The sequence below is a fragment of the Algoriphagus halophilus genome, from assembly GCF_900129785.1.
GTDB classification, from domain to species: Bacteria; Bacteroidota; Bacteroidia; order Cytophagales; family Cyclobacteriaceae; genus Algoriphagus; species Algoriphagus halophilus.
The window spans coordinates 346,028-403,698 of the sequence record NZ_FSRC01000004.1; the positions used below are offsets into that span (position 1 = coordinate 346,028).

The window sequence follows — 57,671 nt, forward strand, 5'->3', positions numbered from 1 at the left end:
TCCAGACCTCGTTTGTCAGTTTTCAAAAGTAATACTGGCATGTATGCACAGCTTGTGGACGACCTTAAAGGTCAAACATTGGCTCAGGCATCTTCCAAAGAATTGGGAGCGAAAGAGAACACCAACATTGCAATTGCTACTGAGGTAGGTAAGAAATTAGCTGAAAGAGCTGTTGCAAACGGAGTTAGCGAAGTAGTATTCGATAGAAACGGCTATTTGTACCATGGCAAAGTGAAAGCTTTGGCTGATGGAGCAAGAGAAGGAGGCCTTAAATTTTAATCAACTATGTCTCAACTAAGAAAAAAGCCTATTAGGGCTACAGATACAGAACTTAAAGAAAAGGTAGTTGCTATTAACAGAGTAGCCAAAGTGGTGAAAGGTGGTAGAAGATTCTCTTTTTCTGCAATAGTTGTCGTAGGTGACGGTGCTGGTGTAGTTGGTTACGGTTTAGGTAAAGCTAACGAAGTAACTGACGCGATCACTAAAGGCATTGAAGATGCTAAGAAAAACTTGGTGAAAGTACCAGTTTTGAAAGGAACCATCCCTCATGAGCAAATTGGTAAGTTTGGTGGAGGTTTTGTATTGATCAAACCAGCTGCGGCAGGTACCGGTGTTATCGCTGGTGGTGCGATGCGTGCTGTTTTAGAAAGTGCTGGCGTTACTGACGTATTGGCAAAGTCTAAAGGATCTTCAAACCCTCACAACGTGGTGAAAGCAACAATCGATGCTTTGACTCAATTAAGAGATGCGATTGCTGTATCTCAGCAAAGAGGTGTGAAAATGTCTAAAGTCTTTAACGGATAATCATCATGGGAAAGATCAAAATCACACAAACTAAAAGTACTATCGACCGTCCGAAGGATCAAAAAGCTACTATCACTGCTTTGGGTCTAGGAAGAATCAGCAAATCTGTAGTAGTTGAAAATACTCCACAGATCGCTGGTATGGTTAATAAAGTTAATCACCTTGTAAAAGTGGAGGAAGCTTAATTATGAAACTGCATACATTAAAACCAGCAGAAGGGTCTACAAAAACTCGTAAAAGAATCGGTAGAGGTACTGGTTCCGGTAGAGGTGGAACTTCTACGAGAGGTCATAAAGGTGCTAAATCCAGATCTGGATATAAGTCTAAGGCTGGATTTGAAGGTGGTCAGATGCCACTTCAAAGAAGAGTTCCTAAATTTGGCTTCAAAAGCTTGAATAAGGTTGAGTTCAAACCAGTAAATTTGGATACCTTGCAAGTTCTTGCTGAGGAGTACAACTTAGCAGCAATCGACATGGAGGCTCTAGTAGCTCATGGAGTAGCTTCTAAGAATGACAAAATCAAAATCCTCGGTGGAGGTGAATTGAAGGCCAAATTAGACGTAACTGCTCATCATTTCTCTGCTTCTGCAACTGCAGCTATTGAGAAAAACGGTGGTTCTGTAAACAAGATTTAAGTAAATGAAAAAGTTTATTTCGACGGTTAAGAATATTTTCTCTATCGAAGATCTGAGAGTTAGGATCCTGAATACAGTCGGGTTCCTAATTATCTTCAGATTGGGTTCCTTTATCGTTCTTCCTGGTGTAGACCCAGCTCGTTTGGGTGATGCTCCAGAAGGGATTTTTGGATTGATAGATACCTTCCTAGGTGGTGCATTTAGTAATGCTTCCATCTTCGGACTAGGCATTATGCCATATATTTCTGCTTCAATTGTGTTGCAGCTATTGACTGTCGGAGTACCTTACTTTCAAAAAATGCAGAAAGAAGGGGAGTCTGGAAGAAAAAGAATCAACCAGATTACTCGTGTATTAACCATCTTGATCACCATCGCACAGGGTATTGGCTACGTAAGTGCCACTATTCTTCCAACCGGTGCTGTGATGGTTAGTACATCCCTTTTCATGTTTAGCTCTTTAGTATTATTATCTGCCGGTACCATGTTCTGTATGTGGTTAGGTGAGAAGATTACTGAAAAAGGTATCGGAAACGGTATCTCTATGCTAATCATGATTGGTATCATTTCTAGGTTCCCAGGTGCGATCATCGCGGAAACTTTAGAAAAAGGGACTTCTGGCATGTTGCTTTTGATTATTGAAGCAGTAGTATTATTCTTTATTGTAGTTGGAGTAGTTGCTCTGACAGAAGCGACAAGAAGAATTCCTGTTCAATATGCGAAGCAAGTAGTAGGAGGTAAAGTTTACGGCGGCCAGAGACAATATATTCCTATCAAGGTAAATGCTTCTGGAGTAATGCCTATTATCTTTGCACAATCGTTGATGTTCCTTCCTGCTTTGATCGCTCAGATCTGGGCTTCGGAAAGTGATGTTGCGAATTACATTGGTAATACGTTCAGTGACTTTACTTCTTGGCAATATAATCTGCTTTTCGCATCCTTGATTATCATCTTCACTTTCTTCTATACTGCAATCACGGTTAATCCAGAGCAAATAGCGGAAGACATGAAGAGAAACGGTGGATTTGTACCAGGTATCAAACCAGGTGCTCCAACCTCTGAGTTTATTGATGGTATCATCTCTAAAATCACGTTGCCAGGTTCCATTTTGCTAGCAGCAGTAGCGATTTTACCTGCCTTGGCAATTATTGCAGGTGTGGGTGGAGAGTTTGCTCAATTCTATGGAGGTACTTCACTATTGATTATGGTGGGTGTAATTCTAGATACGTTGAGACAAATTGAAAGCTACTTGTTAATGCGTCATTATGAAGGAATGATGAAGAGCGGTAATATGAAGAATAATCCTTCTAATTACCAAGTAGCTTAATATGATTCATTATAAGACTTCAGAAGAAGTTGATATAATTAAAGAAAGTGCCGACATACTTGGCAGAGCCCATGGGGAAGTAGCAAAGTATGTCAAGGAAGGGGTAAAGACCTCTTTCTTAGATAAAATAGCTGAAGAGTATATTAGAGATCACCAAGGCGTTCCTTCTTTTAAAGGATATAATGGTTTTCCCGCTGCTCTTTGTATTTCTGTGAACGAAGTAGTTGTTCATGGTTTTCCCAGCGATTATGAATTGAAAGATGGCGATATAATCTCAGTAGATTGTGGAGTCTTTCACCAAGGTTTTCATAGCGATTCCGCTTATACGTATCCTATTGGTGAGGTCTCTCCTTCTGTCTTAGCATTACTCAAGGCCACCAAAGATTCATTATATCTAGGTATTGAAAAAGCTGTTTTTGGAAACAGGTTGGGTGATGTAGGAAATACGATCCAAAAGTTTGTGGAAGCCAAGGGCTACACAGTAGTTCGAGAATTAGTCGGACATGGAATCGGTCGTAATCTTCACGAATCCCCAGAAGTTCCTAATTATGGCAAAAAAGGAAGTGGTCCCCTGCTAAAAGCAGGAATGGTGATTGCAATTGAGCCTATGGTGAATCTGGGTACACGAAACATTGTACAAGAGAGAGATGGTTGGACGATCCGCACTGCAGATCGGAAGCCTTCCGCCCACTATGAGCACACAGTGGCAATATTTGAAGATAAAACAGAGGTTTTGACAACCCATAAATACATAGAAGAGAATTTCAAATTCTAATATGGCTAAACAGACATCTATAGAACAAGACGGTACCATTATCGAAGCATTGTCTAATGCAATGTTTAAAGTGGAACTAGAAAATGGACATCAGTTGATTGCGCATATTTCTGGAAAGATGAGAATGAACTACATCAAAATTCTTCCTGGAGATCGTGTAAAATTAGAGTTGTCTCCCTATGATTTATCAAAAGGTAGAATTGTATATCGTTATAAATAGACTGATATGAAAGTAAAGGCATCTATTAAGAAGAGAAGTGCTGACTGTAAGTTGATAAGAAGAAACGGAAAACTTTACGTCATCAACAAGAAGAATCCTAAGTTTAAACAAAGACAAGGTTAAGATTATGGCTAGAATTGCAGGTGTAGACATACCAGACAATAAGCGTGGCGAAATCGGGCTTACATATATCTTCGGAATTGGAAGAAGCTCCGCCAAGGCGATCCTGAGCAAGGCCGGTATCTCCTTCGACAAAAAAGCAGGTGAGTGGGATGACGATGAGTCAACCGCAATCCGTAACATTATTGCCGAAGAATTCAGAACCGAAGGTGTTCTGAAATCAGAGATCCAATTGAACATCAAGCGACTAATGGATATTGGTTGTTACAGAGGTTTGAGACACAGAAAAGGACTTCCAGTTCGTGGTCAGCATACCAAGAACAACGCCAGAACAAGGAAGGGTAAGAGAAAGACAGTTGCTAACAAGAAAAAGGCAACTAAATAAAACCTGATTAGATTATGGCTCAGAAAAGAAACGATAAAGCAAAAGGTAAAAAAAGAGTTGTTAAGGTAGAAGCTGTAGGACAAGTTCACATCAGAGCTTCCTTCAACAATATCATCATCTCTATTACCAATAATGCAGGTCAAGTAATCTCTTGGGCTTCTGCCGGTAAAATGGGTTTCAGAGGTTCAAAGAAAAATACTCCTTACGCTGCACAGATGGCTGCGCAAAACTGCGGACAAGTGGCTTATGACTTAGGTTTGAGAAAAATCGAAGTTTTTGTAAAAGGTCCAGGATCTGGTCGTGAATCAGCGATTAGAACATTGCAAAATGTAGGATTGGATGTAACGACTATCACAGACGTAACTCCTATGCCGCACAATGGTTGTCGTCCTCCAAAGCGTAGAAGAGTTTAATTTTAAATTTGTAATAGAATGGCTAGATATACAGGTCCTAAAGCAAAGATCGCCAGAAAGTTTGGCGAGCCTATCGAAGGGCATAGCAAAGCGCTTCAAAAGAAAAACTATCCTCCAGGACAACATGGTAGAGGTAGAAGAAAGAAGCAATCAGAATATGCTATTCAGCTTGCTGAAAAACAAAAAGCGAAATACATCTACGGAGTGTTGGAAAGACAATTCGCTAAGATGTTTGATATTGCTTCCAGAAAATCTGGAATTACAGGTGAAAACCTTCTTCAGCTTCTAGAAGCTAGATTGGATAACACCGTATATAGAATGGGAATTGCTCCAACTAGAAGAGGTGCCAGACAATTGGTTTCTCACAAGCATGTGCTTGTAAATGGTGAAGTAGTAAATATTCCTTCCTATTCTTTGAAGCCTGGTGATATTGTTTCCGTAAGAGAGAGATCTAAGTCTTTGGAAGCTATTACCAATAGTTTGGCTGGTAGAGGTGCTAATAAATATTCCTGGTTAGAGTGGGATAGCGCTTCATTGTCCGGCAAATTCGTCAGTGTGCCTTCCAGAGATGATATTCCTGAGAATGTCAAGGAACAACTCATTGTCGAACTTTACTCTAAGTAATTTTACTATTTTCAGCTTTTAAAAAAAGAACAAGATATATGTCCATACTAGCATTTCAAATGCCCGAAAAAGTGGTGATGGAAAAGGCCGATGACTTCCATGGCTTGTTTACTTTCAAACCACTAGAAAAAGGCTATGGAGTTACTATCGGTAACGCCCTAAGAAGAATTTTGCTTTCTTCGCTGGAGGGTTATGCCATCACATCCATTAAGATTCCTGGAGTGGTGCATGAGTTTTCTACCATCGAAGGTGTTGTTGAAGACGTGACCGATATTATTTTGAATTTAAAGCAGGTGAGATTCAAGAAAGTTCATGAGGCTTTCGATGGTAAAATCACTGTGGAAATCAAAAATCAGTCTGTGTTCACTGCAGGGGACATTGCTAAGTTCACTTCTTCTTTCGAAATCTTAAATCCAGATTTGGTGATTTGTCACATCGACGAGTCTAAAAACTTTGAGATTGAGATCATGGTCGAGAAAGGAAGAGGATATCTACCAGCTGAAGAATCCAAACCAAAAGAGCAGGTGTTCGGGCAAATTGCCATCGATGCAATCTTTACTCCTATCAAGAATGTAAAGTACAGCGTTGAGAATACCCGTGTTGAACAGAAAACTGACTTTGAAAAGTTGATCTTGGAAGTATCTACTGATGGCTCTATCCACCCGGAGAAAGCACTTCAGGAGTCTGCTAAAATCCTGATCCAACACTTTATGTTGTTCTCTGATCAAACTATGGTACTTGACTCTACAGGAGTTGCTGAACCAGAGCCAATTGACGAGGAGTTCTTACACATGAGAAAATTGTTGAAGACATCTTTGGGCGATCTAGATCTTTCTGTTCGTGCATTCAACTGTCTGAAAGCTGCTGATGTGAAGACTCTTGGAGATCTTGCCAAACTTGAAATTTCAGATATGATGAAATTCAGAAACTTCGGTAAGAAATCTCTCGCGGAGCTTGAGCAACTTATCCAAGAGAAAGGTCTGACCTTCGGGATGGATATTTCTAAGTATAAACTTGATGAAGAATAAATAACGATGAGACACGGTAAGAAATTTAACCACCTTGGTAGGAAAGCCGCTCACAGGAAGGCTATGCTTTCCAACATGGCTACTTCCCTGATTCTTCACAAGCGTATTTCAACTACGCTTGCCAAGGCTAAAGAATTGAAGAAATATGTGGAGCCATTGGTTTCAAGAGCCAAAGAAGACACTACTCATAACAGAAGAATTGCATTCTCTTACCTGAAAAGCAAAGATGCTATCATCGCTCTTTTCGGTGAAATCAGTTCTAAAGTTGGTACACGTCCAGGAGGATATACTCGTATTATCAAAACTGGATTCCGTCTAGGTGATAATGCCGAGATGTGTATCATTGAGCTAGTTGACTTTAACGAATTAATGTTGAAGGATGCGAAACCAGCTAAGAAGACTACTAGAAGATCTCGTAGAGGTTCTGGTAAATCTGCTGCTGAAGCTCCTGCTACTCCAGCTGTTGAAGCTAAATCTGAAGAGCCTAAGGCTCCAGAAGCTTCTGCTGATGCAACTGAAGGTGAAACTGAAGAAAAATAAGTTGATCAACGACTTTGACAATAAAAAAGGATTGGACTTTCGTTCAATCCTTTTTTTATACCCCATCCATTTATTTTCCTTACCAATAAATCTTTAACTTTGGGCAACTTTCTAGAAAATGATTAGACAAAAAGCGACTTTACTCTTAGCAGACGGAACAGTGTTCCATGGCACACTTATCGGAAACGCCGGTACCAATGGCGGCGAAATTTGCTTTAACACTGGTATGACTGGATATCAGGAGATTTACACCGATCCATCCTATACTGGACAGATTGTGGTTACTACCACTCCGCATATAGGAAATTACGGGGTGATAGATTCAGAGGTTGAATCCGATTTCCCAACAGTAGCGGGCATTGTAGTGAATAATTTCTCTGATATTTATTCAAGAATTGATGCTTCTGGTTCTTTACAGGACTACCTTGTTGAAAATAAAATAACTGGAATCGCAGACGTAGATACCAGAAAATTGGTGAGACACCTTCGTTCCAAAGGAGCGATGAATGCGATTATCAGTTCAGAATTTGAAGGAGACATAGAAGGTTTACAGGCTGAATTGGAGAAAGTGCCCAATATGGATGGTTTAGAGCTTTCCTCTCAAGTTTGTACCCAAGAGCCCTATTTTGTTGGGGATGAAAACTCCGAAATCAAAGTAGCCTGCCTTGACTTTGGAATCAAGAAAAACATTCTAAGAAATCTTTCTGATCGTGGTGTTTACTGTAAAGTATTCCCCGCCAAGACTAAATTGGAAGAAATGGAAGCCTGGAAACCTAATGCCTATTTCCTTTCTAATGGGCCTGGTGATCCTGCTGTAATGGAATATGCTGTGGAAACCACAAAAGATATTTTAAATACTGGAAAACCTGTTTTTGGAATTTGTTTGGGACATCAAATCTTGGCAGAGTCAGTAGGGATTTCCACCTATAAAATGCACCATGGACATAGAGGTCTAAACCACCCTATTAAAAACCTGAATACAGGGAAAAGTGAAATTACTTCTCAAAATCATGGATTTAATATATCCAGAGAAGATTCTGAGAGTAATCCAGAAGTGGAAATCACGCACGTTCATTTGAATGATAATACCGTAGCAGGAATCAGACTTAAAAATAAGCCTGCTTTTTCCGTGCAATATCACCCAGAGTCCTCTCCAGGACCTCATGATTCGCGCTACCTTTTTGACGACTTTATTTCTTTAATAAACAAAAATTAAATCTCAATAACCTTTTATACTATGACGTTGATACAAGCAATTCATGCGAGACAAATTTTAGATTCCAGAGGTAACCCTACTATTGAAGTAGATGTACTTACAGACTCTGGTGCTTTTGGCCGTGCAGCAGTACCAAGTGGTGCTTCTACAGGTGTTAATGAGGCCGTAGAGCTTCGTGATGGCGACAAAAGTAAATACCTTGGAAAAGGTGTTTTAAAAGCAGTCGAAAATGTGAATGAAATTATCCAATCCGAATTGATCGGAGAATCAGTTTTTGATCAAAGAGGGATCGATAACTTGATGATCAAATTGGATGGAACTGATACCAAATCAAAATTAGGTGCAAATGCGATCCTGGGAGTTTCCTTGGCCGTAGCTAAAGCTGCAGCTGACGATTTAGGGATTCCTTTGTTCAGATATGTAGGTGGAGTAAATGCCAAAACTCTCCCTGTTCCAATGATGAACATCATCAATGGTGGATCTCACTCTGATGCTCCTATTGCATTCCAGGAGTTTATGATACGTCCTGTAGGAGCTCCAACCTTCTCTGAAGCGATGAGAATGGGTGCTGAGATCTTCCATAATTTAAAGAAGATTCTTCACGACAAAGGTTTGAGTACTGCAGTAGGGGATGAAGGTGGATTTGCTCCAAACTTCTCTGGTGGTACGGAAGAGGCGCTAGGTTGTATCTTGGATGCGATCGAAAAAGCGGGCTACAAAGCGGGTTCTGATATTACCATTGCACTTGATTGCGCATCTTCTGAGTTCTTTGAAGATGGCGTTTACAATTATAAGAAATTCGAAGGAGATACTGGTAAAGCTAGATCTAGAGCTGAGCAAGTGGATTATTTGGCTGAATTGACTGAAAAGTATCCAATTGATTCTATCGAAGATGGATGTGCCGAGGAAGATTGGGAAGGATGGGCTATGTTGACTGCTAAAATTGGAGATAAAGTTCAGTTGGTAGGAGACGATTTATTTGTAACCAACGTGAAGTTCTTGAAGCGTGGTATTGAAGAAAAATCTGCAAACTCTATCTTGATCAAAGTAAATCAAATCGGTACATTGACAGAAACTTTGGACGCAATTGACTTGGCTCATAAAGCAGGGTTTACTGCTGTGATGTCCCACAGATCTGGTGAAACTGAGGATTCTACCATTGCGGACTTGGCAGTAGCTTGTAATTGCGGTCAAATCAAAACTGGTTCAGCTTCCCGTTCTGATAGAATGGCGAAATACAATCAGTTGTTGAGAATCGAAGAATTGCTTGCTGATACAGCGTATTTCCCTAAGAAGAAATAAGTATTCTATAAACTACAGAAAGCAGTCCTTTTGGGGACTGCTTTTTTTTTGCATCATTTTTGTACCTTGTTAAAATTAATTCTTCTATAAATTAGACCATGAGTAAATATTTCAAATACACGAAAAATTTTTATGTGCTCGGAATGCTCTTTTTTATTTTTTGGATGTTTTTTATCGATTCTAACAATGTGGTTAATCAATTCAGGTTGAGTGGAAAACTGAATGAATTGAACGAGCAAAAGGAGTTTTATCAAGAAAGAAAAGAGATAATTAAAGCGGAACGAGAGGAGTTAATGAGTAATCCTGAACTTTTAGAGAAGTTTGCACGTGAAAAATATCTCATGAAAAAGAAGACTGAAGATCTCTATGTCATTGTTGAAAAATAAAATACTGCTCGCATTTATTCTGGTTTTTTCATTGCATTTTGCTGCCAATGCGCAGCGTGAAATATATCAAGACTCCATTCCTTTCAAAGATAGATTATACTTTGGAGGTAATTTCGGGATGCAGTTTGGTTCAGTTACCCTACTTGACTTATCTCCCTTGGTTGGAGTGATGATTACTCCTAGGTTCTCATCTGGGGTTGGAATTACCTATCAGTATTTTAATGATAAAAGATACATTGGCGGTGAAACCTCATCGTATGGTGGAAGAGTGTTTTCAAGATATAATGTGCTGCCAAATATTTTCACTCAGGCAGAATTTGAATCTATCAATTTTGACAATTATAATATTCTCCAAGACCGGTTTGAAAGAATTTGGGCAAACTCTCTTTTCTTAGGAGGTGGCTACTTTGCACCTTTTGGACCAAGGGGAGGAGCAAACTTTACTTTTCTTTATAATGTCCTTCATGACAACTTAAGATCACCCTATGGTGAACCTTATGTAATTAGGGTTGGTTTTGTACTCTAAACAAGTGGGCTAAATCACATTCTATGGATTCCTTCATTTCAAAAATTTTCGAGGCTAATAAAAAGTGCTCTGACTGTCCATCTCCAAAAGCAATTCAGGAGTTTTTCAGAGAGTTATTGGGTCTTTTGTTTCCAGAATTTGCCCATACAAGGTTCAAAGAGGAGATTGAAATCGCTGCCAAATTTTCTATTCTAGAAAGGTCATTGGCATCCATTTTATCTAGAAACAATAATTTGCATTCTGGAGATGGGGACCAGATTGCTCATGATTTTTTCAGGTCTTTAAATACTGTTTATGATTATCTCCATGAAGATGTTGATGCCATATACGTAGGTGACCCTGCCGCAAAATCCAGGACGGAAATCTTAAGAAGCTACCCGGGTTTTTATGCCATAGCAGCTTATAGAATTGCTAACCTATTACACAAATTAGGAGTTTCCTTGATCCCTAGGATGATTACTGAATATGCTCATAGCAAAACTGGGATAGAAATTCACCCTGGAGCAACCATAGGGCAACACTTCTGCATCGACCATGGTACAGGAGTGGTGATAGGTGAAACTACCATTATTGGTGATCATGTGAAGATTTACCAAGGAGTTACTTTAGGAGCACTGAGCGTAAATAAGGAAGATGCGGATAAGAAACGGCATCCCACCATCGAAGATCATGTAATCATATATTCAGGAGCCACAATTTTAGGAGGAAAAACTATTATTGGAGCAAATAGTGTAATTGGTGGAAATGTGTGGCTCACTAAAAGCGTTCCAGCGGGAAGCAAAGTATATTACCAGACCCAGATGTACCATACTGGCAGTGAAGTGACAGATATGTATGTCTTCAAAAATGATAACAATGAAGTTATTTGAATTAGTAGGAAATACCCCTTTAATAGAGCTTCAGGCTATTCCAACTAACCCCAAAGTAAAAATCTTATGTAAGCTGGAAGGACAAAACCCCGGAGGGAGCGTAAAGGATCGTGCGGCTTACAATATGATCAAATCGGCATTGGATCGAGGAGATATCAAAAAAGGAGATAAGCTAGTAGAGGCCACCAGTGGAAATACAGGGATTGCTTTGGCGATGATTGCCAAAGTGATGGGCCTGGATATGACGTTGATAATGCCTGATAACTCCACTCGAGAACGGGTACTTTCTATAGAAGCGTATGGAGCTCGCGTAATCTTGACTCCTGCTGCTCAAACCATCGAGTATTCCAGAACTCTTGCTGAAAAAATGAGCGCGGAAGAAGGATATTATATGCTGAATCAATTCGGGAACAAGGATAATTATCTAGCACATTATAAAACCACTGGGCCTGAAATCTGGAAGGATACCCAAGGGAAAATCACCCATTTTGTTTCGGCAATGGGGACTACAGGTACCATCATGGGGGTTTCCATGTATCTAAAAGAGCAAAATCCCCAGGTACAAATTGTAGGAACCCAACCCACAGATGGATCCAGTATACCTGGGATCAGAAGATGGTCTCCAGAATTTTTGCCAGCTATATTTGATTCCTCTAGAGTGGATCAGGTAATCGATGTAAGTCAAGATCAAGCCACTGAAATGACCAGAAGAATGGCCAAGGAAGAGGGGGTCTTAGCTGGTATGAGTAGTGGTGGCGCATTACACGCCGCCATCGAACTTTCTAAAACCTTGGAAGAAGGAGTAATCGTTTGTATAACCTGTGACCGGGGAGATCGTTATCTAAGCTCGGACTTGTTTGGTTAACCAAAGATTTTTTTGGTCTTTTCTAATCCTGTTTTGGCAACAAGTAAAGCATCTTGTTGATAATAGCTGGGGTTGAATAGTTCCAAGGAAAGAATTTTAGTACCCCCCATTGAATCTAAAGTGGAATAAATTTCGGAATAAGGAGCTATTCCATCTCCAGGATATACTCGGTCTTTATCTTGTAATTCTTCCCTTGCTTTTCCAGATGGAATGTCATTGACATGGATAATATCAAAAGCATCAGGTCCAAGTAACTTCAATCCGTTATAGCCAGAGCCACCTCTATACAAGTGATAGACATCAGGTAATATTTTAGCATCAGGATCATTGGCAGCTGCGGCTACAGAAAGGCATTGGCTTAGGTTATGAAAAGGGCCGAATGCTCCCCAGAATTCTAATTGAGGCATTACTCCGGTTTTTCTACCCAATTCAATTAATTGAGCATATTTTTCAGCAGATTGCTGCACGTCAATTGTTCCCTCAGCGCCTATAGCAGGAGCAGCTACTCTGGTACATCCGAGTTCAGAAAGCATTTTCATTTCTTTCTCCATTTGTAGAAAGCCTTGTTTGGATTTTTCGGCATCCTGAGCCATCCAAGGTGCAAAACCAATGGCATTAAAAGCAATCTGCTTAGAATCTTTTAAAAGAGAATTCAACGATGAAAGACTGTTTCCTTCCTTCAAATAACCTTCAATATCTGATATCCATATTTCTATTCCTTCAAAGCCAGCCCTTGCCGAAGTCTCAATGGTTTCTTTTAAACTTAATTTTTGACCACGTATAGTACTCGTGTTTAAACAATAGTTAAATGTTGTTTTTTTGATTTTATCGGTTTTAGCCTGGGTTGCAGTGGTGGATAGAACCGCTGGTGCAAGGGCCAAGGTTTTGAGAAGGTTTCGTCTATTCATTTTAGGCTTATCTTTAATTCTTTAATTAATCCGTTTATCTTTCCTTTTTACCGTCTGTTAGATTCCCTACAAAATAGAATCTAATTGGATTTAGTATCGTATTGAACTTATGCTAAAAATAAAATTTTTTATTCCATTCGTCTTACTTTTTATGTGGGCTGCAAAAATTTCTGCCCAGACACAATCATTTATTTCACTATATAAAGAGCAACTGCCCTATTTCCAAGAATTAATAACAGGAGGACAATATGGAGAATCTCCACTGAATTATGAGGGACATCCTTATTTTGAAAGGAGGAATTTTGAAGAGGGGGTATTATCCATCAATCAAATTAGCTATACTGATGTTCAACTGCTCTATGATGAAACAGAAGATGAAGTGGTGACTTTTCACCCTATTTATAAACAAAAAATATTGATCAAAGCTGAAAAGATTCAAGAGTTTCAGTTAGATCAAGATCATCTTTTTAGAAGGTTTCAGGGAAATGAAAAATATACCTATCACAGGAATGGATTTTATCAAGTTTTGAAAGATGGCAAAGTTAAAGTGCTCATCAAACATTATAAAACCATAGAACCCACCAAGGAAGTAGGGAAATATCCTTATAAATACGTGGAGGATCAGGAATACTTTTATTGGTACAACGATGATTTTGTGCCTATTAGAAAGAAAAAACAAGCCATACAAAGTCTAGGGCTTCAAAAAAAAGAAGTGAAAAAATATATGAAAGCAAAGGACTTGTTTTTTGCCTTGGAGAAGGAACGATATATTCTTGAGTTGGCGAACTTAAGAGAAAATAAGTCAGAAGGTTTTAATGGATTGCTTAAATGAAGAAAATCTACTTTGCCCTTTTGATACTTTTTATTTCATGGAATGTCCAGTCCCAAACAAATCAAGCTGTAAAATTGACGGGAATATATTTGGGAATGTCCTTCGATGCATTTGTAGAGAAAATAGAAGCTGAGACCCCTTACACATTTTATTATAAGAAGGCAGACGTAGCAGACATTCAAATTAACCTTCAGGTTACCGATACAGAGGTCCGTTTGGTTCTGGATGAGATTTTTTTGAATACTGGATTAACCTATTCCATTGATCGTTCAAACAGGATTTGGGTAACAAAAGGCAGTCGGATTTTAATAGATTTTCCTAGTGAATACTTTAATATCCAAGACCGACAAGATCGTATAGTCAATGCTGGGGATTCTTTAGGTGAATTCGATAAGAATAAATTGTTTGTAATAGGGAAGGCTACTGATAATCCTGAATCCGGCACAGCCACACTTTCTGGTGTAGTAACCAGTATTGAATCTGGAAATCCTATGAACGGGGCAATTGTTCTTGAAAAAGTAGATTTTACCCAAGTTGCCACGGATAGAAATGGGAAGTACCAACTTACTTTGCCAAAGGGGCGACATACCATATGGGTACAAAATATCGGTGGATTTCAGGAGCAAAGGCAAATTGACCTGAAAGGGGATGGGGTACTAAACATGAGTATTGAAGAAACCATTCTTTCTTTAGATGAAGTGGTTGTCAGTTCAGGAGCATTATCCAATATCAATAAATTAGATATGGGAGTTCAATCCATTAGCATTGCTGATGTCAAACGTTTGCCAGCAGTGATGGGAGAAGTGGATGTGTTAAGAGGGGTTTTGACGATGCCGGGCGTGAATACGGTAGGCGAAGCTACCACCGGTTTTAATGTTCGTGGAGGTGCTGCAGATCAAAATCTAATACTTTATGGGAATTCTACGATTTTTAATCCAACTCATGCATTTGGATTCTTTTCTGCCTTCAATGCTGATGTGGTGTCAGGAGTGGAATTATACAAAGGCTCCATTCCAGTAAACTATGGAGGGAGGCTTTCTTCTGTCCTGCAAGTGGATCCCAAATATGGGCGAAAGGACAAAATTGGTGGCTCTGGAGGGATTGGAATATTGACCAGTAGGTTAAGCTTGGAGGGTCCAATAAATGAGAAAACTACTTTTATCCTAGGAGGGAGAACAACATATTCTGATTGGGCATTGAAACTATTGGAAGACGAAGCCGATTTCAATGATAGCAAAATTTCTTTCTATGATATCAATGCTAATATCCAGCATGAAGTAAACGATAAGAATTTCATAGAATTTACAGGGTATATCAGTCAAGATGATTTTAGGTTTGACCCAGATACTACCTATTCCTATCAGAATTTAAACCTTTCTCTAGGGTGGAGACATTATTTTAATGATCATCTGGAAGGTCGATTTACGATTGGTACAGATCGATATGATTTTGGAATTATTGGGCAAGATAATCCATTAAACGCCTTTGATTATAGCTTCGATATCAATCAATTGTATTTAAAGGCCGACTTCGAGTCTAGGAAGAATGAAAGCCATATTTTAAAATATGGGATCCATGCGATTCAGTACTCAATTAATCCAGGAATCAATCAACCATATGGAGAAGAGTCTATCGTCATATTAGATGAATTAGAAGAAGAGAATGCGAGAGAGATTTCCGTCTATTTTGGGGATGAATTTACTGTCAATGAAAAGCTATCACTGAGTTATGGCGGTAGGTACATGTTCTATCAGTTGCTGGGGCCTTTGAGCATCAATGAATATGTGGAGGGAGCACCTATCACCGAAAGTAATGTGATTGGAGAAAAGACCTATGGAAGTGGAGAAAATGTAAAAACATACCATGGTCCTGAGTTTCGGGTTTCTGCTAGGTATATTTTGGACAACAGATCCTCGGTTAAGCTAGGGTTTAATACCATGAGACAAAATATTCATTTATTGTCCAATTCTTCTGCTATATCCCCGACTGATTCCTGGAAATTAAGTGACTCTTTTATTAAGCCGCAAACAGGAGGTCAGGGCTCAGTTGGCTATTATAGAAATCTACTAAACAATATGCTGGAATTCTCCACAGAAGTTTACTATCGATATATGAATAATTTACTGGATTATAGGTCCGGAGCTAAAATCGTTCTTAATCATTCCGTCGAACAGGACGTCTTGAATTCCAAGGGTAAAGCTTATGGGGTGGAGTTTCTATTAAAGAAAAATACGGGTGATTTAAAAGGCACATTGGCATATACCTATGCTAGGTCATTGTTAAGGACTTCTGATGAACCCAGTGTGGAAAAAATAAATAATGGAGAATTTTACTCTAGCAATTTTGATCAACCCCATCATTTGGTTTTGGTAGCAAATTATGAGTTAAGTAAAAGGATCAATACTTCCCTAAATCTAAATTATAGTACGGGAAGACCGATCACCTTGCCAATTTCCAAATTTGATTATGCAGGGTCTGAGCGGGTATATTTCTCCGAAAGAAATGCATACAGAATACCTGACTATTTCAGGATGGATTTTTCCGTCAATTTGGAGGGAAACCATAAAGTAAATAAACTGGCACATGCCTCTTGGTCATTTGGCGTGTATAACCTGCTAGGAAGAAGTAATCCGTATTCAGTGTATTATGTACCTGAAGGAGGAAAATTGAGAGGGTATCAGCTTTCTATTTTCGCAAAACCAATTCCATTTATCACTTATAATTTCAGGTTTTGATGAAAAAGAATATCCATATAATTCTGGGTTTAATAATGCTCTTGGTAGGGTGTAGAGAACCCTACGATCCTGAAATTGAGCCTACAGATATCAAAATTTTGGTGGTAGAGGGATATTTGGACACAGAAGGGTTGCCAAGCTTGTTGAATTTAAGCTACACCCGGAATATCCAATCAGATGAAGATTTCAACCAGATCGTTTTTCCTTCGGGAGAGGTGTTTTTAGAGTCAGAGGGAGGAGAACAATTTCCCTTAAACTCCTTGGGAGAGGGGACTTTTGAATTTGCCTATGACATTCCTGAAGATGGAAATTATAGACTGAGAATCTTCACTACAGACGGGAATAGTTATTCTTCTGAATGGATCAAACCGATTTTGACCCCAGAGATTATTGATGTGGGATTTGATAAATATGAACAAGGAGTGGAGGTATTCCTCACTACCAAAGGGGATGAGAATGCAGATGATTTTCTTTGGACATTTGAAGAGACCTATGCTTTCCGCCCTAAACTCGCGACTGCCTATCGATACGATCCTGAATTAAAAACCGTGGTATTGGCCTCCAATGATTTGAGAACAGATTTATGCTATCGTGAGTTGAGCAATGCTGATTTGATTTTGGAAACCTCTTCTCGCTTTGAGGATCAGTTTGTGTTCAGACAAACGATCAATCAGATTCCGACTGGGGACGAACGATTAACGGTGAGGTATAGCATCTTGATTTCTCAAAAGGCTTTGGACAAAGGCGCTTCTGATTTTTGGGAAATCATGAGGAAAAACACCGATGACTTAGGTTCCATATTTAGCCCTTTGCCTTCGAATATAGGCGGGAATATCAAGAATGATCAAAACCCAAATGCCCCAGTGGTGGGATACTTAAGTTTAGGTACAGTGAAGCAAAGAAGATTGTTTATTGGGTTTCAAGATATTCTACCTTGGCCGAGATTAGATGTTCCTGAGTACTTTGGCTGTATCGCAGAGCAGGATACGATTTTTGTTGATGAATATGAGTCTGCGTTTATGTCAGGGGGATATACACCTGCAATTCCGATTTTTTGTGAAAATTGTTATGATCCAATTGGTTTTAGAAAAGCAGAACGAAGATGCACGGATTGCACCTTGAGAGGAACCAATGTTAAGCCGGATTTTTGGGATGAATAAGTTGAAAATAGTCAAAATTGGGATTATTCTGGTACTATGGTTCGTTGTAGGATCGGTAAAAATTTATGCCCAATCAGGAAGAGAACAGGTTCATTTTTCCATTCCAAAAAACATTTACTTCGGAGGAGAAAGAATTTGGGTGTCTAGTAAAGTGGAGCAAGGAAATGAAGAGGAAGAATCTCAAATTGTTTATGCGGAATTGCTCAACAGATACAATGAATCCGTCGCAATAGCCAAGATGCCATTGGAGAAAGGAGCAAGCTTTAATTTTTTGAAGCTCCCTCAAAGTTTACCTTCCGATCATTATTTACTTAGGGTTTTTACAAGAGTTAGCCCCTACCAGGACTTAGAGTCCGGAATGTCTCAGCAGCTGATTACTGTATTTAATAGGTTAGCTCCTCCTGCGGTGGTGGAGGAAAGATCAGAATCTATGGTATTTCAACCTAAGGACGAGGATCGGATACGCTTCTCATCGATTGAGAGGAGTCCTGGACGGAAAATTTCGGTCAAGTTAGAAGGAAATGAAAACGTAAGAGAGCTGAGTGTGGCGGTGATTAATCCATTTTTATCAATCCAACATCAATTAAAGTCTTCTGAGGTTTATGAATCCCTAGAGCCAAAATTGATAGTTCCAGAGCTTTTTGGACATATAATTGAAGCCAAAGTAGAACCGGGTCAAGTAGATACTACTCAGCTCTATTATATCTCTGTTCATGGAGACAAATCTGCTTTATTTACAGATAGGCCTGATCCAGATGGAACGATGTTTTTTGATGCAGGAGGAATGCAGAACTGGGATTATTTGGTAGCCCAAGCCAATGGAAATAAGAGTTTGCTGGATTTCACCATAGTATCTCCAGCCCCTAGAACTCATTTCAAGAAAAGTTTTGAGTTTCCCGTTTTGAAAATTACTCCGTCGGATGAACCCTACTTAAAGGAATTGCTAAAAGGTGGTCAAGTTGAGGGGTATTTTTCGCATGAGTTTAATTCTTCAGATGCACCGGTAGTGACTGGATTTGTCGAGGATCGGGTTTATCAGCTAGACGATTACACCCGTTTTGAAACTGTGGAGACAGTTATAAAAGAATATGTTCCTGAAATCTCGGTAAAAACTGTTCAAAAAAAGAAGGAATTTAGATCAATTAATGAAATCAGGTCTTTTGCTTTTGATTCCAATCCACTCATGTTGGTTGATGCCATGCCAGTATTTGACTCAGATCAGCTCGCTGCTTTTGATCCAAAAGGATTTAAAACATTGGAAATTTTATCGAGGACCTTTTATTTGAATGAGGAGGAATTTCCAGGGGTGATGAGCTTTTCTTCCTATAAGAATGATTTTGGAGGATACCCAATCCCAACTAATGGTATTTTGTTAGAGTATGCAGGGATTCAACCAAAAATAACTTCAGCAATAAGTTTGTTTGAACCTTTCAGTGAAACAAATCAAATGATGGATTGGCGGACGATTCTTTATTGGTCCGAAGTCCCTCAACTTTCAAGCTCCAATGATGCGGTAGAAATAGTTATTCCTGAATTGAAAGGAAGTTTTCTAGTTACCATCAAGACCGATCAGGGCACTTACACAAAAGTGCTCGAAGTCAATTGATCGGTAGAATTAGATTTAATTTTCTTTTTTCCTCAATTCCTCTTGCATGAACTGACCGAGTTTTGCCTGGTACCTCTTGATGTCTGAATCGTATTCCGGAGAAAGACTCTTTTTCTCTGGGAAGGTTTCCATATGAACAGTCTGAGTAGGGAATGCAAATCTTACCTCCAAGGTTTCAGCAAGCTTCATAATCTGAATTAATATTTCATGTCTGCATTCCAATTCCTCGGCCCATGTAGGAACTTCGAAGAAAATGTAAAACATAATGTCCAAACTAAAAGAGGACAAGTTGTTGAAATAGACATGGAAGGTGTCTTTTCTTGTTTTCGGATGAGAGGTGACGATCGCACGAAGCCCTTTTACAAATTCCTCTACTAATTCAGGAGGGGTATCATAGGTGATTGTAATGGTCGTATAGAAACGTCTGTACTGGCGTAAACCATGGTTGTCTATCGTGGCATCCGCAATTTTTCCATTGGGAATATACATGACAGAATTACGGAAGGTTCTTACTCGAGTAGATCTAAAACCAACTTCTTCTACCGTTCCATCTAAGTCACCTGAAGTAATCCAATCACCTACCTGAAAAGGCCTATCCAAAAAGATCATCACCGAACCAAAGAAGTTCTTTATGGTATCCTGAGCTGCCAAAGCAATGGCCACACCACCAATAGAAAGTCCTGTTAGGAATGGAATAATGTCAAGATTGAGTCCTTCTTTTAAAACGAAGAGCGTACCAATGATTATTACGAAAGCTTTTAGGGTCTTTCTGATCAAAGGCACTAATTGATCATCAAGGGTAGACTCTGTTCTTTCTGCCAGTTTTGAGAAGTAGGCAGCGATAACATCTACAATTTTGTAGAAAATTACGGTGATTAAGAGAGGTTTTAGGGTATTGATGATCACAATAATCCATGCCCATATTTCAGTAGGTAACTGTAATACTGGAAGGAATAGCGCCAACAAAAGCACGATAAAATAGAAACTGGTAATCCTGGCAATGGGCAATAGGTAGTTTTCACCGATATACCCATACCCCAAGCGTTTTAGAACATACAGTAGCCCCTTGTCGACTAAAAATGTGAACACCAAATGGCTGAGAAATACCAGGAATATCAAGATTAGGAATCCGACCAATTGCCACAGGTGAAATCCTAAATATTCTTCATTCCCAATTTTTGGAAGTAAGTCTAATAATTTAGCAGTTCCGTAAGGATAAGTTTCTCTATGCAGGCTATTGATTTGGCCTACCGTGAAGGAAGAAAACATCCATTGATTACCTGTTTTCTCTAAAAAGACCCCTGGTAGTTTTGTCCTGTCAAAGTAAAAGATCTGATCTGAACCGGATAAGGTGTCTCTATAGTTTTGCTCATTAGGGATGCTACTAGTTCTGATGATGACCCCTTTTCCCTCAAAAATCTGCTTCAGTTTTACGCTAAGTTGATTTCCGTTCAAGGTTTCAGCACCTTTCAAATTAAAGGTTTTGGCGGCTTTATCAGGATGAAAGTTTTCCTCTTCCAAATTGTAAAAAAAAGTCAAAGTCGTGTGATAAGGGGAACTTAAGTTCACCTCATCAGAAACTTCCATCAAATCTTTTTGCTCCGTTATTAACTGGCCATATGAATAAGAGGATGCCAGGAAAGATATCCAGAGTAACAAGAAATACTTTTTAATCATGTTTTGAGATTTTTTGCAAGTTAGCCATTCATAATTCCTAGCCCAAGCTTTTCAAAAGTGCTTATTCTGAAAGTAAAAATTCAGTAATCCTGGATCCGCTGATCGTTCTGATCAGGTATTGACCTTTTGAAGATTGGTAGGTGATTTGAACTGAACTACTGCTTTCCAGTGGCATGGTAGTCATCAGATTACCTTCCATATCATATAAATAACAGAATTCTTGTGTGAGGTCAGTCAATGCAAAAATCTGTCTATCGGCTCCAAAATCAAAGTATTGATAGATTAAGTCATCACCGGATACTCGAATATTCATTAGTTGTTTTTCCGATTTATCAAGAACAGTGACTTCATTGTATTGTCTAGAAATAAAGACAAAATCATTTTCTTTTTGATCTGGGACCAACATGAATTCACTATCCCGATCATCCTTGATCAGCTGGTTTCTATAGCCAATTTCTCCATCAAAATTGGAGTGAATTATTTCTCCATTGGAAGTGACAGTAACAAATTTGAAAGATCTTGAACTTGGATCTCTCCAAACAATGCCTCGGGATTTAATGGCATCACCAAGTTTCACAGGGCTTCCAGCCTGTTTTTCACCCCTTCTGTTGAAAATAAACAGATTTCCTTTTTCACTGAGTGCAGCCATATAATCACCTTTTCCTGGGATTCTGTAATGAGCAGGGGCTCTTGTGGTTTTTTCCTGGATGGGTAGTGGATTCCAGCCATCTAACTGTTGACCGGTTTTGTCTAAAAGGAAAAGGTTTCCTTCTTCCGTACTAATAAAATAGCGGTATTCTTTAGTATTTGAATAGTCTACCAAATTTAGATGAGAAATCCACTGATTGCCCAAGCTAAATGGGTACCGAGGCAGTAGGTTGCCAAGGCGGTCTATTCCGTAAATTTTGTTTTTGGTGGCTAAAAGAATCTGAAGTTTTCCGTTTTTGTAATAGTCCACCTGAAAGATATCCGAAACGATAGGTCCGTCTAAAGGATAAGAATAGACTTCTTCACCGATTTCGTTGAATAGGTGCATGACATTATTTTCATCTTGCACTAATATATCTTGGGTATTGTCTTGGTAATTAATAACGGTAGCAGGACCATAAATCAGTTTTTGATCAAGGACAATACTTTTATTAGGCTGTAGGCTAATGGCGCCTGATTGCTTGATTTCAGGAGTATAATCGCTCTTGTATGGAAACCTTAAGGTAGCTTCTGTTCTATCAGGGAGTTTGTTGATATGAAGAGAAATCCAAGGAAAAGAGCGGAAGCTGCTGGTATACCTTTGTAAAAAAGAACTCCAAGAAGGATTAGAATATTTAGTCCATTTGGACCAAATCTCATCGATCAGGTAAATTCTTGAAAACCCAGAAGCGGAATTCAATTCTGATTTGGCGGCAGGTGCGTTGGAAGAATTTCTCCAGGTGTTGTTTGAAGTAAAATCATCCAATATCAATTTCATTGCTTGCTGGGAATTAGCAAAGATCAAAATGTCATTTACTGAAGTGATAAATGTCTGTCCAAAACCATGGAATTTTCCTTGAAATAAGTGAGCAGGAAACTCTTCTTCAGGAACAAACAAGATTTCATAATCTAAGTAGAAGTCGGAGTTTTCTTCACTTTCAGATTTTTGAAAATCTTTAAGAAGGGATAAGGCTGGGGCTGCATCCACAGTTCTTGCAAGTAAAGCTAGATTTTGGTCAGATCCGCCAAACTTCTCTAAATCCAGCAAATAAAGTTCACCCGAAAAATTATCAAAAAAACCTCGGTCCGTCAGAGTTCTTTGGATTTCTCCTACCAGAGTGGATCTAAAAGGGAATGCTCTATTTTCTATTTTTTGAGTTTCAAAAATGCTTTCTAGATTGTATTGGGTTAAAGACAGCGTTCTGTTTGAAATCAGGGACTCTATCGCTGATAGGTTGGCTCGAATAGAAGGAGTAAAATTAATAGGGTCAGGATAAAAAACCGGTCCGGTGAATTCAAGTAGGCCCTCCTTGAAAGAGAGATTTAAAGCCAAGGCCGCATTCATGATTTCTAAATTTGAAATGGCTTGATTTTCTCTATCTCCAGCCACTCCCTTTAGTAAGGAAGCTATTCCTTTTCCAGATAATAAAAGTCTTCCTGGTGAGTTTCGATCTAATTCAGTGTTTTGAATTAATTTTGAAAAGCCTTCCTGATTTTCATTTAGGTAATATCTAATCGCTTGCTCTACCAGAAAGGAAGAGGAAGAAAATGCTACCAGATCTCCTAAAATGGCAATTGACCAAATTCGGTTATTTTCTTGGTCATAATATTCTACCACTTCCTGATCAGAATACATTCGGGTCTGAAACCTTGAGCCCTCAGGGATTTTTGATTTAAAGTCTTCGAGAAGTCCAGAGGTTTTCGATGGACTTAGGTTTAAGGTATATAGTAACTCAAAGTTTTCGATGCCCGTAGCATGGAGGCTAATGGATAGTTGTTCTTTTTGGACTAGTTTGGCGATTTGACCGCTTTCACCAGTAAGACTATCCAAGGTGATCAGTTGATCGGATAATTTTTCAAATGCAGGAAAAGTTTTGAAGATCCCCCAAGCAGGATCATTTACTAAAGAATTCCATGTTTCTGCCCCTTGGTAGGTTTCAAACACAAAAACAGCATCTTGACTGATTAGGTCTAAGCTATTGACTTTTCGGGCTGAAAAATATTGTTGATAAACCCAAAAACCTCCTCCCGCTAAAAGGATCACAAATAATAGTACAAGAAGGCTTTTCCAGATTTTCACGATTCTTTGTCTGATTCAGAAAATAGATCACAAAAATTAGACCTAAGAATTCAGAGTGCAAACTCTAAACTCTTAGGTCTCTATCTATCAAATAAGTAGGATTACTTGCCTAACTTATTTAAAACTTCCATTACTTCTTTTACATGGCCTCTAGAAGTCTCTAGCAATGCTTTCTCCTCCTCATTCAAGTCAAGTTCAAGAACTTTCTCGATGCCATTTTTACCTAATATAACAGGTACACCTAGGTAACAATCGTCGATTCCATATTCGCCTTCAAGTTTGATACAAACAGGGAATACTCTTCTTTGATTTTTCAAGATAGCTTCCACCATTTGAGCAGCTGCTGAACCTGGAGCATACCAAGCAGAAGTACCCATTAATTTTACTAATTCACCACCACCGAATTTGGTTCTTTCGATAATTGCATCCAATTTCTCCGCGTCGATCAATTCAGTCACAGGAATACCAGCAACTGTAGTGTATCTTGGAAGTGGTACCATTGTGTCACCATGTCCACCCATTAGAATTGCTTGGATTTCTTTTGGAGAAACATTCAATTCAGAAGCAATAAATGCTCTGTATCTAGCAGTATCCAAAATTCCAGCCATACCCATTACTCTCGTTCTTGGTAATTTAGAAGAAAGATGAGCTTGGTAAGTCATCACGTCAAGTGGGTTGGATACCACAATGATGATTGCATCTGGAGAATATTTTATAACATTTTCTGTTACAGACTTAACGATTCCAGCATTGGTTTCAATTAAGTCGTCACGAGTCATTCCAGGTTTACGAGGAAGACCAGAGGTAATCACTACTACATCAGAGTTAGCTGTTTTGCTGTAATCATTTGTGCTTCCTACAGTACGGCTGTCATACTGATTGATTGGAGCTTTCTGCCAAATGTCAAGGGCTTTGCCTTCAGCAACACCTTCTTTGATGTCAACTAGAACTATTTCTTCTGCGATTTCGCGATAAGCCAATACATCGGCACAGGTAGCACCCACGTTACCTGCCCCTACTACGGTTACTTTGCTCATGAGATTATATTGATTTTATTTTTATTACTGCCTTAAAAAAAGCGTCGCTAAGTTATTAAACTATGCCTAGGAATAGAAGCAAGGAAGTGAATACTTTACCTTGAAAGGCAGATTTTTGATGAATGAATGAGGAAAGAGATAAGATGTCTTATTCAAACATCTGACGGAGACTGAAAAATCCAAAGGATTCTCTGTAGGATCTGAAAAGTCGCTGATTGTTTTCGTTATAATATTCAGCTAAAGAGGTCATCATCTTTGCCTTGATTTTAGGATTGCTGGAAAAGATTTCTTGGATTGCATAATATGGAATCACTATCAAATCCGCTTCCTCGGAAACAATAATGGCAGTGTAGGTCCTTTTTGCATTTTCTAATAAGGAGTTTTCTCCAAATGCTTCACCCTTATTGATTTCCAAGATTGTTTCAAATGTATCCCTGACGTCAATGGTCAAGGTGATTTGTCCCCTTTTGACCAAGTATAAAGCCTGACTGGGGTCTTTACTGAAAAAAACTACCTCATCCCTTTTGTAGGTGCGGTGATGCATGGCTGGAAGAAACCTTGCCATCTCCTTGTTTTTCATGCTTTCGAAAAACTTGATCTGGGAAAGGAAATCAAACATTTCATGATCTTCAGGCGAGTAGGTCTTGGAAAATGGATTTCTCATATCACCGTTTTTTCAGGTATAAAGTTTTTCTAGTAGCAGCAGTGCATTTTGCCCAATCCGCGATTCGTAAGCCGAGGATCCAAGCAATTTTCCCTCCGGAAACTAAGACTTTTGTCCTTTGCTTCTGCACCACGGGTATTTTCAAATCTATCAAAAAATCACTGATTTTTTTGCTGTTTTTCATCCCTAATGGAATAAACTTATCTCCTTCGTTCCAATTACGAATGGTTAAAGGGAATTCCAGTTGGTCCAAATCCAACATTGCATTGGCTTTGTTTGGGTCTATTTCTGAAACCTCTTCCAATTTGAGCATCTCGTATTTCCCCTCAGGCAGAGTAAATCCTAAGTCATTTTTCGTGAGTTCTATTTCATCAAAAATCAGGGCTTTAGGAGAAAGGATGATTTGTTGTCTATCGATATTGACAACATAATCTGTAGAGGTAAAGATTTTTCCAGACTCTTGATAGGTGCAGGTTTCATAAATTTCTTTGGCTTGGTCTGAATTGAACCCATACGACCTCAACCAAAAATAGAGCAAGGTGGTCGCTCCTTCCATGTGAATAAAGTATTGGAAATGAAGGGTTTGAAGGTCTTCTTTCTCCTGAATGCTTTTAGACTTCCATAAATCAAAAAGTCCTGAAAATGCCTTTCCGGTATCCTTAAGTCGTTCGAAACTTGTCAGTAGATTTTCTTTGGTGTTTTCGGTGGTTTCATACAATGCCGGTAAAGCTACCAATCGAAGTTTATTTCTTTTGTAATCTGTCTTGGTATTAGAACTATCCTCTCTCCAGCGGATGGAATTTTTTTCTGCAAACTCCTTGATTTCGTCTCTTGAAAATGGAAGTAAAGGGCGAATTAGCCAACCTCTTTTGTCTGCCATTCCGTATACCCCTTCTATGCCGGTACCTCTGGTCAAGTTTAAAAAGATCGTTTCTATTTGATCATCTTTATGATGCGCCAATACAATTCCATCCAGATTTCTGGTTTTCCGGGTTTCTTCAAACCAATCATATCGAATTTCCCTTGCGGCCATTTGGGTGGAAATGTGTTTTTCTTCTACCGTTTGGGCAGTTTGTGCATGATGAACATGAAACTTCTTTCCCCAAGAGGCAGCAAGCTCTTTTACAAATACCTCATCCCCATCACTTTCAGAACCTCTTAAATGGAAATTCACATGAGCCACTTCAAAGGGAATCTTTGCGTGATACATCAAGGTTCCAAGACATACACTATCTAATCCGCCACTGCAGGCTAAAAGATAGTTCTTATCGGTGTCCAATAGGGACTTCTTCTTGATATGCTGGATAAAAGCTTCGATCATTGATCAAAAATATCATTTTCTGCTAATTTTGCCGACATCTTAGAATTTATGAATAGTCTACACCCTCGTCTTTATCTGATCCTTTCCTTCGTTTTCCTTTTGGTAAGGCAAGCCTCAGCTCAAGGTTCATCTACCTTGGAAATCAATAAAGCTGGAGAGTTGATCGGGGAGAGCGGATTTGAAAGGTTAATTGGGGATGTGGAGATGAGGCATCAAAACTCGCTGATTTATTGTGACTCTGCCTATTTTTATAGAGCAACCAATCAGGCAAGATTGTTTGGAAATGTACGGATAGTGGATCAAGAGGATCCAATTAGGACTAGCAGCGCATATGCTGAATATGACGGAAATAAAAAATTGGCCAAACTCAGAGACAACGTGGTCTTTACAAATCAAGAGACCACCTTGTACACAGATTACCTGGATTACGACCGGGAATTGAATATAGCTTACTACTTTAATGAGGGGAAAGTTGTGGATTCCGTGAATGTGCTGACTAGTGAAAAGGGACGGTATGAAGTAAGTATTGAACAGATCACTTTTGAGGATGATGTGGTTCTGGTAAACCCAGATTATACCATGAAAACCAATGATTTGGTTTACCTAACCATCCCCAAATCAGCAGAGACAAAAGGCTTGACAAATTTAATCTCTAAAGAAGGGAATACGCTGGACGCACAGAATGGAAGTTTTTATGATACCCAAAATAAGCAATTTCAGTTTTTTGATGGCGTGGTGGAGACAGAGACTAGTAGGGTCAAGGCCATTGAGCTTTTTTATGATGAAAACCTAGCTTACTATGAGGGTAAAAATGATGTAAGGGTATTCAATAAAGAAAGGAATGTAGAGGTCTTTGGGGATGTAGGGAAATATTGGGAAGAGAGAAAATATAGTTTGGTGTATGGGAATGCCTTGGTCCGAAAATATTTCGAACAAGACACCTTGTTCATGACTGCGGATTCTTTGATTTCACAAGACAATGAGTTGGATTCAGCAAAATTTTTACTGGCTTTTAATTCGGTCAATATTGTAAAGCAGGACCTTTCTGGAAAAGCTGACTCCTTGGTATACAATTACAACGATTCCTCTATCCAACTTTTTAATGATCCCGTCATGTGGAACCAGAAAAGTCAGATTTCTTCTGATAGCATGACTTTTTATATCGTCAATGAAAATCTGGATAGAGTTTATCTGAAGGACAATGCATTCATTATTACCCAGGACACAATCCTGAATTTCAATCAAATGAAAGGAAGGAAGATGATGGGTTATTTTAGTGAAGGGCAAATTTCAAAAATGGATATCGATGGGAACGGGGAGTCGCTCTACTTTGTATTGGAGGCTGACACTGCTTCTCAAGGTATCAATATGACGAAAAGCGCTACTATCAAGTTGGGATTTAATGAAGGAGCAATTCAGAGAGTCAATTATGGCATTAAACCTGATGGGAGGTTTATCCCATTTCAGAATTTAGACGAGGATAATTCCAAGCTTTCAGGGTTTAATTGGAGGTTTGAAGAAAGGCCGGATATGGATACGATTATGAAGTGGAGGACTCCAGTTGAGATTGATCCTGATTTGAAAAATTTATTTAAAGTTCCTCAAGTAGAAATTAGAATGCCTACTGATGAAGAGATAGAGGAAGAGCTAAAAAAGCGAGGAGCAATGCCTGTAAAGCGGGTTTTTGAACAAAAGAAAAGTCCAATAAAAAGCGGTAACGTACAATCCTAGAAAAAATTTTATCAAGGTTAACAAGAATTAACCCATTTTTTCTGTGTTCTGATTAACATCGAACTAATTTTGTGCGTATATTGAATACTGTGAAAACAGATATGTCGCTTATTGATTAGAACTTTACATGAATAATTTCCTCAAACTTTTTATGTGGCTTTGCCTAATGTTTCCGCTATTTGCGGGAGCACAGCAAACTCGCGTGTTGAGTGAAAACTTGGAGTTTACCGGAGATTTAAGCACAACCCAACGAAAAACGGTAATTCTTCAAAACGAATCAAATCAATCCAAAACATACTTTCTGAAAAATATTAATGGAAACATAGGGTCTTCTCAACATGTGAAGATTTGTATTGGGGATGAATGTTTTGACCCCAAAAAGGATTTGGCGAAAATTAAGATTACCCTGGCTCCTGGGGAAGTGATGACAGATTTGTATCTGGATTTTGATATGGGGATTGTGGAGACTAAAGGGAATTTCGATCTAAACTTCGTGAATCTTGAAAATATCAGGGAATCATTTGTAGTGGAGGCACGTTACGATGTTTCCAATCCCAATAAAAAAGTGGATGAATTCGACTACAAAGAATTGACATTAAGTGATATTTATCCGAATCCAAGTAACCGAATCGCCCAATTGGATTACCAGTTAAAATATCCTAATGTTCAGGCAAAAATCGCTATAAATAGTTTTATTGGGAATCCAGTCGCTGAATATCAGTTGGACCCCGAACGAAATTCTTTGGTGATCAACGTTTCTGATTTCAACCCTGGCGTTTATTTCTACACGCTTTTTGTGGACAATAAAAATATTGTGACCAAGAAGCTCGTTGTCAAGAAGTAAGAAGCAATCTCTCTTTCAATTACCATTTGAATCCGAATAATTATCCCGTATATTTGCGGTCTTGAAAATGAAAATGCGCGTACACAACATTATCGTTCTAGTAATATTAATTGCAGTAAGTGCCTGTGGTCCTTTCAACAAGCTTGAAAAAAGCACAAACTGGGAGGAATTATACGAAGGGGCTAATAAGTATTACCAAGAAGGAGAATATAATAAAGCGATCATCCTTTATGATAAGGTTTTACCTGTAATTAGAGGAAGTGAAAAAGCAGAACTAGCTGATTACAATTATGCCAACTGTCATTTTAAGACAAAAAGGTATATTGAAGCCGCTGGTTACTTTAATAACTTCTTTAGAACCTACAATCGAAGCCCTTTGGCAGAGGAAGCATTATTTATGCATGCTTATTCTTTGTACCTTGATGCTCCTGATTATAATTTGGATCAACAAAGTAGTCAAGAGGCTGTTTCCGCAATCCAACAATTTGTAACAAGATTTCCAGGATCTTCCAGTTATGAAAGAGCCATGGAAATGTTGAGTGATTTGGAAACAAGGTTTGAAGAAAAGGCATATCAGGAATCTTCCATGTACTACAGACTGAAAGATGGTTTGTACCCGGGAGATTTTCTTAGAGCTTGCATCGTGAACTTTCAGAATTTTGCCAAAGACTACCCAGAAAGTAAGTACAATGAAGAGTTGGCTTATAAATTAGTGGAGGTGTCCACAGAGTATGCAAAAAATTCTGCGTACTTGAAGAAGGAAGAACGATTGACTGATGCTTTAAGGTTTGCAGGGGATTTCTACAGGAAATATCCGGAAAGTGGATACACTGCAGAAGTAAAGACCTTTGAGGAAGAAGCAAGAGAAGAAATGCAAGATCACTTAGATTTGAAGAAGCGTGTAGCAGAAAGAGCAGCGGCTCAAGAGGCAGAGAGAAAAGCTACTCTAGGTGCAATTGATAATAATAATTAAACGAAACTTAAATAGATCAAAATATGGCAATTAATCCGTCAATTATTACTCGTGATTTGGATAAAATCGCAGATAAGACTGGAAACCTTTATGAGTCTCTTCATATTGTAGGTCAAAGAGCTAAACAAATTTCTTCTTCTTTGAAAGAAGAGTTGAATAATAAGCTTTCTGAGTTTGCATCTACAGTAGACAATCTAGAAGAAGTTTTCGAAAATAAAGAGCAGATTGAAATTTCTAAGTTTTACGAAAGAATGCCTAAACCTTCTACCATAGCTATGGAAGAGTTTATGGAAGATAAGGTTTACTTTAGATACCCTTCTGAAGAAGCAGGAGAGTAATTCTTATGGACCTCAAGGGTAAGAAAATAATATTGGGAGTAACCGGGAGTATTGCCGCTTACAAATCAGCCTATCTTACTCGTTTATTAATCAAATCTGGAGCAGAAGTGCAAATAATTATGAGCGCTTCTGCTCTTGATTTTATTACCCCTCTGACTTTAGCAACCCTTTCCAAAAAGCCCGTATTAGTCGAGTTTCAAAAAGATGAGACCGGAGTATGGAATAACCACGTGGAGTTGGGTTTGTGGGCAGATTTATTTTTAGTGGCACCAATCAGCGCCAATACTATTGCCAAGTTTGCAAATGGGCTTTGCGACAATTTACTTACTGCAACCTACCTCTCCGCTAGGTGTCCTGTCATGATTGCACCTGCAATGGACTTGGATATGTATCAGCACCCAGCTGTTCGCCATAATTTGGAGAAGCTGGTTTCTTTTGGGAACCATGTCTTGGAATCTGAAATAGGTGAACTGGCAAGTGGTTTATCCGGGCAAGGGAGAATGATGGAGCCAGAATCGATCTTGGATCAGGTCATCCAATTTTTTCATACTCAATCAGATTACCAAAACAAAAAGGTGTTGATTACAATGGGACCTACCCAGGAGGCTATGGATCCTGTTCGATTTATCAGTAATCACTCCAGCGGAAAAATGGGCTATGCCTTGGCTAAGGCCTTTCAGGCTAGAGGAGCAGAAGTTTATGTGATCTCAGGACCTATTTCTTTGAACGTTGATAAATCTGAGTTTCATTGGACTGATGTGAAATCAGCCAAGGAAATGTATCATGCTGCTCATAAGCTTCATGGTTTAATGGATATTTGTGTGTTTGCAGCTGCAGTAGCTGATTATGCACCCGCTGAAGTAGCTCCTGAGAAAATCAAAAAGAGTGAAGCAGATTTGTCCTTGAAAATGGTGAAGAATGTAGATATAGCCTTTGAACTAGGGAAGTTGAAGCACCCGGGACAATTGCACGTTGGCTTTGCCTTGGAAACTCAAAATGAGTCTGAAAATGCAAAGGCAAAACTGGATAAGAAAAACTTTGATCTTATCGTTTTAAATTCAATGAGAGAGACTGGCGCAGGATTTAAAGTAGATACTAATAAAGTTCATATTTACCAATCTTCAGGTCATTCAGTAAGTTCAGAAGTAGATACCAAGGCTAAAATTGCTGAATTGATTTTGGATCAGATCAAATTGGTTCCAATTGGAGTGTGAACTTGAATATTTCATTATTTTTAAATCTATGAAGAAAGCGACATTAGGTTTGTTTTTGATTTTTTTGAGCCATTTAGGCTTCTCTCAAGAACTCAATTTTACCGTCATTATCAACAGTGACCGGGCAAGAATACAGAATACGACGGTTTTCAATACTATGAAAACCAGTTTCGAGCAATTCTTAAATGGAAGGTCCTGGACCACGGATGAGTTTCGACCAGAGGAGCGTATTAAGGGGAATTTATTGATTACCATCAACGATGTGCCTCAAGTAGGGGTGTATAATGCGACGGTCCAGATTCAGACTGTTCGCCCCATCTATGGGACGAATTACGAAAGTCTGCTTTTTAATTTTGCGGACAGAAATTGGAATTTCGAATACATTGAATCTCAACCCCTGGAATTTAATCGATTTAATTTTCTGAATAATATCAGCTCTTTGTTAGGCTATTATGCGCACATCGCTTTGGGGATAGATTATGATAGTTTTTCGAGTAAAGGAGGCGAGGATTTCTTTGAAGTAGCGAATGATATTGTAAACAATGCTCAACAATCAGGTAGGCCAGGTTGGGTTCAAAGTCCAACAGATAGAAGAAACAGGTATTGGTTGATCAATGATTTGTATACTTCTTCTGTTTATGCTCCAATACGTGAGGCTTATTATTTATATCATCGTCAAGGATTAGATATATTACAAATTGAGCCTGAAAAAGCTTATGAAAATATGTTGGAGGCAATTCGTTTGGTAGCCGAAGCGAACAAGGCCCAGCCAAACGGGATATTGACAATTACCTTTATGGATGCTAAAGGGGATGAGATTGCCCAAGTATTTAAAAATGCTTCCCTGGAAATCCGAACAGAATTAGTGGAACTTTTATTGGAAGTGGATCCCAATAATGCCAGAAAATACAATGAGTTGACGAAAAGCTAATCGCGATTTATAACTTTGTGCTTTTCCCAATAATTACCCATGCTTACATCACTGAGTATTCAAAATTATGCCCTCATAGATCAACTGCTGATGAAACCCAGCAGTGGATTGAATATGATTACTGGGGAGACTGGTGCAGGTAAATCCATCATGCTTGGTGCTGTGGGTCTCCTTTTAGGAAATAGGGCAGATACCAAAGTCCTTCTTTTTGAAGACAAGAAATGTATCGTGGAAGGGGTATTTGAAATTGGAGAATATGGGCTAAATGAGTTTTTTGAGCAGCAGGATTTAGATTATGAATCTACCTGTATTATCAGAAGGGAAATCAGCCCCAGTGGAAAATCCCGTTCCTTTATTAATGATACGCCAGTTCTTCTCGATTTTCTGAAATTTCTGGGTTCGAAACTAATGGATGTGCATTCCCAGCATGATACCTTACAGCTAGGTTCTGGATCTTATCAACTCAGTTTGATTGATGCCTTTGCCCAAAGTAAAGCGGAATTAAGGGCTTACCAGGAGGACTTTAAAAAGTTTAAGAAGCTTCAAAAGGAATTTCAAGAGATTCAAAATAAAGCACAAGAGTTACAGAAAGAGGCTGATTTTAACCAATTTCAATTAGAGGAGCTAAGTAGCTTAAGCCTTCAGGAAGGGGAGCAGGATGAACTGGAATCCAGCCAAGAGGTACTGGAGAATGCGGAGGAAATCAAAATGAAAATCAATGAAATGCTAAATCTTTTTGAAGATGAGCAGTTCGGGATTATTCAGGGATTGACACAGGTGAAACATGGATTGGAATCTTTGGAAAAGCTAGCTCACAAGTTTGCTCCACTAAAAGAACGATTCCAAAGTCTATTCATTGATTTGAAGGATTTATCAGAAACCCTAAGTGATGAAGAAGCTGGGGTGGAAGTAGATTTTGACCGACTGGAGGAAACAAGAGATAGGCTAAGTAAGATTTATCAGCTTCAAAAGAAGCATGGCCTTCCTACTGTAGAGGATTTGATGGCATTGGAAAGGGAACTTGCAGATAAGGTTTTCCAATTTCAAAATTTGGACGAGACATTAGAGGCTGCTAAGAATAATTTAAAGCTGTCGGAAGAAGCTGTCCTGAAATCAGGAAAAGCATTAACCAAAAAGAGAAGTGCGTGCTTTGCTACATTTCAAAAAGAGATGGAAGCACTTTTGGTGGAGTTGGGAATGGAAAATTCAAAACTTCAAGTCGAGTTAAACTCGATCGCCCCAACTTCCAATGGGATGGATGAGGTCGAGTTATTGTTTTCCGCAAATAAAGGGACTTCCTTACAACCTCTTAAAAAAGTTGCCTCAGGAGGAGAGTTTTCAAGATTATTATTTGCCATTAAATACTTAATGGCAGATAAAATGGCGATGCCTACTTTAATCTTTGATGAAATTGATACAGGGATATCAGGGGAGGTTGCCCTACAGATGGTGAGAATGATGAAAGAAATTTCTGGGAGGCACCAAGTGATTTGCATTACCCATTTGCCTCAAGTGGCAGGAAAAGGCGATGTTCATTATTTCGTTTACAAGGATAATTCTTCTCATAAAACCATCAGTAAAATCAAGGAATTAAGTGCTGATGAAAGGGTTTTGGAGCTTGCCAAGATGATTGGTGGGGCGAATCCGAGTGACTCTGCGTTGAAGAGTGCCAAGGAGCTATTAAGGGTATAAGAGATAGTAAGCGCTATACAGTAGGGACTGAATGCCAAATTTTCTCTATTTTTACGCATATTTTTGAAATTAATCCAATAGTATATATGCCAGAAAATTTGCTGAAAGGAAAGCTAGGTATCATCACTGGTGCCCTAGACGAGAATTCCATTGCATGGAAGACTGCTCTTAAAGCTAAAGAACAGGGAGCTCGATTTGTATTGACCAATGCACCAATTGCTATGAGAATGGGTGCCATCAATGATCTCGCAAAAGAATGTGATACCATTGTTATTCCTGCTGATGCCACTAGTGTAGAAGATATTGAGAAGCTCTACACCGAGGCAAAAGAATATTTGGGAGGTGACTTTGATTTCATTTTACATTCTATCGGAATGTCTCCTAATATTAGAAAAGGTCGCTCTTATGGTGATTTGAATTATGATTGGGCGATGAAGTCTTATGATGTTTCTGCTATTTCTTTCCATAAGATGATGCATGTAGCGGAAAAAATGGATGTAATGAAAGAATGGGGTTCCATCGTGGGGCTCTCTTATATTGCAGCACAAAGAGTTTTCCCTTTCTACACGGATATGGCAGATGCCAAATCTCTTCTAGAAAGCATAGCGAGAGGTTATGGTTATAGATTCGGAAAATTGAAAAATGTTCGTGTCAATACCATTTCTCAGTCTCCTACCAAAACCACTGCTGGTACAGGAATTGGAGGTTTTGACTCTTTCTATAATTTTGCGGATGCTTTGTCTCCATTAGGAAATGCTTCAGCAGAAAGCTGTGCAGATTATATTGTAACCATGTTCTCAGATTTGACTAGAATGGTAACGATGCAAAACCTGTTTCATGATGGAGGATATTCGTTCACTGGAATTTCTGAAGAGATCATGGAAAAATTCAAAGATCTTTAAGTAAGAGGAAGTTTATAGAAAAAGCCTTTTGGGAAACCAAAAGGCTTTTTTAGTATAAAGCTGTTCATCTAAAACTGATTTTTTGTTCTTGCATTTTGCATTATCTTATTGCTCGTTATTAATTAAACCATCAACCATGAAAAAATCTTTACTACTAATTGCATTTTTCTGTGCCATGATCTCGGCATCAGTTTATGCACAAATTGAACCTGCTCCAGAACGGACAGAGGGTGACGGACAATATGGTCGCCTTATTTTACGCGGGGTCACCTTAATAGATGGTACTGGGGCACCCCCAATTGGCCCAGTCGATATTGTGGTAGAGAAAAATAAGATTGCCCAAATCCAAGTCGTTGGTTATCCAGGCCTACCAATAAATGAAAACAGAAGGCCAAAAGCTGGAGAGAATGATAAAGAATATGACTTGGAAGGTCATTATTTAATGCCAGGTTTTGTGGACTCTCATGCGCATATTGGCGGCAGGGGGCAAGGTACGCCTGCAGAATATGTATTTAAACTTTGGCTTGCTCACGGGGTCACCACCATTCGAGACCCTTCTACAGGGAATGGTTTAGATTGGGTGTTGGACCAAAAAGAAAAATCTGCAGCGAACGAGATTACTGCACCTAGGATTTTGGCATACACTGCTTTTGGTCAAGGAGCTGAAAGTACAATTACAAACGCAGAAGAAGCCAAAGCATGGGTGAATTCCAATAAAGCAAAAGGTGCTGACGGAATTAAATTTTTTGGGGCAAAGCCAGGAGTAATGCAAGCTGCCATTTCCGAGAATAAAAGAATTGGATTACGATCTGCCATGCACCATGCACAAGTGGATGTAGCAAGATGGAATGTATTAAATTCTGCTAGAGCTGGACTTACTTCCATGGAACATTGGTATGGACTTCCTGAGGCATTGTTTTCTGATAGGACAGTTCAGGATTTCCCTGTTGAATATAACTATCAAAATGAGCAGCATAGATTTTCTGAAGCTGGGAAGCTTTGGGAACAGGCAGCTGAACCGTATTCAGAACACTGGAATAACGTAATGAATGAACTGTTGGAGTTGGATTTTACATTGGACCCTACCTTCAATATTTATGAAGCGAACCGTGATTTAATGCGAGCTCAGAGAGCAGAATGGCATGAGACCTATACACTTCCTTCTCTTTGGAAATTTTACGAACCTAGCAGACAATCCCATGGGTCTTATTGGTTTGATTGGACCACTGCCATGGAAATCCAATGGAAGAAGAACTATAGGCTTTGGATGACCTTTGTAAATGAATACAAAAACCGTGGAGGCAGAGTTACTGCAGGATCTGATTCTGGATTTATTTACCAATTGTATGGATTTGCTTATATCCGAGAGTTGGAGTTGCTTCAGGAAGCAGGCTTTCATCCATTGGAAGTGATCCGATCAGCTACTATGTATGGTGCGGAATTGATGGGAATGGAGAAAGAAATCGGAACAGTGGAGGTTGGAAAATTAGCTGATTTCGTAATTGTAGAAGAGAATCCACTTCAAAATTTGAAGGTCCTTTATGGAACTGGTGCCATCAGAATCGATGAAAACAACAAAGCAATTAGAGTAGGCGGAGTGAAGTACACTGTCAAAGATGGGATTGTTTATGATGCCAAAAAGCTGTTGGAAGATGTGAAAAATATGGTGGATAAGGCAAAAGCTGAAGAAGGAAGCACACCAATTCATCAGCCAGGATTGGACTGGTAATCAAAAATTTGTAAAACCTAGTGCCGGGGTATGCTGTTATATCAATTACAGTATATCCCGGTTCATTTTTAATACTAAAAACGATGCCCCATATTAAAGTAAATGAAGTCACTTTATTTTATTCTGATCAAGGCGTAGGAGACGAGACCATTGTTTTTTCACATGGACTCCTTTGGAGCCATAAAATGTTTGCAGAGCAAATAGAGTTTTTGAGTGCAAGGTTTAGAGTGATTTCCTATGATCATAGAGGGCAAGGGGAGAGCGAAGTTAAAGGTCCTTATGATATGGATACCTTAACCAATGATGCATTTCTTTTAATAAAATCACTATGTAAGGGACCAGTGCATTTTGCAGGATTATCCATGGGAGGATTCGTGGGAATGAGATTAGCTGCAAGGCATCCGGAAATAGTGAAAAGTTTGATATTGATGGAAACTTCAGCCAATTCAGAGCCGGTTGAAAATATACCCAAATACAAGACCCTGAATGGAATAGTGAAGTGGTTTGGAGTCCTTGGCCCAGTGGCAAACAAGGTAATGCCCATTATGTTTGCAGAAAGCTGGCTGACCAATCCTTTGAATAAGGACAAAGTGGATTTCTGGAAGAAAGAAATGATGTCTAACAAAAGATCCATCACTGGACCCGTTGATGGAGTGATTTATAGAAAGGGAATTGAAGAGGAACTCAAATTTATTTCTTGCCCCACGATGGTAATTGTAGGGGATGAGGATATTGCCACCAAACCTGTTAAGGCGAAGTTTATTCAGATGGGGATTGCTAATGCAAAGTTGCACCGAATACCAGGTGCTGGGCATAGCAGCTGTATTGAAAAGCCCAGAGAGGTTAATCGGTTGATCGGGGATTGGTTAATAGAAAATAGTTAATTCGAAAAAATAATTTTTTACATCCGCCAAGAAATCCCTTAATACAGCCTATAAAGCTTGTTTTCTGAAAAAAACAATGCAATTCGAAATATTTTTTTTGAATTTTTGAAACCTTTTGATACATTTAAATGTATATACATTAAATACAATTGCAAAGAAATGGTGAAGATAGAAGAAGCAATACAGCAGAAAGAGTTTAAAGATCCTTTCAATAAGGCTGTAGTGAATTTATTGTATACCCATAGTTATTTGGTGACAAGCCAAAATGCGCTATTCAAGCCATATGGTATTTCACCTGAGCAATATAATGTGTTGAGGATTTTAAGAGGCCAAAATGGAGTGCCTACTACGGTTTCATCAATTCAGGACAGAATGTTGAATAAGATGTCTAACGCCTCCAGATTAGTTGAAAAACTGAAAGTAAAAGGTTTAGTAAAACGTTCCGAGTGTCCAAATGATCGAAGACAGGTAGATGTTTTGATTACTGAAAAGGGTTTGGAACTACTTGCTGAATTACAAATTCGAGTGGAAAAAGGCAATATAGACTTTGTTCATTTGAATTTGGATGAAGTGAATAAGCTAAATGAATTGCTGGATAAATTGCGTGGCTAAAAAAATTTGATTATATATATGTATAGACATATAATGTGGCAACCTAAAAATAATACAACAACTTAAACAAAAACAATTATGGCAACTACTAAATGGATTATCGACCCTACACACTCTGAAGTTTCATTCAAAGTAAAACACTTGGTGATTTCAACAGTGACAGGATATTTTAGAAAGTTTGAAGGAAGCGCAGAAAGTGCATCTGATAGTTTTGAAGGTGCAACGGTTTCTTTTTCAGCTGATATTGACAGCATTGACACCAACCAAACTGATCGTGACAATCATTTGAAGTCTGCAGATTTCTTTGATGCAGCAAATCATCCTAAATTGACATTCACAGGAAAAATCTCTCAAATTGATGGTGATTACAAATTGATTGGCGACTTAACGATGAGAGAAACTACCAAGCAAGTAGAATTGGATGTTGATTTTGGAGGAGTAGCTGGAGATCCTTACGGACAAACTAAAGCTGGATTTGAAATTGAAGGAAAAGTTAATAGAAAAGAATTTGGACTAGCTTGGTCTGCAGTGACTGAAGCTGGATCTGTTGTCGTAAGTGATCAGGTAAAATTGATCCTTAGCGTACAGCTTGTTAAGCAAGAGCAAGAAGTTTTGGCTGACTAAGCCATTTAATAACTACCACCAATGATCGAGCTAAAAGGGTTTGCCCTTTTAGCTTGATTTTATAAACTTTACCCAATACAACCATGAAACCATTAATCAGCGGAATACACCATATCACAGCAATCGCTGGAAATCCTCAAGCCAATATTGATTTTTACTCTGGTATTTTAGGATTGAGGTTGGTGAAGAAGACCATCAATTTTGATGCGCCTGATGTATATCATTTCTATTTTGGAGATGAGCTGGGGCAACCTGGTACGGTGTTCACTACTTTTCCTTTTACGGGAGCTAGAAAAGGAGTGAAAGGAACAGGTGAATTGACTTATACTGCATTTTCAATTCCAAAAGGATCCTTAGATTATTGGATAGAAAGGTTAAAAAAGTTTGGGGTTCCGGTTTCTGATAAATTAACCCGGTTTGGTCATGAATTGATCAGGTTTGAAGACCATGATAGCATGGGAATAGAGCTTATAGCTAATGACCAAGACGATAGAGCTGGATGGACCTATGGTCAAATCCCTTTGGAACATAGTATCAAAGGCTTTTATGGAGCTACATTGAATCTTCGATCCAAAGAATTGACAGCACAACTTTTGACCAATCATATGGATTACCATTTTATAGGTCAAGAAGGGGATCGATATCGATATGGAACAGAAGGAAAACCAGGAGATATAGTAGATATAGTGGTGAATCCTAATGGGCACAGAGGTATGCAAAGTGCTGGAACAGTCCATCATATTGCTTTCAGAACTGCGAATAAATCAACTCAATTGGAAGTTCAGAGGATTCTAATGGATAATGGATATCAGGTGACTGAGGTGAAAGATAGAAATTACTTCAACTCCATCTATTTCAGAGAACCAGGAGGAGTTTTATTTGAGGTAGCGACGGATGAGCCAGGCTTCGCAATAGATGAGGACGAAGCACATTTGGGAGAATTGATCAAATTACCTGAATGGGCTGAGCCAAGTAGAAAAGAAATTGAGAAGAATTTAATTCCGGTCACTTTAAAAACGGAGGATTATGCCTGAGGTAAAAACTGCAGGATTGCCAATAGGGAAAGCCCAAAAAGCTGCCATATTAATTCATGGTAGAGGAGCGTCTGCCTCAAGTATATTGTCACTTAGTAATTACCTAAACTTAGATGATTTTGCTTTGTTGGCTCCTCAAGCTGAAGGAAATACTTGGTACCCTTATAGTTTTATGGCTCCAGACCTACAGAACAGGACAGCTCTTGAAAAATCAATTTCTACCTTGCAGTTTTCCTGGGATCAGATAATTTCAGCAGGCATTAAACCCGAGAATATTTACCTGATCGGCTTTTCCCAAGGTGCATGCTTAAGTTTAGAATTTGCATCCAGAAATGCCCAAAAGCTAGGAGGTGTGATTGCCTTTACCGGAGGCCTGATCGGAGAAAAGTTACTTCCTGAAAAGTACAAAGGTGATTTCCAAGGAACCCCGATCTTTATTGGGAGTAGTGATCGAGACTTTCATGTTCCTGCTACTCGAATAAAAGAATCGGCAGAATTAATGAAAAAAATTGGAGCAGATGTTAAAACCTTGCTCTTTGATGATCCAGAACATACAATTCGTCAAGAAGAGATTGAATGGGTCAATAAAAATATTTTAATGTGATTTTCTTATGGAAAAAATCCCCGACTCTGACGGGGATTTTTTTTTAATACGAATAGGTTACCTGCGAACCGTTTTCTGGGTCCAGTTCTACTTGGGCATAAACTCCAATCTCTTGTTGCAATTCTTCCACATGGGAAATAATCCCCACAATTCTGTTTTCATGCCGCAAAGATTTCAAGGTTTCGAAAACCACCCGTAATGCATTTCTATCCAATGCACCAAAGCCTTCATCCAAGAAAAAGAAACTTTGATCTGCTTGGTTTAAGGCCTTTACTTTTTCTGCCAATGCCAATGCCAAGCATAAGGAAGCCTGAAATGTCTGGCCACCAGAGAGAGTTTTAAGTAGTCTCCTTCTTCCCCCGTTGAGGTAATCAATCACCCAAAATGTATTGTCATCATCTATTTCTAGACTCATACTGTTTTTACAGAGTTTCATGAATCTCACATTGGCAGTATTGCATAGCTCCTTGAGATAAATGGAGCTGACAAATTTTACGAAACCGCTGCCCTTGAATAATTTTTCTAACTCTTTTAGATTGCTTTCTCGGTTTTCTAATTTTCCAAAAGTCTCTAATAAGGACTTCTTGTTTTCGAGTTGGGCCTCTATGGTTTTAATTTCTTCCGACAATAGCAACAAGCTGTTTTGTGCAGCTTCTACTTTGGATTTTAATTCTAGAACAGAATTCTTTAAGTTCAAGAAGCTTTCTTCTTCAAATTCCAGCACCCCTTTTTCTGCCCTAAGTTCTTTGACTCGGTCTTCATTAATAGCGATTTTCTTATCGAAATTTTGAATTTCTAAATCTACTTTTTCTGCATCCAATGAATGCTCAAACAACCGAATCAATACTTCATCATCTCTAAAACCATGACTTTCTTTTAGCTTCTCCAACTCTTTGAGGAGTTTTTCCAGTTTGATGGCAGCTTCTTCTTTGAGCAGCTTAAAATTCTTCAGGCTACTAAGATTGGAGGCTTGAGCTTCCCGTTTTTCCCGAAGAGCCTTTTGCTTTCCGTCCAAAAGTTGGAGTGCCTGCTCAATATCCTGCTCAACATTTTCGATGGTGGAATAAATTTCTTCCACTTGTTTACTATAGAAGGGTTTGCAAAAAGTGGGATCTTTGATCTCTTCTTTTTTTGAAGAAATTGCTGAATAAACCGTATTTTGATTGAGTTGAGCTGTTTGAAAGGCTTTTTCAATTTCACCTAATTCCATTCTCTTTTCGTTCCAAGATTGACGCTTAGATTTAATTTCAGAAAGCATTTTTTCTTTGGTCTTTCCTGCGTGGATCATGGAGTCCACTTTGGCTTTTAACTCTTTTTCGTTTTGGATTCCATAATTTGAAATCAAACGATGAATATCCTCCAAAGCTTTATTGAGTTTCTCTAATTCGCCTTCTTTGAATTGAATGTTTTTTTGGTGGTTTTCTAAATGGATTTGATTCTCTTTCTCCTTTTGCATTAAGGTGAGTATCGTCTCCAGTTTGTTTTTTTCTTGGTTTATTTCCTCGTTTTTAAGTTTAAGCTCTGCCTTCTCAGTCTCGGTTTTCAATGGGTTTGGATGCTCCAATGATCCACAAAGTGGACAGGGACTTCCATCTTCCAACATATGTGCATGAGCAGTCAATCCTTGTTTTTGAAGGATCTTGTCTCGCTGACCTTCGAGTTCCAGAATTAATTTCTTTTGGCCTTTTTGCCAAGTCTCAAGATTTTTTTCAGAGGAAGGTATTCGAGCCAGGATTTGCTTTAAGTCGTTTTCAACGGAAGTGATTTCCTCCTTCAGTTGATCTCGATCCTGAACTAGGTTCTTTTTATCTTTTTCCCAAGACGCCCAATCCCTTGAAGCAGTTTGGAGTTCGGACAACTCACTTACCTCTGGACTTGCCAGTGTTTCAGCTTGTTTCTCCAATGCGGAAATTTGGGATTCTAAATGATCCTGGGATGCACGCCTACTTTCAATGTCTGGTTTCAAGGTTTCCAGTTTTTGGTTTGCCTCTTCCAGTCTAACCTGAAGCTGTTTGATTTCCAGAACTTTTTTTAAGTCTCTAATTTTGGCTTCCCTTTGAGGCCTTTCTTGGTTTTTCTTTTTTAGCTTGGTCTCTTGTTCCTCCAATTCCTCAATTTCTCCTTCGTAACGAGTTTTAAATCGTTCACAATCGATGACACTGGTGGTGTATTTTTCAAGTTCCTTTTTGGTATCCTGAATCTGGTCCCAAATGGGTTTGATGTAGGTCTTAGCAGTGATAAATTCCTTATGTATTTTTCTCTTTTCCTCGATCTCAGGTTTTCTAAGCAAAAGCTCCTGATAGGTTTGTTCAAACTGCCGAAGTTGCAAAGCCTTTTGTTGAATTACCTCCTCTAGTTTTAGTTTAGTTTCTTCCTGTTGAAGTTTTTGAGTCAGTTCATCCACTTCTTTTTTCTGTGATTGATGGAGGACTGATTTTTCTTTGAGAATTTCAGAAGTATAACCTTCCAATCCCGAAAGCTGGGTTTCTAATCTGATTTTTTCTTCCCGAACCACTTTTAAAAGCGATCCGGTTTTAGCTGAAAGATCAAATCGTTCTAACCCAAACAACTCTTTCATCATTTCCGCTCTAGGGCCCGGAGTCAGGTCAATAAATTCCCTAAACTTTCCCTGAGGGATAATCACCGTCTGCTTGAAATGCTCTTTTTTCATGCCGATAATTTCCTCGGCTCTTAATGAAACCGGTTCCCAGTTTCCTGCTACCTTCTCATAAAACGTATGTTCGGCGGGTTTTACTTCCTCAAATCTTTTTGGGTTTCTTTTAGCTGAATACCTTCCTAAATAGCTTTGGGAATTATTCTTTCCAGACTGAAACTCAAAATTGATCAATAAGGCTTCACTTTGAAGATTGAGCATGGAGTTTTTCTCCCCTCGATCTGAAAGCCTTTCAGTACTGCCATAAAGAGCTAGAAGAATCGCTTCCAAAATAGAGGACTTACCACTACCAACCGCACCAAAAATCCCAAATAATCCCGCTGCTGTCAACTGATCAAACTCTATGGTTTGCTTTTCTTTATAGGAGTAAAGTCCTTGTATTTCCAGTTTAATGGGGATCATAATTCGTTGTTTTGGCTTATCACTTCTCTAAAAATCTCCATCAATTCCTCATTAGGTTCTTGTCCTTTTTCACTTTGGTAAAAAAGCTGAAATAAACTACTCATGTCTTTTCCAAGATCCTCTACCTTCAAACTATAATTCTCTTGACCTGATTGATTTTTGATCTGGGGTATCAGGTTGACAATACCATCGTGTGATTTCATTATGGCTTTTCTGGTTGCTGCATCGATGGAGTGCTCAGTGATATAGGTGATTTCTACAAAACAATAAGGATTTGCCTCCAGCCAAGAAATGGTGTCTGGTAGATTTTCAAATGTCTTTCTATATAAAGGTCTTCCTTGGGTCAGCCCAATCGCTTTGTATTGAACCTGCTGGTTGGGCACCGCTTCCAGAATTACCACCTTCTTTTCCTGATCTGCTTCACTGAAAGAATACGCTAGTGGTGAACTGGCATAAACGACAGGCATGGGATCTTTGCTAACGGCATGATAGCGATGCAGGTGTCCCAAGGCTGCATATTGAATCTGGGAGGGGATGTTTTTGGTATATAGAGCCTGAGTTCCTCCTACATGAAGAATGGGTCTTTCTGATTCTGGTTCGGCTTCGGGTTTTTCGCCTTCCTTCATAAAAAAGAAATGACCGAGAAATAGGTTTACCCCCTTTTCATCACAATAGGAATTTGCAATGTCCTGCCATTTATTCTGAAGGTTTTGCCTGAATTCCTCCTCTCTGTCGCCTTCTCCCAAATATGTTTTCAATAAAGACTCATTGGCATAAGGAGCCAAAACAAGCCGGATTGGAAATTCAAATTTAGGTAGCTTTAACTCCAGAAAGCCTGAAGTGGACTGGGTAATTTCAATTCCGGAATCTAAAATACCTGTAGGAATAATGCTGTCATATCTGGAGTAAAACAGGATACCTAGTTCTCTTGCCAAAGGATCTGGCGCTTCTACAAATTGGGTGCTGTCATGATTTCCGGAAATGGCAATGACCGGCCTATCTCCGTTTTTAGAAAGTTTTCGAAGTGTTTTATAGAGTAATTCAACTGCTTCATGGTTGGGGTTAAAGGTGTCGAAGATATCCCCAGCCAATAGGACCAAGTCTACATGTTCCTGATCTGCGATTTGGATTATTTCTTCTAAAACGAGCTTCTGTTCATCAATTCTAGAGAACTCCTGAAGTCTTTTGCCTAGATGCCAATCGGCTGTATGTAAGATTTTGATCATGGATGATTGGAAAAAGAAAAAAACTAAGTTAATCTTATGTAGTGCTGCTTGCAAACTAAATAAAATCAATGACAGCAATTGGCATTTTTATTGACTAGCACTTTTCGATGAAATTTGACTACCTAAGAAAGTGGATGTTCCTGGTTTTTGGTCTCTTGGCTGTTTCTTTTGCAGAAGCTTCTACCCAAGGAGATTCTCTCTTGATTCAAGAGGGAGTGGCTAGCTTTTATGGTAAACGGTTTCATCTTAGAAAGACTTCAAATGGGGAGATTTTTCATATGGACAGCCTGACAGCAGCTCATAAAACCTTACCCTTTGGAACGGTATTGAAAGTGACTCGAGTAGATACAGGAACTTCGGTATGGGTGAAGGTAAATGACCGACTTCCTAAATACTCCAAGAGGATTATCGATCTTTCACAGGCAGCGGCTAGTGAACTGGATATGATTCATGATGGTATTACGATGGTAAAATTAGAAGTGATTGAGCCCGAGGTGATTGAGATTCTCATCGATTATTATGGAGAAGAGAAGCCTCTAAGTATTCGCCTTCGGCCCATTGCCTTTGCAATAAATTATACTAAGCCAAGTCCAGATTGGAGTTTGGTAAAGCATCCAGCTGCTTTTTTCCCTTAAGATAAATGGAATAACTAAAACTCAATTTTTTGTTAATACTCTTGTTTCTTTAGTTGAGGGGGGTATATTTAAACGAAAAATAAAGGTTACCGGTAAGTTAAGTTTTTTAGGGTATGTTTTCCTCCCTGCATAGTGCAAAAGGAGATTTTAATTTTTGTTAATATGAAAAAAATAGTTTTGAGTTTGTTTTTCATTGGAGCAGTTTCTATTGCAAATGCGGGTTGTTTTCAAGCGGTTCGAAAATGCGATGGTACTTGGACTGCATATAATTGTATCGCTGACGCAACGAGTTCCCAGTGCTCAGCATATTATTGTTATTCTTGTCCTGGAGGGCCTCCTTCAGAACAGTAATGATGTTTTCAAGCCTAGAATATTCTAGGCTTGAATTTTAAATAATAATTAATGGATAAGTATAAATTTATTTTTAGTCTATTATTTGCAATAATAGGTTGCTCAACAAAAAATACTGTTGATCATGATGTTGTTTTGACTTCTATTCCTGTTTACGAATCAAATTTGGAGATTACAGACGCTATACTTTTAGAAACTAACCATTCGAATTTATTGGGAACATCACTAGAAGTGAAGTTTAATAATGAGTTTTTTTGGATTTTAGATCTTGATAACAGAGACGGAATTCATGGTTTCAATAAATTAGGTCGCTATCATGGTTTGGTAGCTCTAGTAGGAGAAGAACCAGGGAAGGTTTCTGGTATATCAGATTTTCTGATAGGTGATAATGGAATTGAAACCCTTACATCTTTGGGAGATAGAGTTGCCATAACTTCTTTTTCATACGCTAATAATTTAAAGTTTGAAATTGAGTTACCATACAATTGTTACTCTTTTGAAAAAGAGGGAAATGATTATTGGATTTATTCAGGATACAACAAAGTTGCGGGAGAAAAAAGACTAAAATTAGTTTCAAATAAAGGAGAACTGAAACAAGATTACCTTCAAAATAACTTTAATGATGCTCTGTTGCCTTTTGTCGAACCTTCTTTTTTTAAATTGAAAGAGGGGATATTATTCAAAGAGGCTTTAAGTCCATTAGTATACAGTTTAGATAGATCAAAACTTGAAGTTAGGTATAATTTTGATTTTGGAAGATTCCAAACGCCCATAGAATTTTGGCAATTAGATCCGTTTGAGGGGTTTGAAATGCTTAATAAAAATGGTTTTGCTACAATTAACTATGTTTCTGAGAGTTCAGATTATTTTTTAGTTGAAATATTAATTCAAACAGGTTTCAACACATCAAAAGAATTACTACTTAATAAAAAATCAAACGGAAACTGGATTAAGCTATTAATTACGGAAGATGATAATGGGTATTTTTATAATCCTATTGGAATTGAGGGGGATAAGGTAATTTTTATTAGTTATGCTCCATACATAGTGAGAAATTTTTCTAAGCTAAATATGTCCACACAAGCAGAAAAGGAATTGTCAAAACTGAAGGAAGAAAGTAATCATGCGATACTTTACGTACAAATCCCTGAGATTTAACCTGAAAGGTTTTATTGTAATAATTTTTATCCTTTGTTTATCAAGTTGCCAAGCTGATAGAAATAAGGAGATTATTCATTTTAGAGAAGGGGAAATTATTAACCCTTTAAACTTGGTAAGATTTAATGAGGGGATTTATGATTCAGAAAATCAGGTTGTTATATATTTTGAGGGGTTGGGTGAATATTCAATACTTAATTTGAATTGGAGCAAGTTCATAAAGGAAAATGAGGACGTAAAGTTTATTTTCTATTATTCGGGATCATATTTGGATGAATTAAAAAATGTTTTGGTTGAAAGTGAATTTCCCATGCCAATGGTATATGATCCAGAGAAAGTTTTTTACAAGAATAATATTAAAGAAGAACTCACATTTATCTCATTTTTGGTTAAAAAAAACAAGATTGTTGGTATGTCCAATCCTTCTATCCCAAACTTTCAGAAAAAGCTAGATGAGCTGAAAAGATTATAACAAATTAAATTGATCTTTAATGATTTGCAGATTCTGATTTTGACATTTATTAACAGCCCCTTGTGAAAAAACCTTTGAGATTGAATAATTTCTTAGTTTATTAAATTCGAAATTATTTAGCTCCATGATAAAGTTTAGATGTATTCTCCTAGGTTTTTTAGCTCTTTCATTTTTTTCATGTAAAAACGACGAAGAAAAAGTCGAAGAAGCTCCCACAGAATCTTTCCGAAATGAAGTTGCAGCCACCGAAGTTCGTGTGGCAATAGCGGAAGTGAAAAGCTTTGATTACCTCATCAATGCCATTGGCAAATTAGAGGCAGCAAGCCAGGTAACAGCTGTGATCGAACAAGCTGGTTTTTTGATCGAATTAAATGTGACAGAAGGCCAGTCAGTCGAAAAGGGTGAAGTGATCGCTCGTTTGGATCCTACTGAAGCTCAGTTGAGATTGGATAAAGCCGAAATTTCTCTTCGAAATGCTAACGCAGAATATGAGTCCATGAAATTGGGATATGAGACTATTTTTAATTCCGGAGACGAAGCACAAAAAAATGCAATTGAGGAACAGCTGAAAGCAAAGAGCGGTCTATTTATGGCAGAGGTAGAATTGAAAGAAGCCATGTTGAATAGAGCTAGATGTGAATTGAAAGCGCCCATTTCAGGGAAGATAGCGGATCTAAAATTCAAAGAAGGAAGCTTGGTCGGTGCCAATCAGGAACTTTGTGAGATTTTGGGCAGCAAGCAGATGATTTTAAAAGTTAAAGTCCTGGAATCAGATATTTCTCTAATCAGCCCTAATCAAAAAGCGGAAGTATACTCTATCTCCAATTCACAAAATACCATTGAAGGCCGAGTGATAGGAATCAATCCAAAAGTGGATGAAAATGGATTGGTTCAAGTTTCTGTAGCGATCAACTCTACCGCAAATTTATTACCCGGCATGAATGCCCGGGCAATCATACGGGCCCCACAAAATAATAGCTTGGTAGTACCCAAAGATGCGTTAGTTTATCGGTCTGGAAGGGCTGTAGTTTTCTCTATTGAAAATGAAGAATCCAAATGGAACTATGTGGAAGTAGGGAAAGACAATGGAGAGGAAGTAGAAATTTTAGAAGGCTTGGAGCCCAATAGCACGGTGATCACCTCAAATAATCTACAGCTGGCACATCAGGCACCTGTCCAAATTGTAAAAGATTAAGCCATGGTTAGATTTTTATTGGCCAGGCCTATTGCTGTTTTTATGACTTTTATGGCTTTGATCGTGTTTTCGATTATTGCCTTACGCCTTCTTCCTATTTCTTTATTACCGCCGATAGATGTGCCACAAATCGTGGTCAAAGTGAATTATCCCAATGCATCTCCAGAAGCCATCGAACAAAATGTTCTTCGCCCTATTCGAGAGGGGATGGTGACTTTAAATGGCTTGGAAGATATGGACTCCAAAGCGGGTTCAGAAGTGGGAACAATTCGGTTGACATTTGATTATAGCACTCGAATGGAATTGGCTTACATTGATGTCAATGAGAAGATTGATCGCCTGACAAATAGTTTTCCGCAGGATTTGGGACGACCTGAGGTGATTCGGATTAATACATCAGATATTCCTGTGGCTCGGGTACAAGTCATTCCAAAAGAAGGGATTGATGAAGTGGAAGTCAGCCTTCTTTCCGAAAATGTGCTAAAAAAGCGGATCGAGCAATTGCCTGGGGTTTCTTTGGTGGATATCAATGGCAAGAAGGAGCGGATCATCACCGTTTCCCCGAATGCCGATGTATTAAACTCCTTGGGATTGACTCAGGAAAATTTAACCCAGGCGATTAGTTCTGGAAATTCAGATCTCAGTGGTATTTCAGTAAAAGATGGACAGTTTAGGTACTATTTACGGCTAGCCACCCGTGTGAATTCACCTTCAGATATTGAACAATTACCAGTAAGAGCGCCCTCTGGAGCCATTATCCCTTTAGGGAAATTGGCAGAAGTGAAGTATGAAACCAAGGAAATGCTGGGCTACCATTTATATGGGGAGCAGGAGGGATTGGTCATTACAGTTCATAAACAGGCTTCTGCCAAGATGAATGAACTAATGCCGGAATTGAAAGCTGCATTGGAGCTTTTTGGAACGGATTATCCCCAGGTAAATTTTGAGCTGACTCAAGATCAATCCAATCTTCTCAATGCAGCTATTTCCAATTTGGAAACCAGTTTGCTTTTTGGGGGGATATTTGCATTTGCGGTATTGTTTTTATTTATGAAGGATTATCGATTGCCGCTGATTATTGGAGTGAGTTTGCCCTCTTCCTTGGTCATTAGCTTTTTGGTATTCTACTTTTTTGACCTTTCCATCAATATCATTTCATTGTCCGGACTTGCACTTGGAATTGGGATGTTGATTGATAATGCCATCATCGTGCTTGATAACATTACTAGAAAAAGAGATGCTGGATTGTCGATTTTTGAAGCCTGTGTGGAGGGTGTAAATGAAGTGATGGGAGCCTTGATCAGTTCGGTGATGACCACCTTGGCGGTATTTGTACCCTTGGTATTTCTAAGTGGAATTTCTGGAGCCCTGTTTTTTGACCAGGCGGTAGCGGTAACGGCGATTCTTTCGGTATCCTTGGCTGTTGCATTTATTCTGTTGCCCATGCTCTACCTTCTTCTGTTCGGTAGGAGTAAGAAAGCGATGGATAAAGAAGAAGGACCTTTCTTCCGTGGGGTTTTAAAAGTCTATGAATCAGGATATCGTCGGATTACAAAAAACCGAAAATTGGCATTTCTGTTTTTTGCCATATTGATCCCCCTTGGATTGGGAATCAGTCAGATGTTAGAAACTGAAGGTTTGCCTGAAATTGAAAAATTGGATGCAACACTGGAAGTAGATTGGAATGAACCCATTTCCGCCATAGAGAACAGAGATCGGGTATTAACCATGGTCAAGCAACTCAATGGGAAGTATGAACAGGTTGAGTCAGATATCGGCGTTCGTCAGTTTTTGTTATTTGATGGGGAAAACTCTATCCAACAAGCATTTCTTTATTTCTTATTTCCCGATCAGGAATCCAAGTCCAATCAAATGGAGTCTTTAAGGACTTTTCTTAAAGAAAACTATCCGGTAGCAACTTTTACATTGGGGGATGCTCCCAACGCCTTTGATCAGCTTTTTAATTCAAGTCTACCCTATTATGAGGTACGATGGAAAGATCTTGCATCAAAAAAGCCGGTAGAAGAAAAGCAGATGGATCCATGGCTTAGTCAGTTCCCAACAGAAAATTGGGAAAGAGGTCCAGGTTTGCAAAAAGAATCCTCTGTCGTGTTTACACTTCGAGCAGATAAGTTAGCTATCTATCAGATTCCAGTGAGTTCTGTCCAGGATCAAATTTCCAAGCTTTTCGGGAGTTACACTATCACAGATATCAAACGATTTGGTGAAATCACTCCTATTAAACTTAAAGAGCCCAATGCACGATTTGAGGACTTGCTTAGAACGACGAGAATTTCAGCATCTGACAGTGCTTCCTATACCTTAGGAGAGTTCATAGAATATGAATACGAGGATCATTATAAATATGTAACTGCAGACAAAGGAGGGATTTACCAGTCTGTGTATTTAAATGGAGCTAATCCCGAACGGCTTCAAAGTTCGATTTTCCAATGGGGAGTGGAAAAGAATTTGAGTATTGAAATGGCTGGCCAGTATTTTAAGGATAGAGAAAACCTTATCCAGTTGATTTCAATATTGATGATTTCTGTGTTGCTACTGTATTTTATTTTGGCAGCACAATTTGAAAGCTTTATTCAACCACTTATCGTGGTATTTACGTTGCCTTTGGGCATAGGGGGAGCGTTTTTTGTGCTTTGGGTTTTTGGAGGATCTCTAAATGTTATGTCCGCCATAGGCTTAGTGGTGATGTTGGGAATTATGGTCAATGATGCCATTTTAAAGATTGATACCATCAATAGGCTTCGAGCAAACTATCATGCGGATGATTCCTTAACGGAAGAGGAAAGTCTGGAAAAAGCCTTGCATGAGGCAGGACAGATCAGATTGAAACCGATTATGATGACTTCGATTACGACGATTCTGGCCTTGATCCCTATTGTATTTAGCAGTGGTTTGGGAGCCGATTTACAAAGACCATTGGTTTTTGCAGTAATCGGAGGCTTAACTATCGGGACTATTACTGCCCTATATTTTGTGCCTTTGGCTTATTGGTTTTTTGTGCCTAAAAAGAAGAAAACGGTAAACGCATGACCCCATTTAGGATCATCATCGTATTTGTGTTGCTTTCCATCATGGGCTTTGCCGTGGTGCCTTTATTATCTGTGGATTTGGTTCCCAGAGAACGGGCTCCTGTTTTATCCGTACGATTTAATGTCCGAAATGCACCCCCGGAAATTGTAGAGAAATTAGCGACGTCCCCTTTGGAAGGAGCACTTTCCAGGCTCTCTGAATTAAAGAAAATCACTTCCGTATCTAACTATAACTCAGGGTTTATTCAATTGGATTTTGATAAAAAATCCGATATGGAAATGAAGAAGTTTGAGGTGTCATCCATCATCCGTCAGGTGTATCCCCAATTGGATCCATTAGTGGGATATCCTTTGGTATATCAAAGCGGAGAGCAGAGAGATGAGGAGAAATCTCCCATATTGACTTACAGTGTCAATGGTCCATTTGCTTCTTTTGAAATCAAGAAAATAACAGAGGATGTATTAAAACCGGCTTTGACCAAATTTGAAGAGGTGGAGGAAGTGACGGTCAGTGGAGCGAATGATTTGCAGGTGTATATTACTTTTAACATCCAAAAATTGCAGGCCTACGGAATCTCTGGCAGTCAATTAAGAAACTCTATTAATCAGGCCTTTGGAAGAAATTATCCAGGATCAGTCATCAATTCCAAAGGGGAAACGCTATTCGTTCAAGTAGACAGGTCCCTGAAGGAACTTGACCAGTTGGAGAACCTTCGAGTGGATCAAGTAGATGGAAAAGATGTTTACCTAAGAGATGTCGCTAAATTGACCTTGGAGGAATCTGAACCAATGAGTTATTACCGGATTAATGGGAATAATTCCGTAACCCTGTCTATTACCAGTCGGGAGGGAGTGAATAAGGTGCTCTTGGCTCAAAACCTAAAGAATTCCCTTGAAGATGCGCAGGCCTTATTGCCTCCAGGTTTTGAGGTGAGGCTTGAAACTGACGATACCGAATATCTGGAAAAAGAGCTAAACAAAATCTATAAAAGATCAGGTCTATCCATTTTGATATTGATCATTTTCATTTTTTTGATCAACAGAAATCTAAAGTACTTGTCCATCTTATTTGTGGGGATTGTAGCTAATATCAGTTTGTCTGCGATGATCCTTTACTTTTTGAAAGTGGATATTCATTTGTATACAATTGCAGGACTGACCATTAGCTTTGGACTGATCGTGGATAATGCGATCATTATGATCGATCATTTGCACAAGCATAGAAATCGAAAAGTCTTTTTAGCCTTACTGGCAGCATCTCTAACCACCATTTTGGCCTTGATGATCGTCTTCTTTTTGCCCGAAGAGGACAGGAATAACCTCACGGAATTTTCAATAGCTGTTTCAGTAATGTTGGGAATTTCCTTATTGATTGCATTATTTTTCACTCCGGCATTTTATCAGCTTCTTTTTAAGGAAAAGGTTAAAGAAGGAAGAAGGTTAACCATTCCAAAATTGAGGAATCGAGTAAAATACCTTCGCTGGTACCAATCAGGAATTGCATGGACAGCCCATTATCGGAAGACCTTTGTTTTTGGAATCATTTTGTTATTTGGAACGCCCATCTTTTTTCTCCCCGCTAAATGGGATGAGCATGAATGGTATAACAAGACAATAGGAAATACCTTTTATCAGGAAGAAATCAGACCTTATGTAGATAAAGCTTTAGGAGGATCTCTTCGAATGTTTGTTCGGGGTACTTATGAAAAATCCAGCTATCGGGAACCTGCAAAAACCAGGTTGTATGTTTCTGCAAGACTCCCTTTTGGGAATACGCTGGAGCAAATGGATTTTATCATGAGGGAATTCGAATCCTACCTCAAAGGGGTGGAAGGAATCGATAAGTTTGTGACTTCAGTACAGTCAGGACAAAGAGCCAATATCCAAATTACATTTAAAGAAGCCTATGAAAATGGAGCACTTCCCTATCAGCTAAAAGGGAAGTTAACCGTGAAGTCTACTGATTGGAGTGGGGCAAATTGGCAGATTTATGGAGTAGGTCAAGGCTTTTATACAGGCCCTGGAGGAGAGCAAATTCCTTCTTTTACGGTGGAGATGAAGGGGTATAATTTTGATGAATTAGAGCGACAAGCAAATGTATTGGCGGAGAAATTACTTGCTCATAAACGAATCCAAGAAGTCAATACCAATGAACGACGATATTATGAACAAAAAACAGAGGAGTTTGTCCTTCGCCTAGATCAGAACCAAATAGCCTTGGGAGGTACTAATCAATATGAAATAATCAATGCGCTACAAGAGCTTTCTAAACCCCAAGGTGCAAATGGACTTCTTACCATAGAGGATAAGAATTATCCTTTATTGGTAAGGGAAAAAGAATCACCTTCATTTAGCCGATTCGATTTGGAGAATAAAGGATTGATTAGCGGTGAAAATAAAATTTTAAAAATATCCGATTTCGGAACCCTTGAAAAAGAAACGACCACCAGCGCCCTAAATAAAGTGGACAGGCAGTATGTCCGAATTGTTTCCTTTGAATATATGGGCTCATACAAATTTGGGGATGAGTATTTGGAAGAGGTGCTTGAGGAAATGAAACAAGTCATGCCTATTGGGTATGAGGCTAAAAAGGATAGTAGATACTTCAGTTTTGAAAGAGAAAAGCGAAAGTATAGCCTTTTGGGCTTTTTGATTATCGGTATCTTTATGATTTGCTCAGTGCTCTTTGAAAATCTGAAACAACCCATTTACATCATTGTAATCATACCGATCAGTTTTATAGGTTTGTTTTTAATATTTTCTCTCTTTGATTTTTATTTTGATCAAGGGGGATATGCCGCCTTTGTGATGCTGGGAGGACTGGCTGTAAATGCAGGGATCTTTGTGATCAATGATTTAAACAATAGGCAAAAAGGGCTTTACAATAGAAATGTGTTGAAGTCTGTAGCGGGAAAAGCTATTCCGATCCTATTGACCGTATTGTCCACTTGTTTTGGTTTGATTCCATTTGTCATTGAAGGTCAGAATGAGATCTTCTGGTTCTCATTAGCTATCGGAACAATCGGTGGACTTACATTTAGTATGTTGGGTGTGTTTTGGGTACTACCAGTATTGCTTTGGAAACGGTCCATACCCATTCGAAATAGTAAGAAAATTGCTTCGGATGAAGTAGAAGCACAGCCCAAAAAGAAAAGGCCAAGGTTTAAAATTGGAAAATTCTGGAAAAGGAAATAAAAAAAGTAAAAAAGGGCCGCATCAAGGATATAACAAATAGCCTTTTCTCATCTTTTTATAGTTACTTAAACCCGGTTCCCAACTGGCTCTGATTTCTTCTTCAGAAGCACCTGAAATAATCTGTTGACGAAAAAGGCCTGACCCGATTAATTTTTCTATGGTGCCCATTTGATTGCTAAGACTGGAATCAAAGAATTTCTCTTTATGGGGATGGATCTTATAAAGGTCCATAATCCAGGTTAGATTGATTTGTCCTCTTTTTCTTAATTCATCTGTATCTACTTTTCTCAAATCAATCCCATAACAGACTTGATCCATGAATAAGGGCGTTTCAGCCATTCCTTTGATTCCAGTAGGGGTGTAGGAAAATTCATAAATCCCTTTTAATTCCGGGCTACCTAATACAGTAAAAGGGAAATACGTTCCTCTTCCGTGATTCAGGTAGACCCCCTCAAACATACAGGTAGAGGGATATAAATGTACGGCTTGCTGGGTATTTAAATTCGGTGAAGGTGGCACGGGAAGAGTATATTCCATGTCATGATTATAATTGGCAACCTTGATGATTTTTAATTTGCATTGAACGCTGTTGGTCAGCCAACCTTCTCCATTTGCCATTTGAGCAAATTCAGCTACCGTCAACCCATGAGACATGGGAAGAGGGAACATCCCAATTCCTGACTTATACTTCATATCCAAAATAGGGCCGTCAATAAGATAGGCATTGGGGTTCGGGCGATCCAAAATCATGAGTTCCTTTCCATTTTCTGAACAAGCCTCCATTAACCGGGAAAGGGCGTTGATATTGGTATAGAACCTTACTCCAACATCCTGTAAATCATAGATCATAATATCCACATCAGCCAAATCCTCTTTGGAAGGTTTGTTTTTCTTGCCATAGAGAGAAATGATCGGAATACCGGTTTCCTGATCTATTTCATCACTCACCTTAGCTCCAGCACTGACATTGCCTCTAAATCCATGTTCCGGTCCAAATACCTTTACCACTTTCACCCCCAAGCTCATCAAAGTATCGACCAAGTGGGTTTTTCCAATAATGGCCGTTTGATTCGCCATGATCGCCACTCTTTTTCCTTTTAAATATGGGACATATAGATCTGTTTGTTCTGCTCCGGTTTTGATTGCTTGAGATTGCCCTATTGAAGCTAATGGAAAAAGCATTATAAAAATTAAAAAGATTAAGATCCTAGAGATCATTGAAAGGGCAAAAGCTTGACGATTGAAATGACGGGTAGTGTTCAAGGAGGTTGTATTAAAATGAAAAGTTAAAATAATGACAAATGATAAGGTTTGTCCAGGTAATTTGAATTTCCTTAAAAATTAATTCATTAGTATGTCCTATATTTTTCTTTTTTTGAGACTAACCAGTACATGCTACTTTACAGTTTTTAATATGAAAAATCGATTTGCCATTCTACATTTTATTTTCCTTTTTCTATTTTTTTCTTGTTCGGGGTCCTCTGAGGAGGAAACGGTTACGGAAGAAAATTACCTTCGTGAATTTCGATTTGAGGTAGTGGATTCTGTAATGGTTGATGCATTGGAAGTTTTGGTTGCATTGGATTATGATCAGGAAAGTGATCGTTTCTTGCTCAAAAAACAGCGTGAAGGGAAAGTATATGTGGTCGATTCCAAGGGAGAAATTCTTCAAACAGCCGATTTGGGAGGAGAAGGGCCAAATCAGGTAGGGGTTTTCACAGACGGGCAATTTTTAGGATCAAACGGCTATGTTTTCAAGGATTTTTCACCGACGATGGATTTCCATCAGTATGACTTTGATTTTCAAAAAGTAAAAGTTCATACCGGTGCGGCCGTAGGAATCAATGCGTTGGTAATCAACTTTTATAGGCAAACTTTTGACGCGCTTACCATAAATGGAGAGCCTTATTTATTAGGAGAAGAAATCAACGCCTATGATGCCGGTGAGATTAACGGAAATAAAATTGGAGCCGCCTTTTATGAAAGGGCAACTACGGGGTTCCTCTTAAATTTGAATCAAGACTCAATTCAAAGAATTAATCTTTTTACAGAGGATTGGAAGCCAAGGCGGGAAAAAATATGGGTAGGGAACAGTTTGCCTAGTATAGCCTCTGACTCCAAAACCAAATCAGCCTTCGTACTTCCCACTAAAGGCAATCAATTGAGTTTTTTTAAGGTGAGCCCTAGTGGATTGGAGTTTCAAAATAGCATTGAATTGATTCACCCGTCGCGTGAAGACGCAGAAATTAATGCGGACCAAGATGACTTGACCTATCCAGGATTTGATAATGTTAGAAATTTGGGAGAATACCAGTTGGTATCTTTCAATACAGCCATTCCAGAAGATGTTTTGAATGGGATCAAAGCAAAAGCTGGCGAAAATTATTACAGTGACCCTGAATTTACGGAGGCTATGGATTTGTATAGAAATCCAAAGTATATCTTAATCAAAAATGGAAAACA

General features: G+C 38.8%; 53 protein-coding genes (2 of these 53 running past the window's edge). 44 read left to right on the forward strand and 9 right to left on the reverse strand.

Annotated features, from left to right (window positions below):
• The 19 genes from rplR to cysM all read left to right on the forward strand — a co-directional run.
• A protein-coding gene (rplR, locus tag BUR11_RS20480) for a 50S ribosomal protein L18 (protein ID WP_074226888.1) crosses the window boundary here: on the forward strand, positions 1-279 show its 3' portion. Its footprint begins 72 nt before the window's first position; only the last 279 of its 351 coding nucleotides appear in the window; its start codon lies off the left edge, out of view; it ends in the stop codon at positions 277-279.
• Positions 280-285: 6 nt separating this feature from the next.
• Positions 286-804 (forward strand): 30S ribosomal protein S5, encoded by a 519-nt coding sequence (rpsE, locus tag BUR11_RS20485; protein WP_074226889.1) that lies wholly within the window; start codon positions 286-288, stop codon positions 802-804.
• Positions 805-809: 5 nt separating this feature from the next.
• Entirely contained in the window at positions 810-989 is a 180-nt protein-coding gene (gene rpmD / locus BUR11_RS20490; protein ID WP_074226890.1) for a 50S ribosomal protein L30, read from the forward strand.
• A gap of 2 nt (positions 990-991) precedes the next feature.
• A complete protein-coding gene (rplO, locus tag BUR11_RS20495; RefSeq protein WP_074226891.1) occupies positions 992-1,438 on the forward strand; it encodes a 50S ribosomal protein L15 in 447 nt (148 codons plus the stop codon).
• A gap of 4 nt (positions 1,439-1,442) precedes the next feature.
• Positions 1,443-2,762 carry a preprotein translocase subunit SecY gene (gene secY / locus BUR11_RS20500; protein WP_074226892.1) on the forward strand — a complete coding sequence of 440 codons (1,320 nt, stop codon included), beginning with the start codon at positions 1,443-1,445 and terminating at the stop codon, positions 2,760-2,762.
• Between the two features lies 1 nt (position 2,763).
• The gene (gene map, locus BUR11_RS20505) at positions 2,764-3,537 is read left to right on the forward strand and encodes a type I methionyl aminopeptidase (RefSeq protein ID WP_074226893.1); all 774 of its coding nucleotides are present in this window, start codon (positions 2,764-2,766) and stop codon (positions 3,535-3,537) included.
• Position 3,538: 1 nt separating this feature from the next.
• A complete protein-coding gene (infA, locus tag BUR11_RS20510; protein ID WP_008202999.1) occupies positions 3,539-3,757 on the forward strand; it encodes a translation initiation factor IF-1 in 219 nt (72 codons plus the stop codon).
• Between the two features lie 6 nt (positions 3,758-3,763).
• Positions 3,764-3,880 (forward strand): 50S ribosomal protein L36, encoded by a 117-nt coding sequence (gene rpmJ / locus BUR11_RS20515; protein WP_074226894.1) that lies wholly within the window; start codon positions 3,764-3,766, stop codon positions 3,878-3,880.
• Positions 3,881-3,884: 4 nt separating this feature from the next.
• Positions 3,885-4,262 carry a 30S ribosomal protein S13 gene (gene rpsM / locus BUR11_RS20520; RefSeq protein WP_008202997.1) on the forward strand — a complete coding sequence of 126 codons (378 nt, stop codon included), beginning with the start codon at positions 3,885-3,887 and terminating at the stop codon, positions 4,260-4,262.
• Positions 4,263-4,276: 14 nt separating this feature from the next.
• A complete protein-coding gene (gene rpsK / locus BUR11_RS20525) occupies positions 4,277-4,675 on the forward strand; it encodes a 30S ribosomal protein S11 (protein WP_074226895.1) in 399 nt (132 codons plus the stop codon).
• A gap of 18 nt (positions 4,676-4,693) precedes the next feature.
• The gene (gene rpsD / locus BUR11_RS20530; RefSeq protein WP_074226896.1) at positions 4,694-5,299 is read left to right on the forward strand and encodes a 30S ribosomal protein S4; all 606 of its coding nucleotides are present in this window, start codon (positions 4,694-4,696) and stop codon (positions 5,297-5,299) included.
• Between the two features lie 38 nt (positions 5,300-5,337).
• Positions 5,338-6,327 (forward strand): DNA-directed RNA polymerase subunit alpha, encoded by a 990-nt coding sequence (locus BUR11_RS20535; protein WP_074226897.1) that lies wholly within the window; start codon positions 5,338-5,340, stop codon positions 6,325-6,327.
• Between the two features lie 6 nt (positions 6,328-6,333).
• Positions 6,334-6,867 (forward strand): 50S ribosomal protein L17, encoded by a 534-nt coding sequence (gene rplQ, locus BUR11_RS20540; protein ID WP_074226898.1) that lies wholly within the window; start codon positions 6,334-6,336, stop codon positions 6,865-6,867.
• Between the two features lie 118 nt (positions 6,868-6,985).
• Positions 6,986-8,083 (forward strand): glutamine-hydrolyzing carbamoyl-phosphate synthase small subunit, encoded by a 1,098-nt coding sequence (gene carA / locus BUR11_RS20545; RefSeq protein WP_074226899.1) that lies wholly within the window; start codon positions 6,986-6,988, stop codon positions 8,081-8,083.
• A gap of 21 nt (positions 8,084-8,104) precedes the next feature.
• Entirely contained in the window at positions 8,105-9,385 is a 1,281-nt protein-coding gene (gene eno, locus BUR11_RS20550) for a phosphopyruvate hydratase (protein ID WP_074226900.1), read from the forward strand.
• Between the two features lie 98 nt (positions 9,386-9,483).
• On the forward strand, positions 9,484-9,771 hold the full coding sequence (locus BUR11_RS20555; protein ID WP_074226901.1) for an FtsB family cell division protein: 288 nt from the start codon (positions 9,484-9,486) through the stop codon (positions 9,769-9,771).
• Positions 9,752-10,297, forward strand: a complete 546-nt coding sequence (locus tag BUR11_RS20560) for a hypothetical protein (RefSeq protein ID WP_074226902.1) — start codon at positions 9,752-9,754, stop codon at positions 10,295-10,297. The genes BUR11_RS20555 and BUR11_RS20560 overlap by 20 nt, the downstream gene beginning before the upstream one ends.
• A 23-nt stretch (positions 10,298-10,320) precedes the next feature.
• A complete protein-coding gene (gene epsC, locus BUR11_RS20565) occupies positions 10,321-11,166 on the forward strand; it encodes a serine O-acetyltransferase EpsC (RefSeq protein ID WP_074226903.1) in 846 nt (281 codons plus the stop codon).
• Positions 11,153-12,031: a cysteine synthase CysM gene (gene cysM / locus BUR11_RS20570; RefSeq protein WP_074226904.1), complete on the forward strand. Its 879-nt coding sequence runs from the start codon at positions 11,153-11,155 to the stop codon at positions 12,029-12,031. Before epsC ends, cysM begins: the two co-directional genes overlap by 14 nt.
• On the opposite strand, the gene BUR11_RS20575 is transcribed toward cysM, so the two are convergent.
• Positions 12,028-12,939, reverse strand: a complete 912-nt coding sequence (locus BUR11_RS20575) for a sugar phosphate isomerase/epimerase family protein (RefSeq protein WP_074226905.1) — start codon at positions 12,937-12,939, stop codon at positions 12,028-12,030. The genes cysM and BUR11_RS20575 overlap by 4 nt on opposite strands.
• Before the next feature lie 109 nt (positions 12,940-13,048).
• On the opposite strand from BUR11_RS20575, the gene BUR11_RS20580 reads away from it, so the two are divergent.
• From BUR11_RS20580 to BUR11_RS20595, 4 genes are read left to right on the forward strand one after another with little or no spacing between them, the layout of a single operon-like run.
• Positions 13,049-13,771, forward strand: a complete 723-nt coding sequence (locus tag BUR11_RS20580) for a hypothetical protein (protein ID WP_143186097.1) — start codon at positions 13,049-13,051, stop codon at positions 13,769-13,771.
• Complete coding sequence (locus BUR11_RS20585; protein ID WP_074226907.1) at positions 13,768-16,506, forward strand: TonB-dependent receptor; 2,739 nt, start codon at positions 13,768-13,770, stop codon at positions 16,504-16,506. Before BUR11_RS20580 ends, BUR11_RS20585 begins: the two co-directional genes overlap by 4 nt.
• The gene (locus BUR11_RS20590; RefSeq protein ID WP_074226908.1) at positions 16,506-17,666 is read left to right on the forward strand and encodes a DUF4249 domain-containing protein; all 1,161 of its coding nucleotides are present in this window, start codon (positions 16,506-16,508) and stop codon (positions 17,664-17,666) included. The genes BUR11_RS20585 and BUR11_RS20590 overlap by 1 nt, the downstream gene beginning before the upstream one ends.
• Positions 17,659-19,272 carry a hypothetical protein gene (locus BUR11_RS20595; RefSeq protein ID WP_074226909.1) on the forward strand — a complete coding sequence of 538 codons (1,614 nt, stop codon included), beginning with the start codon at positions 17,659-17,661 and terminating at the stop codon, positions 19,270-19,272. Before BUR11_RS20590 ends, BUR11_RS20595 begins: the two co-directional genes overlap by 8 nt.
• Positions 19,273-19,287: 15 nt before the next feature.
• Here BUR11_RS20595 and BUR11_RS20600 read toward each other — a convergent pair whose 3' ends face one another.
• The 5 genes from BUR11_RS20600 to tilS all read right to left on the reverse strand — a co-directional run bounded on the left by BUR11_RS20600 (position 19,288) and on the right by tilS (position 26,738).
• Positions 19,288-20,949 (reverse strand): mechanosensitive ion channel family protein, encoded by a 1,662-nt coding sequence (locus BUR11_RS20600; protein WP_074226910.1) that lies wholly within the window; start codon positions 20,947-20,949, stop codon positions 19,288-19,290.
• A gap of 61 nt (positions 20,950-21,010) precedes the next feature.
• Positions 21,011-23,716 (reverse strand): hypothetical protein, encoded by a 2,706-nt coding sequence (locus BUR11_RS20605; protein WP_074226911.1) that lies wholly within the window; start codon positions 23,714-23,716, stop codon positions 21,011-21,013.
• Positions 23,717-23,817: 101 nt separating this feature from the next.
• Complete coding sequence (gene mdh / locus BUR11_RS20610) at positions 23,818-24,753, reverse strand: malate dehydrogenase (RefSeq protein WP_074226912.1); 936 nt, start codon at positions 24,751-24,753, stop codon at positions 23,818-23,820.
• 148 nt (positions 24,754-24,901) lie between these two features.
• Positions 24,902-25,417 carry a Crp/Fnr family transcriptional regulator gene (locus tag BUR11_RS20615; protein ID WP_074226913.1) on the reverse strand — a complete coding sequence of 172 codons (516 nt, stop codon included), beginning with the start codon at positions 25,415-25,417 and terminating at the stop codon, positions 24,902-24,904.
• Position 25,418: 1 nt separating this feature from the next.
• Positions 25,419-26,738, reverse strand: coding sequence for a tRNA lysidine(34) synthetase TilS (tilS, locus tag BUR11_RS20620; protein ID WP_074226914.1), 1,320 nt, complete (start codon positions 26,736-26,738; stop codon positions 25,419-25,421).
• A 48-nt stretch (positions 26,739-26,786) separates the two neighbouring features.
• Here tilS and BUR11_RS20625 point away from each other — a divergent pair, with 48 nt between their 5' ends.
• From BUR11_RS20625 to BUR11_RS20690, 14 genes are all read left to right on the forward strand, one after another.
• Positions 26,787-28,469: an OstA-like protein gene (locus tag BUR11_RS20625; protein ID WP_074226915.1), complete on the forward strand. Its 1,683-nt coding sequence runs from the start codon at positions 26,787-26,789 to the stop codon at positions 28,467-28,469.
• Between the two features lie 127 nt (positions 28,470-28,596).
• The gene (locus BUR11_RS20630; protein WP_074226916.1) at positions 28,597-29,313 is read left to right on the forward strand and encodes a T9SS type A sorting domain-containing protein; all 717 of its coding nucleotides are present in this window, start codon (positions 28,597-28,599) and stop codon (positions 29,311-29,313) included.
• Between the two features lie 67 nt (positions 29,314-29,380).
• Positions 29,381-30,286 carry an outer membrane protein assembly factor BamD gene (locus BUR11_RS20635; protein ID WP_074226917.1) on the forward strand — a complete coding sequence of 302 codons (906 nt, stop codon included), beginning with the start codon at positions 29,381-29,383 and terminating at the stop codon, positions 30,284-30,286.
• Positions 30,287-30,309: 23 nt separating this feature from the next.
• Positions 30,310-30,624, forward strand: coding sequence for a DNA-directed RNA polymerase subunit omega (locus BUR11_RS20640; RefSeq protein WP_074226918.1), 315 nt, complete (start codon positions 30,310-30,312; stop codon positions 30,622-30,624).
• Between the two features lie 5 nt (positions 30,625-30,629).
• Positions 30,630-31,838 carry a bifunctional phosphopantothenoylcysteine decarboxylase/phosphopantothenate--cysteine ligase CoaBC gene (gene coaBC / locus BUR11_RS20645; protein WP_074226919.1) on the forward strand — a complete coding sequence of 403 codons (1,209 nt, stop codon included), beginning with the start codon at positions 30,630-30,632 and terminating at the stop codon, positions 31,836-31,838.
• Positions 31,839-31,866: 28 nt separating this feature from the next.
• On the forward strand, positions 31,867-32,769 hold the full coding sequence (porD, locus tag BUR11_RS20650) for a type IX secretion system protein PorD (protein ID WP_074226920.1): 903 nt from the start codon (positions 31,867-31,869) through the stop codon (positions 32,767-32,769).
• Positions 32,770-32,808: 39 nt separating this feature from the next.
• On the forward strand, positions 32,809-34,461 hold the full coding sequence (gene recN, locus BUR11_RS20655; protein WP_074226921.1) for a DNA repair protein RecN: 1,653 nt from the start codon (positions 32,809-32,811) through the stop codon (positions 34,459-34,461).
• A gap of 86 nt (positions 34,462-34,547) precedes the next feature.
• The gene (locus BUR11_RS20660; protein WP_074226922.1) at positions 34,548-35,363 is read left to right on the forward strand and encodes an enoyl-ACP reductase FabI; all 816 of its coding nucleotides are present in this window, start codon (positions 34,548-34,550) and stop codon (positions 35,361-35,363) included.
• Between the two features lie 136 nt (positions 35,364-35,499).
• On the forward strand, positions 35,500-37,092 hold the full coding sequence (locus BUR11_RS20665; protein ID WP_074226923.1) for an amidohydrolase family protein: 1,593 nt from the start codon (positions 35,500-35,502) through the stop codon (positions 37,090-37,092).
• Positions 37,093-37,175: 83 nt separating this feature from the next.
• On the forward strand, positions 37,176-37,976 hold the full coding sequence (locus BUR11_RS20670) for an alpha/beta fold hydrolase (protein WP_074226924.1): 801 nt from the start codon (positions 37,176-37,178) through the stop codon (positions 37,974-37,976).
• Between the two features lie 159 nt (positions 37,977-38,135).
• The gene (locus BUR11_RS20675) at positions 38,136-38,588 is read left to right on the forward strand and encodes a MarR family winged helix-turn-helix transcriptional regulator (protein WP_074226972.1); all 453 of its coding nucleotides are present in this window, start codon (positions 38,136-38,138) and stop codon (positions 38,586-38,588) included.
• 78 nt (positions 38,589-38,666) lie between these two features.
• Complete coding sequence (locus BUR11_RS20680; protein ID WP_074226925.1) at positions 38,667-39,212, forward strand: YceI family protein; 546 nt, start codon at positions 38,667-38,669, stop codon at positions 39,210-39,212.
• A gap of 83 nt (positions 39,213-39,295) precedes the next feature.
• Positions 39,296-40,246 carry a ring-cleaving dioxygenase gene (locus BUR11_RS20685; RefSeq protein WP_074226926.1) on the forward strand — a complete coding sequence of 317 codons (951 nt, stop codon included), beginning with the start codon at positions 39,296-39,298 and terminating at the stop codon, positions 40,244-40,246.
• On the forward strand, positions 40,239-40,850 hold the full coding sequence (locus BUR11_RS20690) for an alpha/beta hydrolase (protein ID WP_074226927.1): 612 nt from the start codon (positions 40,239-40,241) through the stop codon (positions 40,848-40,850). The genes BUR11_RS20685 and BUR11_RS20690 overlap by 8 nt, the downstream gene beginning before the upstream one ends.
• 43 nt (positions 40,851-40,893) lie before the next feature.
• Here the strand turns inward: BUR11_RS20690 and BUR11_RS20695 are convergent, their stop codons facing one another.
• Positions 40,894-43,926 carry an AAA family ATPase gene (locus tag BUR11_RS20695; RefSeq protein ID WP_074226928.1) on the reverse strand — a complete coding sequence of 1,011 codons (3,033 nt, stop codon included), beginning with the start codon at positions 43,924-43,926 and terminating at the stop codon, positions 40,894-40,896.
• Entirely contained in the window at positions 43,923-45,152 is a 1,230-nt protein-coding gene (locus BUR11_RS20700) for a metallophosphoesterase family protein (RefSeq protein WP_200800431.1), read from the reverse strand. The genes BUR11_RS20695 and BUR11_RS20700 overlap by 4 nt, the downstream gene beginning before the upstream one ends.
• Positions 45,153-45,259: 107 nt before the next feature.
• Here BUR11_RS20700 and BUR11_RS20705 point away from each other — a divergent pair, with 107 nt between their 5' ends.
• The 6 genes from BUR11_RS20705 (at position 45,260) to BUR11_RS20730 (ending at position 55,208) form a co-directional block, all read left to right on the forward strand.
• Positions 45,260-45,787: a septal ring lytic transglycosylase RlpA family protein gene (locus tag BUR11_RS20705; RefSeq protein ID WP_084561121.1), complete on the forward strand. Its 528-nt coding sequence runs from the start codon at positions 45,260-45,262 to the stop codon at positions 45,785-45,787.
• 402 nt (positions 45,788-46,189) lie between these two features.
• On the forward strand, positions 46,190-47,296 hold the full coding sequence (locus BUR11_RS20710) for a 6-bladed beta-propeller (protein ID WP_074226929.1): 1,107 nt from the start codon (positions 46,190-46,192) through the stop codon (positions 47,294-47,296).
• A 112-nt stretch (positions 47,297-47,408) separates the two neighbouring features.
• Entirely contained in the window at positions 47,409-47,768 is a 360-nt protein-coding gene (locus BUR11_RS20715; RefSeq protein WP_143186100.1) for a hypothetical protein, read from the forward strand.
• A 124-nt stretch (positions 47,769-47,892) separates the two neighbouring features.
• Positions 47,893-48,963 carry an efflux RND transporter periplasmic adaptor subunit gene (locus BUR11_RS20720; RefSeq protein WP_074226931.1) on the forward strand — a complete coding sequence of 357 codons (1,071 nt, stop codon included), beginning with the start codon at positions 47,893-47,895 and terminating at the stop codon, positions 48,961-48,963.
• A gap of 3 nt (positions 48,964-48,966) precedes the next feature.
• On the forward strand, positions 48,967-52,014 hold the full coding sequence (locus BUR11_RS20725) for an efflux RND transporter permease subunit (RefSeq protein ID WP_074226932.1): 3,048 nt from the start codon (positions 48,967-48,969) through the stop codon (positions 52,012-52,014).
• Complete coding sequence (locus BUR11_RS20730; protein ID WP_074226933.1) at positions 52,011-55,208, forward strand: efflux RND transporter permease subunit; 3,198 nt, start codon at positions 52,011-52,013, stop codon at positions 55,206-55,208. Before BUR11_RS20725 ends, BUR11_RS20730 begins: the two co-directional genes overlap by 4 nt.
• A gap of 21 nt (positions 55,209-55,229) precedes the next feature.
• Here the strand turns inward: BUR11_RS20730 and BUR11_RS20735 are convergent, their stop codons facing one another.
• Positions 55,230-56,390: an exo-beta-N-acetylmuramidase NamZ family protein gene (locus BUR11_RS20735; protein ID WP_234982210.1), complete on the reverse strand. Its 1,161-nt coding sequence runs from the start codon at positions 56,388-56,390 to the stop codon at positions 55,230-55,232.
• 232 nt (positions 56,391-56,622) lie between these two features.
• Between BUR11_RS20735 and BUR11_RS20740 the strand changes: the two genes are divergently transcribed.
• Positions 56,623-57,671 carry the 5' portion of a hypothetical protein gene (locus BUR11_RS20740; RefSeq protein WP_074226935.1) on the forward strand. 142 nt of this gene lie beyond the right edge of the window, so only the first 1,049 of its 1,191 coding nucleotides appear in the window; the start codon lies at positions 56,623-56,625; its stop codon lies beyond the right edge, outside the window.

Coding starts and splice junctions, on each gene's coding strand:
- BUR11_RS20730 (WP_074226933.1), top strand. CDS start 52,011: ATGACCCCATTTAGGATCATCATCGTATTTGTGTTGCTTTCCATCATG.
- BUR11_RS20680 (WP_074226925.1), top strand. CDS start 38,667: ATGGCAACTACTAAATGGATTATCGACCCTACACACTCTGAAGTTTCA.
- mdh (WP_074226912.1), bottom strand. CDS start 24,753: ATGAGCAAAGTAACCGTAGTAGGGGCAGGTAACGTGGGTGCTACCTGT.
- BUR11_RS20600 (WP_074226910.1), bottom strand. CDS start 20,949: ATGATTAAAAAGTATTTCTTGTTACTCTGGATATCTTTCCTGGCATCC.
- BUR11_RS20585 (WP_074226907.1), top strand. CDS start 13,768: ATGAAGAAAATCTACTTTGCCCTTTTGATACTTTTTATTTCATGGAAT.
- BUR11_RS20710 (WP_074226929.1), top strand. CDS start 46,190: ATGGATAAGTATAAATTTATTTTTAGTCTATTATTTGCAATAATAGGT.
- map (WP_074226893.1), top strand. CDS start 2,764: ATGATTCATTATAAGACTTCAGAAGAAGTTGATATAATTAAAGAAAGT.
- rpsM (WP_008202997.1), top strand. CDS start 3,885: ATGGCTAGAATTGCAGGTGTAGACATACCAGACAATAAGCGTGGCGAA.
- BUR11_RS20670 (WP_074226924.1), top strand. CDS start 37,176: ATGCCCCATATTAAAGTAAATGAAGTCACTTTATTTTATTCTGATCAA.
- BUR11_RS20735 (WP_234982210.1), bottom strand. CDS start 56,390: ATGCTTTTTCCATTAGCTTCAATAGGGCAATCTCAAGCAATCAAAACC.
- BUR11_RS20595 (WP_074226909.1), top strand. CDS start 17,659: ATGAATAAGTTGAAAATAGTCAAAATTGGGATTATTCTGGTACTATGG.
- carA (WP_074226899.1), top strand. CDS start 6,986: ATGATTAGACAAAAAGCGACTTTACTCTTAGCAGACGGAACAGTGTTC.
- rpmJ (WP_074226894.1), top strand. CDS start 3,764: ATGAAAGTAAAGGCATCTATTAAGAAGAGAAGTGCTGACTGTAAGTTG.
- cysM (WP_074226904.1), top strand. CDS start 11,153: ATGAAGTTATTTGAATTAGTAGGAAATACCCCTTTAATAGAGCTTCAG.
- BUR11_RS20635 (WP_074226917.1), top strand. CDS start 29,381: ATGAAAATGCGCGTACACAACATTATCGTTCTAGTAATATTAATTGCA.
- BUR11_RS20535 (WP_074226897.1), top strand. CDS start 5,338: ATGTCCATACTAGCATTTCAAATGCCCGAAAAAGTGGTGATGGAAAAG.
- BUR11_RS20615 (WP_074226913.1), bottom strand. CDS start 25,417: ATGAGAAATCCATTTTCCAAGACCTACTCGCCTGAAGATCATGAAATG.
- epsC (WP_074226903.1), top strand. CDS start 10,321: ATGGATTCCTTCATTTCAAAAATTTTCGAGGCTAATAAAAAGTGCTCT.
- BUR11_RS20685 (WP_074226926.1), top strand. CDS start 39,296: ATGAAACCATTAATCAGCGGAATACACCATATCACAGCAATCGCTGGA.
- BUR11_RS20580 (WP_143186097.1), top strand. CDS start 13,049: ATGCTAAAAATAAAATTTTTTATTCCATTCGTCTTACTTTTTATGTGG.
- BUR11_RS20665 (WP_074226923.1), top strand. CDS start 35,500: ATGAAAAAATCTTTACTACTAATTGCATTTTTCTGTGCCATGATCTCG.
- BUR11_RS20690 (WP_074226927.1), top strand. CDS start 40,239: ATGCCTGAGGTAAAAACTGCAGGATTGCCAATAGGGAAAGCCCAAAAA.
- recN (WP_074226921.1), top strand. CDS start 32,809: ATGCTTACATCACTGAGTATTCAAAATTATGCCCTCATAGATCAACTG.
- infA (WP_008202999.1), top strand. CDS start 3,539: ATGGCTAAACAGACATCTATAGAACAAGACGGTACCATTATCGAAGCA.
- coaBC (WP_074226919.1), top strand. CDS start 30,630: ATGGACCTCAAGGGTAAGAAAATAATATTGGGAGTAACCGGGAGTATT.
- rplQ (WP_074226898.1), top strand. CDS start 6,334: ATGAGACACGGTAAGAAATTTAACCACCTTGGTAGGAAAGCCGCTCAC.
- BUR11_RS20590 (WP_074226908.1), top strand. CDS start 16,506: ATGAAAAAGAATATCCATATAATTCTGGGTTTAATAATGCTCTTGGTA.
- BUR11_RS20675 (WP_074226972.1), top strand. CDS start 38,136: ATGGTGAAGATAGAAGAAGCAATACAGCAGAAAGAGTTTAAAGATCCT.
- tilS (WP_074226914.1), bottom strand. CDS start 26,738: ATGATCGAAGCTTTTATCCAGCATATCAAGAAGAAGTCCCTATTGGAC.
- porD (WP_074226920.1), top strand. CDS start 31,867: ATGAAGAAAGCGACATTAGGTTTGTTTTTGATTTTTTTGAGCCATTTA.
- rplO (WP_074226891.1), top strand. CDS start 992: ATGAAACTGCATACATTAAAACCAGCAGAAGGGTCTACAAAAACTCGT.
- rpsE (WP_074226889.1), top strand. CDS start 286: ATGTCTCAACTAAGAAAAAAGCCTATTAGGGCTACAGATACAGAACTT.
- BUR11_RS20625 (WP_074226915.1), top strand. CDS start 26,787: ATGAATAGTCTACACCCTCGTCTTTATCTGATCCTTTCCTTCGTTTTC.
- BUR11_RS20720 (WP_074226931.1), top strand. CDS start 47,893: ATGATAAAGTTTAGATGTATTCTCCTAGGTTTTTTAGCTCTTTCATTT.
- secY (WP_074226892.1), top strand. CDS start 1,443: ATGAAAAAGTTTATTTCGACGGTTAAGAATATTTTCTCTATCGAAGAT.
- BUR11_RS20630 (WP_074226916.1), top strand. CDS start 28,597: ATGAATAATTTCCTCAAACTTTTTATGTGGCTTTGCCTAATGTTTCCG.
- BUR11_RS20555 (WP_074226901.1), top strand. CDS start 9,484: ATGAGTAAATATTTCAAATACACGAAAAATTTTTATGTGCTCGGAATG.
- rpsK (WP_074226895.1), top strand. CDS start 4,277: ATGGCTCAGAAAAGAAACGATAAAGCAAAAGGTAAAAAAAGAGTTGTT.
- BUR11_RS20640 (WP_074226918.1), top strand. CDS start 30,310: ATGGCAATTAATCCGTCAATTATTACTCGTGATTTGGATAAAATCGCA.
- BUR11_RS20660 (WP_074226922.1), top strand. CDS start 34,548: ATGCCAGAAAATTTGCTGAAAGGAAAGCTAGGTATCATCACTGGTGCC.
- BUR11_RS20700 (WP_200800431.1), bottom strand. CDS start 45,152: ATGATCAAAATCTTACATACAGCCGATTGGCATCTAGGCAAAAGACTT.
- BUR11_RS20560 (WP_074226902.1), top strand. CDS start 9,752: ATGTCATTGTTGAAAAATAAAATACTGCTCGCATTTATTCTGGTTTTT.
- BUR11_RS20575 (WP_074226905.1), bottom strand. CDS start 12,939: ATGAATAGACGAAACCTTCTCAAAACCTTGGCCCTTGCACCAGCGGTT.
- BUR11_RS20695 (WP_074226928.1), bottom strand. CDS start 43,926: ATGATCCCCATTAAACTGGAAATACAAGGACTTTACTCCTATAAAGAA.
- rpmD (WP_074226890.1), top strand. CDS start 810: ATGGGAAAGATCAAAATCACACAAACTAAAAGTACTATCGACCGTCCG.
- BUR11_RS20705 (WP_084561121.1), top strand. CDS start 45,260: ATGAAATTTGACTACCTAAGAAAGTGGATGTTCCTGGTTTTTGGTCTC.
- eno (WP_074226900.1), top strand. CDS start 8,105: ATGACGTTGATACAAGCAATTCATGCGAGACAAATTTTAGATTCCAGA.
- BUR11_RS20725 (WP_074226932.1), top strand. CDS start 48,967: ATGGTTAGATTTTTATTGGCCAGGCCTATTGCTGTTTTTATGACTTTT.
- rpsD (WP_074226896.1), top strand. CDS start 4,694: ATGGCTAGATATACAGGTCCTAAAGCAAAGATCGCCAGAAAGTTTGGC.